Consider the following 57,671-nt stretch of genomic DNA (forward strand, 5'->3'; position numbering starts at 1 on the left):
TCTTATAAAAGATCATACTTAGTTTAATTAGTTTACTCTCCTACTTGTTAAAAATTTCATCCTAATAATTTTAAAATTATTAGGATGGATGTTTTTATTGTATTTATTTTTGTTTTATTATTTAATTTTATAAAAATATAATTATCTTTTTATGCAACTTATAAGATAATATTAGATTTTAATGTAACTATCAAGGAAAAATATGTTTGATAAAATTCATTATTATTATTTTAATGCTAATTATGAAAAATGTTTAAACTTGAGTGAGCAATTTTTAAAAGAAAGTCCAAAATTTGCTTTAGAATTTGCTATGCTTTCTTCTTATAAACTTTCTCTTTTTCAAAAAGCTTTATATTATGCTCAAGAGCTTTTTTCTTTAAATCCTACAAGTTTTAATGGTCTTATGCTTGCTAAAAGCTATATTGAAAATTTAAGACTTGATGAAGCCTTGAATTTATTACAAACACTTTTAACTCGCAAAGATGATTTAGAAGATGAACTTAAGTTAGAATTGGCTTTTATTTATAAACTGAGTAATAAACTAGAAGAATCTGAACAAATTTTCAAAGAATTACTTTCTAAAGATATGTATAATCTTAATCTATGGAAAAATTATGCAGAAATTTATTTTAAACATGATTTTACGAAGGCATTAAATGCACATGAGCACTTGTGTCATTTTATGCAAGATTTGATTGATAAACTACAAAAAGGAATCATTGCTGAACAAACCAATCTTAATTTAGTCAAACTCGAAGATAGGCTTCACAGTAAAACCAAAGAAAATCTTACCATTTCTAAAATAGAAGATTTTTTAACTCATCAAATTTTACCCCAAAAAGCATACTTGCTTTTTAAGCTTTTTAGAATATCTGATTCTTTAGAACTTTTTCAATCACTACAAGAAGCCAATCAACACCATGCACAGTTTTGGCAAAACTATGCTAAGGTATTAGAATTTAACTCAAACTATCAAGAAGCTTATCATGCTTATAAAAAATGTCTTAGCTTGGATTCTCATGCAACCTATCAATTTGATTTGGCTTATCTTTTGATGCGTATGGGAGTGGATGATAATTTTGAAGAGGGCAAGAAGTATTATGAAAGCAGATTATTTTATGCTCATAATGAAACTTTTTCTACTTATCATTATAATGAAAGCTTAAAAGCTTTTAATAAATTTGGCGTTGATGCTTTTAAAAATAAAGAAGTTTTAGTATTTTGCGAGCAAGGCTTTGGCGATACTATAATGTATGCAAGATGCTTAGAAAAACTTTGCAAAATCGCTTCAAAGGTTTTATTTGCTCCTCAAAGTGCCATGTATGAAATGTTTAAAAATCAAATCAAATTTTTAAATCAAAATGATGATATTTTTAAAAATGTAAAGGTTTTAAAAAATCTACCTACAAATTTTGATTATGCTATTCCTATTTGTTCTTTGCCTTTTTTTATTGATATTAAGCTTGATGAGATTTCACGATTAAAAACACCTATATTGCCGCAGAAAAAACCGCATAATAAAAGAAAAAAACTTGGTATTTTTTATGCTACTCCTAATGCTGAAAATTCTGATTTATTAAGAAATGTAAAATTTGAATTTTTATTTGATATATTAAAAGACTTAGATTATGAAATCATTTCTTTTCAAATGCAATTAAAAGAAGAATTACCTAAGGTAATAGAAGATAGAAGTAAGCTTATAAAAAATTGGAATGATACTCTAAATTATTTATATGATATTGACTGTATGCTTAGTATTGATAGTGCTATAGCGCATTTAAGTTTAGCTATGGATATTCCTACTATAGTTCTTTTACATCCTAGATTTGATTGGCGTTGGGGAAAATTTGAAAATCCTAAAAGTTATTTTTGGCCAAAAGCAAAATGTTTTATCATAAAAGAACGAGAAGAAACAAAAAGAAATTTGCAAAAACTGATTAAAGATATTTTAAACTAAAGCTTAGTTTAAGAGCTTTAGGTGGAAAATTTGGTTTTTGATTTGCAAAAATTAAAAAATTGATTTTTAAACTAATCAAGGTATAATTTTAAAGTTAAAAATAAGGAATAACTATGCTCTATGTTTATATCAAAACTCAAAATGCTTTAGTTCAAAGAATCAACTTTAATCTCGATAGTCAAGAACTACCACAAAATATTTTATGGATTGATTTACTTCATCCAAGTGCAGCGGAAATTGCTTTTATATCAAGTGAATTTAATCTTGAGTTTCCTACAAAAGAAGAAAGAGAAGAAATAGAACTTAGCGCAAAATATTGGGAAGACAATGCGACAATAACCATCAATGCTCATTTTTTAGTAAGAGATCTTAAAAGCGATGAAGAAGATAGGAATTTAATCAAGCTTCGCACAGAAATTGTTACTTTTGCTACAGCTAAAAATATCTTATTTACTATAAGATATAACGAATTTAGTACTTTTGAAGAAATTCAAGCAAGGATTTTAGCTAGTCCGAAGAATTTTGAAGATGGTTTTGATATTATTGATAAAATGTTTGAAGTGCGCGTTGAAAAAGATGCGGATTTGCTAGAATGGATAGATAAAGAAGCAAGACGCTTAAGAACAAGTGTTTTAGAAAAAAAAGATGAATATAGTTATGATGAAATGCTAAAGGATATTTCAAGCTTACAAGAGCTTAATATGCGTGTAAGAGATTCTTTATTTGATAAACGTCGTGCTATGACTTCTTTGCTAAAAAGCGATAAAATCGATAAAGATATAAAACAAAATCTTACTATAGTTTTAAAAGACTTAAATTCTTTGGTTGAATTTAGTGTTTCACAACTTAATATCTTAGACAATATTCAAACCATTTTAGCCAGCCAAATCAACATAGAACAAAACAAAATCATTAAAATTTTTACCGTTGCAACTGTTGCCATGATGCCTCCTACTTTAATAGGAACTGTTTATGGTATGAATTTTAAATTCATGCCAGAACTTGAACTTCACTATGCTTATCCCATAGTGCTTGGCGTGATGGTAATTTCTATCATTTTACCTTTGGTTGTTTTCAAGAAAAAAGGATGGTTATAAAAATTTATTAAGGAGGAATAATGGATACGATAAACATAGGAATTTTAACCCTAAGCGATAGAGCAAGTAGTGGCATATACGAAGATAAAGCTACTGCTGAAATTGAAAGAGTGTTAAATTCATATATAAAAAATGATATTATTTATCATAAAGAATTAATCCCTGATGATTATGATTTGATCATTAAAAAATTACTTTATCTAGCAGATGAAAAAAAATGCGATTTGATTATTACAAGCGGAGGTACAGGTCCAGCGCTTCGTGATGTAACCCCAGAAGCCACGGAAGCCGTGTGTGATAAAATGATGCCAGGTTTTGGAGAGCTTATGCGCTTAGAAAGTTTAAAATATGTCCCAACAGCTATACTTTCAAGACAGAATGCAGGAATTCGCAATAAATCTTTTATTATTAATTTACCAGGAAATCCTAAAGCTATAAAAGAATGTCTAGAGCCTGTTTTTCCAGCTATACCTTACTGTATCGATTTGATAGAAGGCACTTATATAGAAGCAAATGATGAAGTTATTAAGGTTTTTCGCCCTAAGAAAAAATGTCAAAATTAAAATTTATTAGCTCTGATAAGTCTGCTTAATTGTCTAGCAAGCAGACTTGCCGAAGCTTCATCTTTACTTATCTTTTGCACTTTATTTTTAAACTTACAAAGTCTGTCATCTAAAATCACATCATTGGTTGGAATTTTAGGTTTTTCTTTTTGCTTTTGTGAAATCTTTTTCTTAAAAAACATTCTTTAATCCTTTTTTATAAATATATATCAACTTAGTTGACAAGAATATTATTTTAGATTTTAAGCTATTAACTTTATTTCATTATTTTAAGCTAGAATTCGCAAAAAACCAATCAAGGAAAAATAATGACTTTAATTGCAATTTTATGTCTTTACACAGCACTTTTATCTTGGATTTCCTATACTCAAATTCGTTTCTTAGAAAGAGAAAAAGACAAACAAGCTCAAATTTTAAGCGAAAAAGACTATCAAAATGCAGCAGACATTGCCATCGAAAATGAAAAATTTAAACTATTTTCCAATTTTTATAATTTAATCATCAATGTTGCATGGATAGGTTTTGGATTTTTATATCTTAAAGAATTACTTATCTCAAACAACACTCGTTTTGAAAATACTTTATTTTTATTATCTTTTTTAATAATCACAAGCATTTTAAATCTACCTTTAAGTATTTATGAAAGTTTTGTCAAAGATAAAGCCCATGGTTTTTCAAATATGACTGCAAAACTTTTTATCAAAGACACTGTAAAAAGTCTTATTTTAACTTTAATATTTGGATTTTTAATCCTTTATGCTTTGCTTTTTTGCTATGATTTTTTTGGAACTTTTTGGTGGATTGTGGCCTTTATTTTTGCCTTTTGTATTATAGTGATTATAAATCTTATTTACCCTACCTTGATAGCACCTATTTTTAATAAAATGGAAAAACTAAACGATGAAAATTTGCTGAAAAAAATCAGCTCTTTAATGAAACAATGTGGGTTTAATGCAAATGGGGTTTATGTTATTGATGCAAGCAAAAGAGATAAACGTTTAAATGCTTATTTTGGTGGACTTTTTAAAAGCAAAAGAGTGGTTCTTTTTGATACATTATTAAAAGCTTTAAATGAAAGAGAACTTTTAGCTGTTTTAGGACACGAGCTTGGACATTTTGTTCATAAAGATATTATCAAAGCTTTATTTAACGGTGCTATAACTATGTTTTTACTTTTTTTTGTTTTTGCAAATTTACCTGAATTTGTTTACTTAGAAAGTCATCTAGAAGGAGTAAATGGCGGTGTATTTGCTCTTTTATTTATCTTTGCAAATATTTTTAGCTTTTTAATCTCTCCTATACTTAATGCCTTAAGTAGAAAAAATGAATTTGCAGCTGATCAACACGGAGCTAAAGTTACAAGCAAAGAAGATATGAAAAATGCGTTGATAGCTCTAGCAAGAGAAAATAAAGCTTTTATCAAAACAAGTAAAATATATACATTTTTTTATCTCAGTCATCCAAGTATTAGCGATAGAATCAAGGCTCTTTCTTGACTATAAAAAATGCTCTTATAGAAGCTAAATCTAGCTTAAAAGGTTATGAAAATGAAGCAGTATTTATACTCTGTGAATATCTAAAAAAAGATAAAGCTTGGTTATTTTTAAACCAAGATATAGAAATAGATCACAAACCTTATTTTGAGCTTATAAGACGTTTTAAATCTGGAGAACCTTTTGAATATATATTTGAAAAAGTGGATTTTTGGGGCTTAGAGTTTAAGATAAAAAAAGGCGTTCTAATCCCTCGTTACGATAGTGAAATTTTACTTTTTCAAATTTTAAATTTATGCAAAAAAAATACTTTTAATAAGATTTTAGAAATAGGATTTGGAAGCGGAATTTTAAGTATTGTTTTAGCCAAAGAACTTGGGTTAAAAATCACAGCCTGTGATATCAATCCTAAAGCCTTAGAATTAGCTTTAGAGAATGCCAAATTACACAAAGTCGAACATTTGATTGACTTTAAGCTTTGTAATTTTAAGCAAATTAAAGAAAATTATGATTTTATTTTTTCAAATCCACCTTATATTAAAAATTCATATCCTATAGATATTTGGGTACAAAAAGAACCCAAAGAAGCTTTATTTGGCGGAGAAAAAGGATATGAAATTCTAGAAGAAATCATACATTTTTCCCTCGATAAAAAAGTTAAATTTTTAGCTTGTGAATTTGGCTATGATCAAAAAGAAATTTTGGAAAAAATTTTATATCAAAATAATTTCATTGTTGATTTTTTCAAAGATGAACAAGGTTATAATCGTGCTTTTATAGCTAAATTTACAAATATGCGTTATGATAAAAAATAAAAGGAGAAACTTTTGAAAGCTGTTAATTTATTTTTACTTGCCTCCATCATAGGGGTTGAACTCATACTAGGAATAGTTGTTGCACCAACAATTTTTTTTCCTCAGAATCTTATAGGGGAAGGAGTGTTGAGCCATTTTCAAAGTGGCTTAATGATGACGCAAATTTTTATTAAAATGGGATATTTACTGATTTTTGTTTCAGTGGTTAATTTTTTATATGAAATTTATTCTCTTATAAAAGATGAAATAAAATTTCAAATAAAATTTTCAAAATTTATGCTGAGTTTGCTTATTTTGATTTTAAGCTTAATATTTGTTTTTTATTTTACTAATACCATAATTGAACTTCAAAACTTAGGTGAAAACGCTACAAAAACTCAAGAATTTATCAGTATCCATAATGCAAGTGAAGTGGTGATTAAAATCATCTTGATAATGCAAGTTTTTTTGTATTTCTTAAGCTTTAAAATAGCAAAAAAATGATAGAATATTAAATAAATCCAAAAAGAGAAGGAGTAGGCCATGATGATCTCTGATGCAACTATGATGCAACAAAATTACTATTTAAACAATGCACAAAAAGCTAGCGATAAAGCTTTAGAAAATATTGCAGCTGTTCGCGCAATAAGTGGAGTTGATAGTGCCAATTTAGCTATTGCTGACTCTTTAAGATCTCAATCAAGCACTATAGATCAAGGTATCGCAAATGCTTATGATGCTATAGGGGTTTTACAAATTGCAGATGCTAGCCTTACTAATATCTCTCAAAGTGCAGATAGACTTAATGAACTTTCAGTAAAAATGAACAATGCTGCACTTAATGATTCTCAAAAAGGAATGCTAAGAACAGAAGCAACACGCATACAAGAATCCATCAATGATTCTTTTAATAATGCAACTTATAATGGAAAAAATGTCTTTCAAACTATGAATTTTGTAGTAGGTAGCGGAACTGAAACTACAAATTTAAATCCATTAGCAACAGGTGGATTAAGCATAGATAATCAAGATAGTATTACAAATTTTATGGATCAACTTGGAAGTTTAAGAAGTGAAATAGGCTCAGGTATCAATGCCATCACATCAAATATTAATGCAAGTGTTCAAAATAGCATCAACTCAAAAGCAGCTGAAAATAATTTACTAAATAATGACATAGCAAAAAATGTTAATGATTTTAATGCCAATTATCTAAAAGAAAATGCTGCTGCTTTTGTTGCTGCGCAATCCAACATGCAGCTTCAAAGCAAAATTGCTAATTTATTACAATAATATAAGCCCTAAATAGGGCTTATTTCTTTATCAAAATGACTTTAGAGCAAATTTTAGAAAAAACCAAAAACGTTCGTCTTGTAGCCGCAAGCAAGTATGTCGATGCAAGTATAATTGAAAAGCTTTTTGATCAAGGTATAGTAGAATTTGGAGAAAATCAAGTCCAAGCTCTAGCACAAAAAAAAGAAAATCTTGATGAAAAAAAATTAGACATAAAGTGGCATTTTATAGGAACTCTACAAAGCAACAAAATCAATCTCTTAATCAAACAAAAACCTATATTATGGCACTCTTGCAATGGTATTAAAATAGCTAAAGCTATGGACAAAAGACTTGATTATAAATTAAATACTTTATTAGAAATCAATAGTGCAAATGAAAATAGCAAAAGCGGTCTAGATCCAAATCAAGCTGTAGAAGAATATTTACAAATACAAGAAGAATGCTCTAATCTAAATCTTTGTGGCGTAATGAGCATAGGATCACACAGCCAAGATAAAGAAAGTATTATCAAAAGCTTTGAAACTACATTTAAAATTTATGAAATTCTTCAAAAACATGGGGCTAAAATTTGCTCTATGGGGATGAGTAATGATTTTGAAATTGCTATAAAATGCGGATCCAACTTAGTAAGACTTGGAAGCATTTTATTTAAAAATCTTAAGTAAGAACAATCTTACTTAAGCATATTTATTAGAAATTTCCTCTACTATACTATCAGAGATAATAAAATCTGTATGATAAAGCAAGCAAGATCCCGCACTAATAACTTTTAAAACAAGTTTTTTATTGTTTTTTTCATTAGGATTATGTGCATTTCTAGCAATTTCATGAATTTCATAGATTAATTCTCTATTTAACCTTGTCAAATCTAACTCTATGATATTTTTTTCAAATTCCTTAGGTTCTGCGGTAAAATGATTTTCTTCTTTATTTTTGAAATCTTTTTTTGCTCCAAATTTTTTTATAGCTTTAATCTCGCCATCTTCAAGACTTTGTAAATCTTTAATTGCTTTTAAAAAAAAGCTAGGCTTCTCCCCTCCCTCAGCTTTAAATCCCAATACAAAACCATAGGCATTATTTTTTAAATTTTCATCTTTGATGATGTTTTCTATTTCTTCTACATTGCTTTCAAATACAGTAGCATCAAACGAAGAATAATAATCCAAAATTTCAATTCTACCATAACGCTTATTATTTTTACTCATCATGGATTTGAAATCTTCAATTTTACCTATACTTAAAATTTCTCCATTGTTTTTTAAACTTTCAAAATCTAAACTTTTAACATAATCTATGGCATTAATTTGTTCATAAAATCGATCTAAAGGATGGCCTGAAACATAAATTCCTAAAATTTCTTTTTCATATCCTAATTTTTCCATCACTTCAAATTCTTCATTTTTGGGAGTAAAATTTACTTGAACACCTGAAGTTAATTCCTCTTCACCAAAAAGAGAACTTGCAGCATTTTTTCTTACTTCAGCCATTTTACGCGATGCTTCGCTAAGATTTTCCATATTATCAAACAAAGCTTTTCTAGTAAAACCAAACTCATCAAAAGCCCCTGCCTTAATAAGACTTTCTAATGTTCTACGGTTTATTTTGGTAGGATCTATCTTACCTAAGAAATCATTAATATCCTTAAATTCTCCATCTTGTCTTGCTTCAAGTAAATTTTCAACTGCAGGAATACCCACACTTTTTATAGCCCCAAGTCCGTATATAATAGCATCCTTGCCATCTTGCTCTAAAGCACTAAATTCACGGATCGCTTTGTTAATCGATGGAGGTAAAAGTTTAATATTCATTTTTTTCATCTCATCAATATAAACAGCAATTTTATCCACATTGTTTTCTTCGCTTGTTAAAAGCGCTGCCATAAATTCACTAGGATAATAAGTTTTTAAATAAGCTGTTTGAAAAGTAATCAACGCATAAGCCGCAGAGTGAGATTTATTAAAACCATATCCTGCAAATTTTACGATAAGCTCCCATAAATCCTCAGCTTTTGCTCTATCATATCCTTGTTTTTCTGCTCCATCTGCAAAATCAGTCTTAAGCTTTTTCATCTTCTCAGGATCTTTTTTACCCATAGCACGACGCACTACATCAGCACCTCCTAAAGAAAAGCCACCTATAATTTGAACAATTTGCATAACCTGTTCTTGATAAACAATAACCCCATAAGTAGGCTCTAAAACCTTTTCTAAACTGTCAAAAGGATATTCTATACTTTTTAAACCATGCTTTCTATCGATAAAATCATCAAGCATTCCTGATTCCATAGGGCCTGGACGATAAAGCGCAAGAACCGCAATGATATCTTCAAAACGCTCTGGTTTTAAGCGTGCATTTAAGCTTTGCATACCGTCTGATTCGATTTGAAAAATCCCTAAAGTATTTCCACTTTGTATGGTTTTATAAACTTTGCTATCATTTACATCTATGGTTTCCCAAATAATGTCTTTATTATAACGCTTTTTAATAAGCTTGATTGCATTATTGATTACTGTTAAAGTTTTTAGACCTAAAAAGTCAAATTTTATCAAATCTACATCTTCTAAATGATCTTTAGAATACTGCGTTACTAAATGTCTTTCATCATTTTTACTTTGTCTAAAAAGCGGAGTTTTCTTCCATAAACTTTCATTAGAAATTACAACACCCGCTGCGTGCATACCCGCATTGCGATTTAATCCTTCTAAAGCTCTTGCATATTCCCAAACTTCAGGACCTTTAGGATGACGATCAATAAATTCTTTGATTTTAGGTTCTTTTTCATAAGCAGCATCAAGAGTGATTTTAAGCTCTTCAGGCACAAGTTTAGCAAGCTCATCAGCATCTTGAATACTCATATCACAAACTCTAGCCACATCACGAATCACCCCTTTAGCTAAAAGCTTACCAAAGGTAATAACCTGTGCAACCTTATCTGCTCCATATTTATCAATCACATAATCAATCACTTCAGCACGTCTGTCTTGACAAAAATCCACATCAATATCAGGCATGCTCACACGCTCAGGATTTAAAAAACGCTCAAAAAGTAAACTATAAGGAATAGGATCTAAATCCGTAATCCTCAAACAATAAGAAACCAAACTTCCTGCAGCTGATCCTCTTCCAGGACCTACTGGAATGCCTTTATCTTTAGCCACTTTAATAAAATCATGAACAATAAGCATATAACCTGAAAATTTCATATTTTTAATGATATTAATTTCTACCTCAAGTCTTTGTTTGTATTCTTTATGCTTGCTTTCATCGATAAATTTTAATCTCTCTTCAAGTCCCTTTTTACAAAGCTCTTCAAAAACTATGTCATCATTATCAAAGCTAAATTCTTTTGTTTCTTCAGGCAAGGTAATATTATGATCTTTAGCATATTCTCTTGTAAATTTGAAATTCGGTGGAGTGGGATTGCCAAGATTAAGCTCTAAATTACATTTTTGCGCGATTTCTTGTGTATTTTCTATAGCTTCTGGAATATCTGCAAAAAGCTCACTCATTTGCTCAGGGCTTTTAACATAAAATTCATGCACACTATGACGCATTCTATCAGGGTCATTAAGTTTTTTTCCCATAGCTATACACATAAAAACCTCATGGGCAGCCGCTCTTTCTTTAAAAGTATAATGCGTATCATTTGTAGCAATGATTTTTATATTTAATTCTTTAGAAAGTCTGATAATATCATCATCTATCATTCTTTGATCACCTATACCATGACGCATGATTTCAAAATAAAAATCATCTTTAAAAACTTTTTTATACCATAATGCTGCTTCTTTTGCTGCTTCATAGCCTTTTGCACCAAAACGCACATTTCTTTCACTATAAGTATTTAAGTGCCAATTTACTTCACCTTGCAAGCAAGCAGAAGAACAAATAAGACCTTCGCTATATTTTTCTAAAAGCTTTTTATTGATACGCGGATAATAATACAAACCTTTAATATAACTTTGAGAACTTAAATACATTAAATTTTGATATCCGATCTCATTTTTTGCATACAAACAAAGGTGAAAACGCTGACGAGAACTTTTATCATCTAATTCATCGTGATTATGTAAATACGCTTCCATACCAATGATAGGTTTTAAACCTTGTGCTTTCATTGTTTGATAAAAATCAATTGCCCCAAACATATTTCCATGATCTGTCATAGCAACACTTGTAGCACCCTGCTCTTTTAAAGTCAAAGCTAATTCTTTAAGCTTATTAGCTCCATCAAGCAAAGAATATTCTGTATGTAAATGCAAGTGTGTAAATTGACTCATTTTCTTCCTTTAGTTTTTTAAGGCTTATTTTAATTTTGATAAAAATTATAAATTTTTCTCGCTGAATTTGAAAGAAATTGACCCTAAATTTCAACTTAAATTTTACAAAAAAGGCAAAAATTCAGCCAAAATAAACTATAATAAAAATTTAAGATTTTAATCTTAAATAAAATAAACTTTTCAAAGGATGAAATGATGAAAGTAAAAATTGCTTATTGCAATCTTTGAAATTATCGCCCACAAGCTGCAAGGGTTGCAGAAGAACTACAAAGCGATTTCAAAGATGTTGAAGTAGAATTTGAAATTGGCGACAGAGGTGATTTTATCGTTGAAGTAGACGGAAAAGTTATCTTCTCTAAAACATAACTTATTAATTGCGAAAGTGAAAGATTTCCATATCAAAATGAAATTAATCAATTAATAAAAAATAGAGTGTAATCAAACACTCTATCATAATATTTTCTCATATTCCTTGCCAATATATATGTTTTGCTCATACTCGATAATAGGACGCTTAATACAGCTTGGATTTTCTAATACAATTTTCTCAAGTTCTTTTTCATTTAAACTTTTAACTTTTTCTTTGTTTAAACCAAGTTTTTTAGAAGTTAATCCAGCAGTATTGATAAGATCTTCAAAAGATTTTTGTTTTAACCATGTGTATAAAATATCTTGATTAATCTTTTTAATATCCATAAAATCAAATACAACACCTTTTTGTGTTAAAGCATCCATAGCTTTCTTTACAGAATTACAATTTTTAATACCATAAAGTTTCATTTTCTAGCCTTTTTTACTAAATCTGCAATTAAAAAAGCAAGCTCTAATGCTTGATCCGCATTAAGCCTTGGATCGCATTGAGTCTCATAACGATCTTCTAAGCTTTGAGCAGTAACATTGCTTGCACCACCTGTGCATTCTGTTACATCTTTTCCGGTCATTTCAAGATGCACTCCACCTGGATAAATCCCTTCGCTTATTGCAATCTCAAAAAAAGATCCCACTTCTTGCATGATTTTATCAAACTCACGTGTTTTAAAATTACCTGCTTTTACTGTATTTCCATGCATAGGATCTATGCTGTATACTAAATTTAAACCTTCACTTTTAAGTTTGGAGAAAATTTTTGGCAAATTATTGATAATTTTATCTGCACCCATGCGGATAATAATATTTAATCTTCCTTCTTCATTATTTGGATTTAAAACATTTGCTAAAGCTATGATATCATCAGCACTTGCACTAGGTCCTATTTTAACCCCTAAAGGATTTTTTACTCCTCTTAAAAAATGTACATGAGCTTCATCAAGCGCCCTTGTTCTTTCACCTATCCAAAGCATGTGAGCTGAACAATCGTAAATTTCTCCACTTAAACTATCCACTCTAGTTAAAGCTTCTTCATAAGGCAAAAGTAAAGCTTCATGTGAAGTATAAACACTAACTTCTCTTAGACTCGGAGTATTACTTGTATTAATCCCACAAGCTTCCATAAAAGCCAAAGCTTGTGAAATTTTTTCACTGATATCAGTATATTGCTTATGGAGTTCACTCTTTTTTAAAAACCTCAAATTCCAACGATGCACTTCATGCAAATCTGCTAAACCACCCTTAGCAAATCCGCGCAACAAATTTAGCGTTGTTGCACTTTGATAATAAGCTTCAAGCATTCTATGAGGATCAGGAATGCGCGCTTGTTCGCTAAATTCAAAACCATTAATAATATCACCACGATAACTAGGAAGACTTATACCATTTAACTCTTCAAAATCACTACTTCTTGGCTTGGCAAACTGCCCTGCAATACGACCAATTTTTACAACAGGACATCCACCGGCAAATGTAAGCACTATAGCCATTTGAAGTAAAATCTTAAACATGTCACGGATATTTACAGCGCCAAAATTTTCAAAGCTTTCAGCACAATCTCCACCTTGAAGTAAAAAAGCTTCTTTTTTACAAACTCTTGCTAAAGACTTTTGAAGATTTCTCACTTCTCCAGCAAAAACCAAAGGAGGAAGTTTCTCAAGTCTTGCTAAAACTCTATTCATTTCCTCTTGATCTGGATAGATAGGTTGCTGTTTTATGGGATAGTTTTTCCAAGAATTCTTAGTCCACATGGTTTTTTCTTTCGTTTTATTGATCAGCTTCCTCTATAAGTTGAATAACCAAAAGGAGAAAGGGTTATTGGAACATGATAATGTTTTTGATCTTTAGAAAGCTCAAAACTTACCTCTACAAAAGGATAAAAAGTATTTATTTTGTGTGATGTGTAATAGTCTTTTGTAAAAAATTTAAGCTTATAAATTCCAAAAGCCCTATTTTCAGCTTTTTCATATGGTAATAAATCCCCTATTCTACCATTTTCTTCGGTAAATTCTTCACTTACTTTTTTCCACTGTTGATTTGCTTCCAACTTATAAAGCTCAACTTTTACTTTAGGAGCGGGTTGTCCAGAAGTAATATCCAAGACATGAGTGCTTAATTGATATTCAGTAGCACTCAAAAACATTGGCACGCTTGCTAATATTAATAAAGTTTTTTTAATAGAAAACATTTTCTCTCCTTATATAATATTTACAAGGAATATTATATAAGAGCATTATTAATAATTAAAATCAAATAATAAAAATTATAAATTAATTATAATTATTTAATTGTTAGACTTATAATAAAAAATAATTATAAATTATTTTTTAAGCTCTTTAATACGTGCTGCTTTACCGCGTCTATCTCTTAAGTAGAATAATCTTGCACGGCGTACACGACCACGACGCAAAACAATAATACTTTCCAAACTCTCACTATAAATAGGGAAAATTCTCTCAACGCCAACATTATTAGCACCCATTTTACGTACGATAAAAGTTTCGCTTACGCCATTACCTCTTCTAGCAATACAAATACCCTCAAAATTTTGGATTCTTGTTTTATCTCCTTCTTTGATACGAATTGCAAGCTTTAAAGTATCACCAGCACGAAAATCTGGAACATTTTTACCTTCAATTTGTTTTGCTTCAAATTGTTCTATATATTTATTTTTCATAAAAATCCCTTATTTTTTGCGTTCATGCTCTAAAAATAAATCTGGACGAAAAAATTTCGTTTTGCAAGACGCCAAAGTAGTTTTTAAACTTGCAATTCTAGCGTGATTACCCTTTAAAAACTCTGAAGGAGTATAAAATTTTTGATTTTTTTTCTCAAAAATAAAAGGTTTTGAAAAAGCAGGTGCTTCGAGTAAATTATTTTCAAAGCTTTCTTCTTCCAAACTTTCCATATTCCCTAAAACCCCGTTAACATTTCTTAAAATCGCATCACACATTACAAGCGCAGGTAATTCTCCTCCTGTTAAAATAAAATCCCCTATGCTAAAAACTTCATTCGCAAAAATTTCAAGCACTCTTTCATCTATACCTTCATAGCGCCCACATACAAAAACTATGTGTTCTTTTTTACTTAAGCGTTTGGCGTCTTTTTGATTAAAAGTTTTACCACTTGGATTTAAAAAAATAAAATAGGGATTTTCTTTTTTTTCTTGAATACTTTTTAACACCTCATACATAGGTTCAACTTGCATCAAAAGTCCAGCTCCACCACCTATTTTATAATCATCGACTTTATGATAAGAATTTTTAGAAAAATCTCTTGGGTTATAAAAATTAAGTTTGAAAAGTTTTTTTTCTTTTGCTCTTGCAAGTATAGAATCCTGAAAGTAAAATTTCATAAGATTAGGGAATAAAGAAACGAAACTAAATTTCATGAATTTTCTAAAATTAAAAAAGCATCTTGCGTGCAAAAAATCTGTCGTTTTTCTATATCTATATTTTTAACAAATTTATCTAGATACGGAATAAAAAATATTTTAGAATATTTTTTATTCACCCATTTTTCATCACTTTGAATTTCAAATAAATAAGAAGCTCCAATTTCCAAGATATCAACAACTTTACCTAATCTTTTATCTTCTTCAAAAACTTCACACTCTAAAATATCAAAATAAAAAAACTCATCTTTTTTTAATTTACAAGTTTGTCTGCTTTTCTCGATACTCTGAAAAAGAATAAGATTGGTTAATTCTTTAGCTTTTTCTATATCTTCATAATTCTCAAATAAAACAGTAGAATTGCTTGCATTATAATGCTTAATCTTTAATATTTCTTTGGTATTTTTTATAAAAAAGGTAGCATCTTTTTTAAATTGAGAAGAAAAGTCGCTCAGGTTATGCAATTTTACATAACCCTTAAGACCCACAGTTTTACCAAGTTTTGCAACTTGAACAAAATCTTTTTCACTCAAGTGCTTTTACCGTTACCCTATAAGAACTTGCATCCTTGCTCTTATAAGCAGAGATTACGGTTTTTATAGCATTGATCATTTTTCCATTTTTACCTATAAGCTTACCTGTATCAACCTTATGTGCAAAAAGAACAATCTCAAAAAAATTTTCACTTAATTCAATTTTTTGAGTGTTAATCTGTTCAGGATAATCTGCAATTAATTTTGCGTATTCCCTAAGAAAATTCTCTACCATGATTATTTGCTAGTGATAGAAGCAACTTTATCGCTAAGTTTTGCACCAACACTTTTCCAATAAGCTAAACGCTCTGCATCAACTTTAATTACCTCAGGTTCTACCATAGGATTATAATATCCAATACTTTCTATCCAACCACCATCGCGACGTTTTCTACTGTCTGTAACCACAATACGATAAAATGGTCTTTTAGTTCTACCCATTCTTGTAAGTCTAATAACTGTCATTTATACTCCTTAAAAATTAAAAATTTTATTTATAGATACTATAAAAAGTATTTATAAATAAAATTTAAAATTGTCTTCTAGCTTGGCTCATCATTTGTGTCAAATTCTCCATTCCTTTTTTGCCTGAAAATCTTTTTGCAAGTTTTGCTGCATTACTAAATTGTTTTAAAAAACGATTGACTTCTACCTGAGAAAGACCTGCTCCCTCTGCTATACGACGTTTTCTAGCATTATTTAACAAATCAGGATTTTCTCTTTCTTTTGGAGTCATTGAAGAAATCATTGCCTTAATATGTATAATCTCTTTAGAATTATCCAAATCTATATCTTTTACCGCATTTGCCATTCCGCCAAGCCCTGGTATCATACCGATTAAAGACTTCATACTTCCTAATTTTTTAATACTTTCCATTTGGTTAAGAAAATCATTAAAATTAAATTCACCTTTTTTGATTTTTTGATTGAGTTTTTTAGCTTCTTTTTCATCAATCACTGCAGCAGTTTTTTCAGCTAAAGTAGCCAAATCACCCTCGCCCATGATACGACTTACTATGCGATCTGGTATAAAAACTTCTAAATCTGCTACTTTTTCACCTACACCAATAAATCTTAAAGGAATACCGATTTGTTTTGCTATACCTAAGGCTACTCCACCTTTAGTATCTGCATCAAATTTTGATAAAATTACCCCGCTGATACCTAAAACTTCATTAAAACTAGCCGCAGTCTTAACCCCATCTTGACCACTCATTGCATCAGCAACATAGAAAATCTCATCAGGATTTAAAACATCCTTAACTGCTTTTAATTCATTCATCAAAGTCTCATCTATAGCCAAACGCCCAGCAGTATCCACAAGCAAAACATCCACCATAGAACTTTCAGCCTTTTTTAAAGCCTCTTTAGCAACCCTAATAGGATCTTTTTCATTTTCTATGAAGAAAAGTTCAATTTCATTAGCTTCACAAAGTTGTCTTAGCTGCTCCACTGCCGCTAAACGCTGTAAATCACAAGCTGCAACTAAAACTTTTTTATTGCGTAATTTTAAATAATTTGCAAGTTTGATAGTGCTTGTAGTCTTACCGCCCCCTTGCAAACCTGCCATTAGAACTACTGTTGGGGGTTTAGAAGCAAAAACAAAACCTTGATTTTTGCCATTGACACTTAAAATATTTTCTAAATTTACTTTAATGGCATTTAAAAATTGTTTTTGACCTATTCCGTTTTGCTTTACATCTTCTTCTATCGAAGTCAAAAGCTCTTTAGTTACCTTATGGTGAACATCTGCTTTTAAAAGAGCTTTTTTTAAGGTTTCTAAAGCGTTCTTAAGTGCTTTTTCATCATCAACAAAACGTAATTTATTAATCGCTGATTTAAAAGATTCGCTAACTAACTCAAACACTTTATCACCTTTCTATAAAATTTTTAAATTAAACCTTGCATTATACAAAATTTTTTCTTAAATGGCTTTAAAAATCTAAATTTTTTATCTCAAAGCCAACTTTTGCAAAACTATTATCTAGCTCAGCCTTAAAATAATAATCAAAAATTTTAATTTCATAACTATGTAAATACATTCTATCGCTTGAAATTTTAGCATATTTTTCATCACCTACAACGCCATGTTTTATAAATTTAGCATGCACTCTGATTTGATGAGTTCTACCTGTTTGAATGACTATTTTTGCTAAGGTTTTTTTTGACTGCAACATAATAGGAGTAATGATACTTAAGGCACTTAAACCATCTTTTGAAACTTTACTTAATGCTCCACATTTTGCTTTTATGGTAAAAATAGGCTCATTCACTTCAACCTCTTCAGCCAAAACCCCATCTAAAACCGCAATATAACTTTTATAAACTCTGTGTTTTTTAAATTCTTCTATACAAAGCTTTCTAAAATCTTCATCTTTGCAAAGCAAAATCACACCGCTTGTTTCTTTGTCTAAACGATTTAAAAGCTTGGCATTAAATTTTTTCTCCAAGTCTTCACTCACATAAGCGTAAGGTTTATTAATAGCAATAATCTTATCATCTTCAAAAATAATTTGAGGATTTTTGGTTTTTATCACATTAAATCTTGCCTTATTGTTCATCAAAGCTCTAGCAACCACAACTTTTTTTCCATGTGAAAAAACACAACCCTTATCAATCAAATCTTTAGCTTCACGATTTGAAATTTTTTCTTGCAAAGCTAAGAGTTTATAAGCTTTTTCTTGCATCAATTCCCTTTTGTATAGTTTGCATGATAAGATCTAAATTTTCTTTTTTGGAAATTTTAGCTTTTAAATTTAAATAATGGATTTTATCATTTAAATCTTTTAAATTTTCACAAAAATATACATTTTCCACTTCTTCAAACAAAGCCTTTTGATTGTGAATAAATTTCCCGCTGATTAATACATTGTCAAAATATGCCACTTCTATAGGATTGTGTCCTCCTATGCCTTCTATGAAAGAACCTCCAAGTACAACAACATCAGAAATTGCATAAAAATTTACAAGCTCCCCTAAAGTATCTAAAAGTAAAATTTTTTTAGAAAATTTCTTATTTTCATCTTTTAAAGAGCTAAATTTTTCAAATTCTAAACCTTTGTTTAAAAGTAAATTTTCAACTTCTTTAAAACGCTCAGGGTGTCGTGGGGCGATAATGAGTTTTTCATTTTCTTCTAGTTTAAAATGATCAAGTAAAAGCTCTTCTTCATCTTTATGAGTACTAGCAAAAATGATAAGTTTTTCCTTAGGTTTGGTATAAATTTTATTATTTTTAATTTCTAAATTTGCCTTAATATTTTTAAAAATTTTAACATTTTTAGCTCCCAAACTTTCAAGTCTTACTTTATCTAATTCACTTTGAGCAAAAACTTCATCAATATAAGAAAAAATTTTTTTATAAAAAAAAGAAAATTTTTGATAAGAATGATAAGATTTATCAGATATTCTCGCATTAAGCAAAATAATCTTAGCCTTATAAATACGTGCCATAAAAACAAGCATAAGCCAATATTCTGCTTCAAAAATTACCAAAACCTTACAAGGATTAAACCAAAAAGGCAAAAAATTTTCAAAAGCAAGATAATTTACCTTTTTACAAAATTCTTTTGCACATTCAAAACCTGTTTGAGTAATAGTAGTTATTCTTGAATCAAATTTCAAAACCAAAGCTTTAATACTTCTTACCTCCCCGTAAGAACAAGCATGAAAATGTACATCAGCTTTTTCTTGATGTAAATTTTTATAAAGAAAAAATCGAGATTTTAAACTAATTTTGTATTTGGATTTTAAAAAAGAAAGCAAAAGAATAAAGACGGCACAAAATAAAAATGCCGTCCAAGTTAAAAAATAATAAAAAAAGATCAATTTTGTTCTTCTTGCTCTTTATAAAGAATTCTTCCGCAATGAGGACAAGTTACAATCTCTTCACCTTTTACAACGGACAGATAAGTCTTATCGTAAATTTTCATAAAACATCCATAGCATGCTTGTTTTTTAACAGGAACTACAGCAGTATTCTTCGCCCATTTGCGAATTTTCTCATAAAAACTTAAAACTTTTTGATTCATCTCACTCACAAGTTTAGTTTTTTTATCATAAACACTCATTCTATCTTTTTCAAGAACTTCCATTTCAGATTTAATACTTACTCTAATCTCGTTAATATTTTGCTCTTGTTTGATTTTTTCTTCTTCGAGTTCTTTTTTATAAGTTTCTTTATTCTCTAAAATTTTATCTAGTCTTACAATCTCATCATTTGCAGCGTCTAATTGCTCTTTTGCGATATCTTCTTCAATTTTTAAAGCATTAGCTTCTTTTTCTGTTTTTACCGCACCACTTTTTTTAGAAAGATCTTTAATTTTTGCTGAAAACTCGGAAATATGAGCATTATTTTGTACTTTTTGATTTTCTATATCTTTGATTTCTTCATCAATTTTTTCTAAATCTGTGTTGATTTTTCCTATTTTTAACTCAGCATCTTTTAAAGTCTTATTAATACTGTCTATTTTTGGTTCATAACTATCAATCTCTTGATCTATTTTTGATAAAAGCACTAATTGTTCAAGATATTTATTCATTTATTTTCCTTAAAAATATTGAAATGGATTTTTTGAAACTGTTATTATAACTTGTAGCGGCAAATTTTTCAAGTCTTTTGCTAAACATTGAGAAAAATATCTCTCACTTTCAAAATGACCCAAATCAATAAGACTGATTTGATTACTAAGCGCCTCTAAAGCTTGATGATATTTAAAATCTCCACTTAAAAAACAATCCGCATCTACTTTAGAAATTAAATCTCCACCACTTCCAGTACATATAGCAATACGCTTAATGTCTTTTTTACCACAATCGCTTACACGTAAAATTTGTAAATTTAACCTTTTTTTCACCCGGTCACACAAAGCTTCAAAAGACATAAAATTTTCTACATAAATCAAAAATTCGTCTTTAAAAGAAATTTTAAAACCTAAAATTTCTTTCGTAAAATAAGTATTTAAATGACTTAAATCATAATTTGTATGCATACTGATTAAAGAAATATTTTTACAAATCATTTCTTTAACAAAAGCCCTAGGATAAGTTTTGTCATATAAATCTTTTAAACCTTTAAATATCAAAGGATGGTGTGTGATAATTAAAGAATTTTCACTCGCTTTTTTAATGATATTTTCATCAATATCTAAGCTTAAATAAACAGTTGAAATTTCGCTATCCTTATCTCCAAGCAAAATTCCACTATTATCCCATGATTCTTGAGTATTAAAAGGACTTAATTGATCTAAAAAATTATAAATTTCACTCAGTTTCATTTAAATTTTTCTTATAAATTTCAGCACAATTTTTTGAAAGCTCACGAATTTTTAACATATAATCTTGTCTTTGTGCTACAGAAATTGCTCCTCTTGCATCTAAAAGATTAAAAGTATGTGCAGCAAGCATACAATAATCATAAGCAGGTAAAGCTAGTCCTTGTTCTAAAATATTTTTACATTCTTTGTAAGAATTTTCAAACTGCTCATTCAAGATTTTAACATCACTTACTTCAAAATTGTATTTACTAAATTCATATTCACTTTGCTTATGCACATCTGCGTATTTAATTTTTTCTCCATTAAATTCACTCCAAACTATATCATAAACATTATCAACATTTTGAAGATACATGGCTATTCTTTCAAGACCATAGGTAATTTCAGCACTTACTAAATCTACTGCTATACCGCCAACTTGCTGAAAATAAGTAAATTGAGTAACTTCCATACCATCAAGCCATACTTCCCAGCCTAAACCCCAAGCACCTAAACTTGGACTCTCCCAATTATCTTCAACAAAACGAATATCATGACTTTTTAAATCAAAACCCAAATTTTCAAGACTTTTAAGATATAATTCTTGGATATTATCAGGACTAGGTTTAATCAAAACTTGAAATTGATAATAAGCACCTAAGCGATTAGGATTTTCACCATAACGTCCATCAGTAGGCCTTCTACTTGGAGCTACATAAGCAGCTGCCCAAGGTTTTTTTCCTAAACTTCTTAAAAAAGTTGCTGGATGAAAGGTTCCTGCACCTGCTGGCATATCATAAGGTTGCATAATCGCACAACCTTGCTCTTGCCAATAATTTTGTAAATTAAGTATCATTTGTGAAAAAGTCATTGTATCTCTCTTTATCGTTCCATATTTTCAATAGGTTTTTCTAAATTTTTATTCATTTCCAAATCAGGCTCTGTCTTAGCTCCAAAAATTTCTGCGGTTTTACTCCACATTAATTTATATTTACGCTTGAGAAATTCTATCTCTTCACGCGCATGTTTTAACTCATTGTTTAAGGTTTCTATAGTTTTTCTATCTTCATCATAAAGTTCTTGCATAGAATAAAGAGCATCTTTTAAAAATTTATTCTCATTTTTTAATGCTTCAAGTGTTTCATCTTTAGCATCTAAAACTTTTTCATGTAAATTTAAAATAGTTCCTATTGTTTTTTCAACAAAACTTTCCCCTGCTAAAGTCATTGAATTTACCATTGCAGGTTGAGATTTTGCAGCACTAGGCACCACACTAAAAGTACCTTGATGAGCTTCGATGTAAATTTTACCCTCTTCTTCTTTAAAATTTAAAGCCCCATTAGCCATCATACCCTTAACCACATCTTCATTTAAATGCACAAGTTTACAAAATTCTTCAAGTTCAAGATAGGTTTGCATTTTTATCCCTTATAATAAAACTTCTACTTCTTTTGAATCAGATACAAGTTTTTTTTCTTTTTCAAGACGATCTTCTTTAAGCTTTTGTGCTAAATCAACATCATAAATAGCTAAAATTTGCATAGCCAAATAAGCAGCATTGATTGCTCCAGCCTTACCAATAGCTAAAGTTCCTACAGGAATTCCACTAGGCATTTGCACCGTAGAAAATAAAGAATCCATACTTGCAAGATTGCTTCCTGACATAGGCACTCCCAAAACAGGTTTTGTTGTATAAGCTGCAACAGCTCCAGCTAAATGCGCTGCCATTCCAGCTGCTGCTATAAAAACTTTCGCACCTTTTTCTTCAGCATTTGCAATATACTCTTTTGTTCTTTTTGGACTACGATGAGCTGATGAGATAATAAGTTCATACTTTACCCCAAAACTTTCTAAAGTTTTAGCAGCCTCTTTCATAGTCTCATAATCACTCTTGCTTCCCATTAAAATAGAAACAAAATTCATCTATATTTCCTTTCTTAAAAAACTTAATGCACTGATTTTACTTGGTAATTGAATTTCATGTTCATTGCCGCTATGAATTTCACTAAATTCTTTATTGTTTTTAGCAATGAGTTTTTTAAACTCTATAAAATATTTATCCTCTTTTTGATAAATTTTACCTAGTTCATTATCGCAAGTTTGAATCACATCGCCTAAAGGAGCTAAAATTTCATAAGGCGTGTTTAAAACGATTTTCCCTTTACATTTAAAAAAGCTTCCATCTTCGCTTATAGCATGCACTTGATAAGAACCTTCTTCTATGCTTGTATTATGATTTTGTGTGTCGGTTTTTTCTAAAGGACGCGAAACAAGATAGCCATCTGTAAAACCACGATTCTTAAGCGTAGCAATCTCTTTTTCATACTTGTTTGACTCAAACTTACCCTCTAAAACATCCTGTATAGCCATTTTATAAGTTCTTGTTGTAAGCGCAACATAATATTCGCTTTTGGTGCGTCCTTCTATCTTAAAAGCACTGATACAATTTTCTTGCATGATTTTTTCTATATAAGAACAAAGATTTAAATCTTTGGAATTAAAAACATGAGTACCATTTTCATCTTCTTCTAAACGAAATAAAGTACCATTTTCTGGATTTTTAGCATAAAGCTCATAATTAAATCTGCAATCATTTGCACAAGATCCACGATTACTCATTCTTCCACTTTGCACAGAGCTTATTAAACAACGCCCAGAATAAGCAAAACACATAGAACCATGCACAAAGGCTTCAAGTTCAATATCGCAATTTTCTTTTAAAGCTTTAGCATCTTTAAGCCCTAATTCTCTCGCAATTACAACCCTTTTAGCGCCCATATCCTTATAAACTTGAGCATCTAAATAATTTAAAATATTCGCCTGAGTAGAAACATGTAAAGAAATTTCAGGTGCAAGCTCTTTAACAAGACGCATAGTTCCAACAGAAGCTACAATAAAAGCATCGGGTTTCATCTCACGTAATTTTAATATATGTCTTTTTAAGCCTTCAATTTGAGAGCTTAAATGAAAACCATTTAAAGTAACATAAATTTTCTTACCACGCTCATGAGTATATTTGATAGCTTCTTCAAAACTTTCATAATTAAATTCTCTTGCAGTGCGCGATCTTAAAGAAAAATTATTCACACCCGCATAAACCGCATCTGCGCCATAAGCTAAAGCAATTTTTAATTTTGTGAAATTTCCTGCAGGAGCTACTATTTCAGGAATGATCATTTTTGCCCTAAACTTGCAATTAAAGCTTCTATATCATCATTACTTACAACATCAGCAGTACTATCACCTTCAATATGCACTGCAGAACTTACACGTTTTTTATCATCAATTTTACCTTCAAATAAAGAACTCATATAACGGCTTAAAGCACGCATTACATTAATAACACGTTCGATTTTTTGACGATGTATATCTTGATACTGCATTGCATCCATTGCCATCATCGCTTCATCTTGTCCGCTTTGAAGATTTCCGACAATCTCCTTAGAACTTTTTTTAGCTTGATTGTTTAATTCTAAAGCTTCACTGAAACTTTCCACATTAGGGAATTTTTCATTAAGTTTAGAAAAAATATCAATATTTTTTTCTATTGCTTTATTTATTTCTTTGAGTAAACTTTCAGAATCCGCAAAAAAATTATTAATACTTTCAAGCTTATCCATCATTTCCGTTGCTTTAAGCTCGCTATCTTTTGTAACATCATCTAACTGATGTACAACTTTATGCTCCTGATTTGGTGGGGGTGGTGGCCATACTACACTAGGATTAGGTTTGTAATCAGCTATTTTGACATCTTCTAACATCAAAGCATCTTCTTCGGTATTCGATTCTTCGGTTTTTATCTCTGCTTCTGTCTCTGAATCAAGATCAACATCACCATTCATCAAAGCATCAAGCTCTTCTTGAGTCATTTTTTTCCCTTTTTTAAATCTAGATTTTCAATAATTGCTCAAAATTATAATCAATTTTATCTAAAACAAAAATATAAATTTTTATTTTTTAATCTTTTTAAATTAAATTTTTAAATTTATTAAAAAAAATATATTAATTAAATCTTAATTAAAAATTTTATGATATAATTTTATAAATTTAATTACGTAAAGGAGTAAAAATATGGGAAAATTTGTTAATAATATAGATGATTTTTTCAAATTTTGCAAACAAAATGAAGTGCTTTTTGTTGATTTTCGTTTTACAGATATGATAGGAACTTGGCATCATATTACCTATAATCTTCATGCAATCAATGAAGAAACATTTCAAACTGGCATTCCATTTGATGGAAGCTCAATCCATGGATGGCAGCCTATAGAAAAATCAGATATGATTTTAAAACCTGATGCTCAAAGTGCTTTTTTAGATCCTTTTACAGCTGATCCTACTATCATAGTATTTTGTGATGTGTATGATATTTACAAAGGACAAATGTATGAAAAATGTCCAAGAAGCATAGCAAAAAAAGCAATGGAACACCTTAAAAATAGTGGCATAGCTGATACTGCTTACTTTGGACCAGAAAATGAATTCTTTGTTTTTGATAGTGTAAAAATAGTTGATACTACTCATTGTTCTAAGTATGAAGTTGATACCGAAGAAGGAGAGTGGAATGACGATAGAGAATTTACCGATAGCTACAATACTGGACACAGGCCAAGAAACAAAGGTGGATATTTTCCAGTTCAGCCAATTGATTCTTTAGTAGATATTCGTTCTGAAATGGTTCAAACCCTTGAAAAAGTAGGTCTTAAAACTTTTGTTCATCATCATGAAGTTGCACAAGGACAAGCTGAAATAGGAGTAAATTTTGGCACGCTTGTAGAAGCAGCTGACAATGTTCAAATTTATAAATATGTTGTAAAAATGGTAGCTCATTTAAATGGCAAAACTGCCACTTTTATGCCAAAACCTTTATACGGAGATAATGGCAATGGTATGCATGTTCATATGAGCTTATGGAAAGATGGAGTAAATTTATTTTACGATAAAGATGGATACAGTGGACTTAGTCAAACTGCTATAAATTATATAGGTGGAATTTTAAAAAATGCTAGAAGTGTTGCAGCTTTTACAAATCCAAGTTCCAACTCTTACAAAAGAATAGTTCCTGGCTTTGAAGCTCCTTGTATTTTAACTTATTCTTGTCAAAACAGATCAGCAAGTTGTCGCGTTCCTTATGGCATAGGTAAAAATTCAGCTCGTATAGAAATTCGCTTCCCTGATAGCACTGCTAATCCTTATTTAGCTTTTGTTAGTCTTTTAATGGCAGGTCTTGATGGAATCAAAAATAAAACCATTCCTGTGGGTCCTATGGATGAAAATTTATTTGATCTTACTTTGGATGAAATACGTGAAAAAGGGATAGAGCAATTACCACATACTCTAAGAGGAAGTTTAGAAGCTTTAATCCGACATAATTCTTATTTAAAACCTGTAATGAGTGATATTTTTATCGATGACTATCAGCATTTAAAATTTGAAACACAAGTTTGGCCAGTAGAAGCTCGTCCAACTGCTTATGAATTTAAAACTTGCTACTCTTGCTAAAAATTTAATGGCGTTTAACACGCCATTAAACTAAAAAAGAATTAAAAATTATTTATTTTATATCAACTATCGCTTAAGCTGATTTACAATTCCTAGCATATCATCACTTGTTGTAATTGCCTTAGAACCCGCTTCATAAGCTCTTTGTCCTGTGATAAGATCCGTCATTTCTTCAACAAGCTGAACATTACTAAGTTCTATAAATCCATGTCTTATTGTTCCAAGCCCATCTTGTCCTGCTATACCCGCAACAGGTGCACCACTTGCTCCTGTTTCAAGATAAAGATTATCACCCATAGAATGAAGACCCGCTGGATTTATAAACTGAACTAGCTCCACTTGGCCAATTTGAGTTTCTTGTTGCTCCCCTGGTAGCATTACAGAAACGGTTCCATCTGTAGCAACATTAATTGCTGTTGCGCCTTCAGGTATTGTCATCTCAGGTAAAAGTCTATAACCATCTGAATTTACAATATTACCTTCATTATCTTTTGTAAATTGCCCATTTCTAGTATATCCTATAGTGCCATCAGGAAGTTGTATTTGAAAAAACCCATTACCTGCAATAGCCATATCAAGACCATCAGTACTTGTTGATTTTAAATTTCCTTCAGTAAAAACTTTAGTTACCGCTGTTGGACGCACACCCACACCCACTTCTATACCCGAAGGAGAAAGAGTAGTAGCCGAAGTCGAAGTTCCTGCATACTTCATAACTTGATACATAAGGTCAGCAAATTCTGCGCGACTTTTCTTAAAACCTGCTGTATTAACATTGGCGATGTTATTTGAAGTAACATCAATTTGTGTTTGCTGCGCTACCATTCCCGTAGCAGCAGTATGAAGTGATCTCATCATTTTTAATCCTTTTTTTATTTTATTTTAAATTATTTAACAGCTGCAAGCTTATTGATAGCTTCTTGATTTAAGTCATCCATATGAGCTGTCATAACTTTTTGATACATTTCTACCATTCTGTTTGCTTCAATCAGTCCTACCATTTCAGTAACTGGATTAACATTTGATCCCTGAGAAAAACCTTGGCGAATAGCATTGGAGTTTTCCAAATCTCTAATGCGGGTTAGATCATCTATTTTATAGACATTATCTCCATCTTTTTGCAAAGCTCTTATATCATCTACTTGCGCTACAAATAATCTTGCATTTTGAACTCCATCAACTTCAATGCTTCCGTTTTTATCAACGCTAATTTGAACAGCACCATTAGGAATGCGTATGCCAGCATTCTGAGGATTATTAAAATAATCACTACTTAACACCTTGTATCCTTGCTTATTTACCAAATAACCCTCATCATCAAGTTGAAAATTTCCATCTTTAGTTAATCTTACTTCTCCATCTTTGGTCTGAACCAAATAAAAAGCATCTTCTCTAGTCATTGCCAAATCCAAAGGATTGTTTGTAGCCTTTAAAGAACCTAGGCTAAAATCCGTATATTCTTGAGAAACTTGTGGGATTCCATCTATTGTAGTATTTACAAAACGAGATGCATCTCTTGTGTGATTTTCTATAGGCAACTCATCCTGAGTTTCTTTAAAAATCCTTTTAAAATCTGCAATAACCACATCATCTCTTTTGTATCCACTTGTATTAATATTGGCAAGATTATTAGTAATCACATCAAGTTTATTAAACTGAGTTACCATTCCGCCAGTTGCTTGATAATATCCATTTTGCATATTTTCACCTATAAAATTAAGATTTTATAGCTATAAAAGCAAAGAGTGTTCCAACTTTTAAAAACAAAGAAAAATAAATATTTGAAAGATTATTAGGAGAGAATTTTAAACTATAAAAAGCAAGATTTGACTCAATCTTGCTTTAAAATCAATTTTAATCCATTTGACGACGCAAGAAAGTCGGTGTTTCAATTTGCGCCATTATCTCTTCATCGTAACCACCGCTTACCTTTTTAAGACTTAAATAAGGATTTTTCTTAGAAGCTTGAGCTTCTTCGGTAGATTTTTTAGCTACTGTATCTTTATCTTCAAATCCTGTCGCAATAATAGTCACTTCAACTCTATCTTCCATGCTATCATCTGTGGTAGAACCAAAAATAATCTTAGCATTTTCATCAACAATTTCTTGTATACTATTTGCTGCTGCTGAAATTTCAAACAAAGAGCAATTAGAACTTGTTTTAAAATGTAAAATAACTCCCTTGGCACCTTTAATATCCATTCCATCAAGCAAAGGAGATTCTATAGCGTTTGAAAGAGCCTCTTCTATAGCATTTTCACCACTAGCACTACCAACACCCATAAGTGCGAGTCCGCGATGACTCATGATGGTTCTTACATCCGCAAAGTCAACATTAATATCTCCATTATCAAGCAAGATAGACACCATACCTTTTACAGCACGAGCTAAAATATCATCAACCAATCTAAAAGCATCTTTAATGCCTGCTTTTTTATCAATAATGCTCAATAATTTTTCATTTTGAATTACAAGAATAGAATCACTTTCTTTTTTAAGCTCAAGGAGACCGCTTTCAGCAAGTTTTTTTCTTTGTTTTCCTTCAAATGCAAAAGGCATAGTTACAACAGAAACAGTTAAAGCTCCAATCTCTTTAGCTGCTTGTGCAATAACTGGAGTGGCGCCCGTTCCAGTACCTCCACCAAAACCTGAAGCAATAAATACAATATCACTTTGACTAAGACTTGCTTTTATTTCCTCAAAACTTTCTCTAGCGCTTTCTGCACCTACTTCAGGAAGCATACCAGCGCCTAAACCTTTAGTTTTTTTCTCGCCAAGTTGAATTTTAGTTTTTGCTAATGAAATTGAAATAGCTTGTGCATCAGTATTTGCTGCAATTAAATCAAGATCATTTAATCCCATTTTAACCATATGGTTGATCATATTACCGCCACCGCCACCGCAGCCTATAACCTTAATTTTTGCACCTTTATTATGTTGCATTTCTTCTACTAAAAATTCACTCATAAAAATTTCTCCTTGTTAAAATTGATTCATAATTTTATGCCAGATATTTGAAAAAACGCTAGGTTTTTTTTCTTTTGGCTCTTTAAAATCTAATTGTTCTTGTATTGCAATTGTATCATTTTCTTGCAAATTTTCATCAAAAAAATCAGATTTTATTTCACTTTCTGCATCTTTTTGCAAAACAATATCTTGTTTAATTTGACGATTAAAATTTTCAATTTCCCCTTTATATCTTAATTTTTCATTAGAATCAAGTTCATAAGGCGTAAAATACCCAGCTCCATATAAACAAAGTCCTATAGCACAAGTATTTTCAGGATCATTAAAAATTTCACTAAAACCAGTAATCAAATCTTTTCTTGCAGTAGCTAGTCTAACTGAGCGATTATCAAATGTTGCAGGAGCTAGCTCATCAATACCTGCTAACTTAGTCATTCCACCTGTTAAAACAACTCCACCGCCTATAGCATTGGCATAACGATTATCACTTAAGATTTTTGCCAAAATCATCAAAGTTTCTTCCGCTCTTGCATAAATTACGTTTGAAATAATATCCAAAGAAACTTCATTAACCTTTCTTTCATCACCCATTGAAGGAATTTGTATAAGGGTATTAGGCTGTTGTGAAAGAGCTGCATAATTAAGCTTGATTTTTTCTGCTTCTTTTAAAGGTGTATGCAATGCCATTGATAAATCTTGGGTGATATTAATCGAGCCAATTTGCAAACAATCATTATATCTAATTGAATTTCCGGTATGAACAACCATATCACAAATCGCTCCACCCATATCAATCAAAACAGCGCCTAATTCCTTTTCGCTATCATCTAAACAAGCTATAGCTGAAGCATATCCTGAAAGAACTATATTATCCACTCTTAAATCAGCTAATTCAACCGCTTTCTTAAGATTTTTAATATGAGATTCTTGTGAAATCACTATATGGGTTGAAACTTCTAAACGATTACCACTCATTCCCAAAGGATCATCAACATGTTCAAGATCATTAACCTTAAAATTATAAGGCAAAACATGAATAATTTCATAACCACTTGGTAGATTGGCAGTATGCTTAGCTGTACTTACAGCACGATGAATTTCTTTAATGCCTATTTCATGATTTGGAATATTAACAACACCTACACTATCAACGCTTTTAGTATAAGCACCTGATATAGACACCACAACCTTATCATAATGAACTCCGCTCATCATCTCGGCACTTCTAACAGCTTCTTCAATAGATTTAGAAGCAAGCTCTATATTGGTAATGGCACCTTTTTTAACCCCGTTGGTTTTTGACTTGGAAAAACCAATAATTTTTAATCCATCTTCATCTTTTTGAGCAATAATGGCACAAGTCTGGGTTGAGCCTAAGTCAATTCCTAATATATTCAAAATCAATTCCCTTTATAATAAATTTTTATTGGATATATCTTTTTAAGTTCATCAACAAGTTCTTGCTTAAGCTCATTTGCTTTTAAATTTTGCAAATTTTGCTCAAGCATAGTTTTGTATTGTTTAAATTTATCGGAGTTCATATCTAATTTTTGTTTATTTATTTTATATAATATTGCTTTATTGTCATTAATGATCACATAAGAACTATTTTGATCAGCATTAAATACATTCATTAAAAAATAAGCAAATTCAGAATCATTTAATATCTTATCACTAAGCTTTACACTCTCGCGAGAACTATCTCGACTTACAAAGCCTATATCATCGCCTTTAAAATTTACTAAACTATTTTTAGCTTTTTCTTCTAAATTTTTTCTAGCTTGTTCGCTTAAATACATAGGTAAAACTTCTTCTCTAGCTTCTTCAAAAGTTTTATTTCTTATAGGATCTACTTTATTTAGTTTAACTATGATATATCCGTTATTATAAGGTGCTGGTCGTAAAACATCTCCATTTTTAGCTTTATTCAAAAGATCAATTGGATAATAAACATCAGATTCACTAATATTTTGATCTTTTTGAAAATTATCTTTCCCATTTTTTAAATCTAAAAATTTAGCATTAGCCACATTCTTTAGTTGCATTAAGGCGTAATCTTTAGCAACTTCATTTTTAGCAGACTGAAAATCCATTACTTTACCTGCAAAATCTTTATATTTTAGTTTATTTTCATCTTGATTATAAAATTTTTCTAATTCTTTGTCGTCAATTTTCTCATTGCTAACTGGCAAAAAATAAGTTGAAATTTCATATATTTTTTTAGTTTTATAATCTTCTTTATGTTCATTCCAAAGCTTTTTTAAATCCTCTTCATTAATCTTAATATTTTTTTTGTCATAATCAATTTTTGCAATACTTAAGGCATCTTGCATGAAATAACTAGAAGCTAACATTTTTAATTCCTCATCTTTGCTAGGAATATTAAAAATTTGATTAAGTTTATCAGTAATTACTTCATTTGCAAGTTGTGTTTCATAATCTTTTGGAGTTAAATTATTGGCATTTAAAAGTTCATAATAAATTGTTTTGTTAAAATCCCCTGTAGGATCTTGAAATTCTCTAGTATTTGCAAGTTTTTGTAAAATTTCATTCTCGTTTACGCCAATACCCAAATCTTTGGCAAAATTTAACAAAAGCTTATCTTCAACAAGAGAGCTTAAAGCTATATTTTTAATGCCTAGTTGCTCAGCATTTTCTGGAGTTAAAGCACCATTGCTAATTTGATTATAATAACTTAAAATTTGTCTATATCTAGTATCAAATTCACTAAAACCTATCTTTTCATTTCCTACAGTTGCAACACTCGAACTTCTATTGAGATTAAAATCATAAGCACCCCAACCTAAAAAGCCAGCGCCAACAAAAGCTATAGTACTAACCCATATAGTAACAACAAGATATTTTTTGTGATGTTGCATCCAAGTAAGCATATCATTCCTTGATTAAATTTAAACTAGATATTGTATCGTAGAAGTGTTTAAGTGGAGTTTAATTATAAAATTTTTACCAAAAAATATTTGTTCTTTAAATTTTATGATTTTTACAATGAAATTTAGTTATAATTATAGTTTATAAAAATTTATTAGGATTGATTTTGGAAATTCCTCATATCCCAGTTTTGCTTAATGAAGTTCAAGAGATTTTTAAAAATCTTAAAACAGGTTATTTTTTAGACTGCACTTTAGGATTTGGCGGACATAGTGAAGCTTTGCTTAAAAATCATCCTGATCTTAAATTCATTGCTTGTGATCAAGATCAACAAGCTTTAGAATTTTCTAAAAAACGCCTTAAAGATTTTCGCAATAGGATAACTTTTATGCAAAGTAATTTTAGTGAAGTTTTAGAAAAAATTTCACATAAAGAAGAATTAAGAGGTATTTTAGCAGACATTGGAGTTTCTTCATTTCAGCTTGATAATAACGAAAGAGGTTTTAGTGTAAATTCTGACTTTTTGGATATGAGAATGAATCAAAACTCCAAAATATCGGCTTATGAGATTATTAATACTTATACAAAAGAGCAATTAACTTCCATTTTTAAAGATTATGGAGAATTATATGATGCACATTTTATTGCTAAAAAAATTTGCCTAGAAAGAAGTAAAAATCCAATCAAAGGTGCCAAAGAGCTTTATCAAATCATAGGAAAAGGTAAACAAAATCATAGAAAAATTTCCAAAGCTACTTTAGCATTTCAAGCCATTAGAATAGAAGTAAATCAAGAACTTAAAGTGCTTAAAGATTTTCTTGAACATTTAGAAAATTTAAAACCAAAAAATTGCATTTTAGCTATCATTAGCTTTCATTCTTTAGAAGATAGAATAGTAAAACAATTTTTCAAAAAATGGTCAAAAAACTGCATTTGTAATGAAAAAATAATGCGTTGCGAATGTGGAAATAACCATAGCCTAGGACAAATAATAACTAAAAAAGCTATAAGTGCGAGCAAGGAAGAACTTTTAAAAAATTCTCGCTCTAGTTGTGCTAAAATGCGGGCTTTTTATTTTAATAATTTGGATAATAAATAATGCTAGAAGATGATTTTATAAAAGAACGCCAAAACATACGCCAAAAAATGCTGAAATTTTCTCGCGCCATAAATCAAGGCAAACCGCTTGATGATGATTTAAGAGATGAAATTTCTAGCGATGATATTTTAAGACGTCGTTTTAAAAAAAAGACTCCTAATAAATTCTTAGAAGAACTCGATGAAGAGTATGAGTCAAAACATACTAAAAAATCAAATATATATTTAAAAGAAGATCTGATCAATGTTAAATTAGAAGAAAAGCAATCTCTTGCTAAAAAATTTTTTTCCAAAATGAAAGAAAGGAAAAAAGAAGAAAATAAAAAAACTAAAAAGATTTTTTCGTTTGGAAGAAAAAAAATAAACGAGATAAAAAATATTCAAACCAAACCAAAAATTCAAACAAAAAATGATCAAAACCCTATCCAAGATAAAAAAGAAAAAAAAGAATCTATAAAATCTATAGAAAAAATTCAAAAAACTGAGCCTAAAATACAAAATTCCCAAACTATAGAAAAACGACCTGATATTAAAAAACAACCCGATATTAAACAAAGTTTGGAAAATTTACAAAAAAAGATAACACCACAAGAAAATAAACAAGAACTTCCAAAACCATCCAATCAAGCCCAAGAAAAACAACAAAATGATGAAGATGCTCAAAAGGCAAAAAATGTTTTATTAGAAGGCTACTCTAATGCCACCAAAGAAGATAGAAACCTAAATTTCAATCATCTTCTTTTTGCGGCTTTACTTGTTAGTTTTGCGTTATTTTTATTTGCTCCACAAATTTATATTAGAAATCAAATTTATTATCTTAGTAGAGAAATTGCTACATTAAGAACAGAAGAAAGCGTTTTAAACGAAGAAAATAAAGATTTAAAAAGAAGGCTTGAAAATATGCGATTCCAAAATCAAATTTTAGACTATTTAGAATGAATAATCTTATCTAAAACATACTGCTCTAAATTTGCTTTTGGAATTTCCTCTTTTAAGGCTTCCTTATAAATTTCACCTGCCATTATAGAGTATTTTTCATAAGCAAAATAAGGGAAATGCAAAGCCCAGGCTTTTTGTATTATTTTTTTTGAGATTATTTTGCGAGTATAAACTTTAAAAATATCATATCCTATAAATACACAAGCAGTAACCATAACAGCACTCACTATGCTTATATGAAAGTCAAGTTTTGTTAAAAAATAATGAGTAATTAAAAGCAATGGTAACAAAACCACAGCACAAAAAACACCAAAATAAATATAAGAATTTAGAATTTTGAAATTAAAATTTAGCTTAGAAGGATCTACAAGCATACCGTCATTAAAAAGTGCATTTGCCTCTAATAAATCCTTCACTAAAACAGGTTGTTCTGATACTTTAAATAAAAAACGAAGGCTAAATTCTTTAAATTTTTTCATAATCCATGCTTTATTTTTTAATTAAAATTTTATCTAAAGAAAATTAATTTTTACTAAATATAAACCTCTTTCAATTGCTTATTAATTCTTCTGTAATTCTAGCGATTTCTAATTCTTCATCTGTAGGAATAACAAGCACTTTAACTTTAGAATTTGCATGATTTATCATTCTTTCGCCCGAAATCCTTTGTTTGTTAAGTTCAAAATCTAACTCGATACCAAGATGAGCTAATCTCTCACATACTTTTTGTCGAACCAAACTATCATTTTCTCCTATACCACCTGTAAAAATAATAGCATCGGTTTTTGGCAACACGGCAAAGTAGGATCCTATATATTTAACAAGACGATAACAAAACATATCAAGAGCCAAGCGTGCTTTATCATTACCTTGTTCTATCTCTCTTTCTATATCTCTAAAATCATTATAACCGCAAATTCCATATACTCCACTTTTTTTATTCATCAGTGTATCTATTTCTTCTATAGTTAAACCTTTGATATGACTTATAAAAGGTAAAATAGCAGGGTCTAAATCTCCACAACGCGTTCCCATAATAAGTCCTTCAAGTGGAGTAAAGCCCATAGAAGTATCTACACTCTTACCTTTTTCTATAGCACATACACTTGCGCCATTTCCAAGATGAGCAGAGATGACATTTAATTCATTTTGATCTTTTTGAAGAAATTTTGCCGCTCTAGAACTAATATAAGCATGAGAAGTCCCATGAAAACCATATCTTCTAATATTATGCTTATCATAAAAATCATAAGGCAAAGCATACATATAAGCAAAATCAGGCATAGTGCGATGAAAAGCTGTATCAAAAATAGCTGCATTAGCAACACTAGGTGCAGCTTTAATCATTGTTTTTATACCTGCTAAATGGGCAGGATTATGCAAAGGAGCAAAAATACTAACCCTATCTATCTCTTTAAGAACATAGTCATCTACTAAACAATGCTCACTTAAATTTCTTCCCCCATGAACTATACGATGACCACAGCCATCAAGAGCATTTAAATCCGCTAAAATTCCTGATTCTTTAAAAAGCTCATTAACTATACTAAGTCCTTCTTCGTGATTATTTATTGTTAATTCTCTTTCAAAACTTTCATTATTTAAAACATTTTTTAATATAACTTTTGAATTTTGCTCTCCGATTTTCTCTACTAAGCCACTGGCTTTAACGATTTTATTATCAAAAAATTTAAATTTAATCGATGAAGAACCTGAATTTAAAACTAAAATTTTCATTTATTATTCCTTTCTATTGAGCTTGTATAGCACTTAAAATAACAGTATCTACAATATCATCTACCAAACATCCACGACTTAAATCATTAACAGGTTTTTTAAGACCTTGTAAAATAGGACCGATTGCTAAAGCATTAGCGGTTCTTTGAACTGCTTTGTAACAAATATTTGCTGCATTAAGATCAGGAAAAATATATACATTTGCATGGCCTGCTATCTTAGAATTTGGCATTTTCTTTGCCGCAGTCTTTAGATCATAAGCGCAATCAAACTGCATAGGACCATCTATATTTAACTCAGGGTATTTTTCTTTAGCAATTTTTAATGCTTCTTTTACAAGATCTACACTTTCCCCTTTACCGCTATCACCACTAGAATAAGAAAGCAAAGCTATTCTTGGTTCAAGTCCAAAAGATTTAGCAGTCATAGCACTTACATAAGCACTAGTTGCAAGCTGTTCAGCAGTTGGACTTGGATTTACAGCACAATCAGCAAAAGCTAAAACTTGATCTTCAAGCCCCATAAAGAAAATTCCCGAAACAGAACTAATACCTTCTTTGGTTTTAATAAGCTGCAATGCAGGGCGAATTGTTTCAGCCGTAGTAGTTGATGCTCCACTAACCATAGCATCAGCTTTTCCAGTATGTATAAGCAAAGTTCCAAAATAAGTTTTATCCTGAACTAGCATCTTAGCCTCTTCTAAACTCATTCCTTTAGATTTTCTTGCCTCATAAAGAATGGAAGTAAATTCTTGATTATATTCTGAATTGAGCGGATTCATAATTTGTATAGTACTTAAATCAAGACTTAATCTAGCAGCATCTTGTTTGATTTTTTCCTCATCACCCAATAAAATAAGATCAACAACTTTACTTTTTAATAAAATTTCAGCAGCTTTTAAAATTCTCTCATCATTACTTTCTGGCAAAACAACAGTTTTTTTATTTTTTACGCTTTGTTTAATCAATTCATATTTAAAACGATGCGGAGTTATAAAATCATACTCTTCAAGCTTTTGCACTTCTTCAAAATTAAATTTTTCATTAATCAAAACATAATTACGACCATCTAGGGCATGATCGAAATATTTTTGAGCTATAAGTTTATCTTCATCGTTAATAATAGCAGCGATAGGGGTATTAAGATTTTTAGCCAATTTTATACTAAGATCAAATCCATCAAGTATTCCAAATTCGCAAAAGCTATTTACAAGCACAAAATCGTATTTGCGTTTTAACTCTTCATATTCTTCTAAAATAACATTAAAAAAATTATGAGGATCTTTGCTAAATTCCTCCATTGCCTCTCTAAAGGTAAAACCATAAGCGCTTTTTACAGTTTGATTGATATTAAATTCTTCCAACCAACCTTGCAAAACAGGGACGCGATGTATGTATATTACAGGGCAATAAATTGCGATATTTTTGTAAATTTTGCTATAATTTTTAAGCAAATTTGTACTAATAATAGTATTTAACTCATCACTTCTAGATCTCATCAAATAAAGATTTGCCATCATTTTCTCCTTAAATTTATAAATGTGGAACACTCTTTGCTTTTTCTAATTTTAACAAAGAAAAATAAAAATTCATATTTTAAAGGACGAAAATGAAAAAAGTTTTATTTTATGTGTTACCGTTTGCATTTTTTGGTTGTTCTGCAACGGTTGATCCGCAAATTTCAATGAAACCACCTGCTTATGTAGAAGAACTTGCACCAAAACAAAGTAATAATGTAGAAAGTGCACCAGGATCACTTTTTGGCAAAGGGGATAATCCTTTATTTTCAGATAAAAAAGCTATGAATGTAAATGATTTAGTTACAGTTGTTATACAAGAAAGTACCACTCAAAGCACACAAGCTAATAAAGCAACAAGTAGAACTAATACCTCAAATTTAGGCGGAGGTGCTTTAACAGGAAGTTCAGGAGTGGTAGCCAATGCTCTTAATAAAGTCAATGCTTATTCTAATATAGGCTTTCAAACCAATAGTTCAAACAAGTACACAGGAACAGGCTCACAAAGCAGAAATGAAAGTTTCAATACTACAATTTCAACGCGTGTAATTAAAATTTTATCAAATGGTAATTATTTTATCGAAGGCTCAAGAGAGCTTTTAATCAACGGAGAGAAACAAATCATACAATTAAGCGGTGTTATTCGTCCTTATGACATCGGTCAAGACAATACTATAGATAGTAAATATATAGCAGATGCTAAAATTCTTTATAAAACAGAAGGTGAAGTGGATAGAAGCACAAGAAAACCTTGGGGTAGCAAAGTTATAGAAGCGATATGGCCATTCTAAAAGCAAGGTTAAACCTTGCCTCTTGGCTTTTATTCTTTTACAGCCCTACTTTTAACCTCATCTTCAACTTCAGCTAAAAATCTATCTACAAGTTCACTTTCTTTTAATTTGGCTACAACTTCACCATGTCTTATAACAAGCCCTTGATTTTTCCCAAAGGCTATAGCCACATCAGCGCCCTTAGCTTCACCTAAAGCATTTACTACACAACCCATAACACTGATATTTAAAGGTTCTTTTATATGCTTGGTTTTTTCTTCTACGATTTTAATCGCGCTTAACAAATCACTTTGAATCCTACCGCAAGTTGGACATGAGATGATATTTACTCCGCTTTTTTGCACTCCACTATCTTGCAAAATCGCTCTTGCTACACGAATTTCCTCTTCAAGCTCACCCGTCATAGAAACACGCATAGTATCGCCTATACCTTTAAGAAGTAAATTTCCTAAAGCTATAGAACTTTTTACAGTGCTATGAAATTTAGTTCCTGCTTCAGTCACCCCTAAGTGAAAAGGATAATCACAAAGCGGTCTTAATCTCTCATAAGCTTCTATAGTTTTTTGAGCATCTGAAGTCTTCATGGAAATTTTAATATCAAAAAAGTCTAAATCCTCTAAAAGCTTGATATTATACATCGCACTTTCTAGCATAGCATCGACACCATAGCCAAATTTATCACTAAATTGTTTTTCTATGGAGCCGTGATTTACACCGATACGTATAGGGATACCCCGTTCTTTACATGCTTTTACCACTTCTTTGATATTTTCTTTAGAACCTATATTGCCAGGATTTATACGCACTCCATCAATAAATTCAGCACAATATACAGCCAAATTATGATTAAAATGAATATCTACGATTAAAGACAAAGGACTTTTAGCTTTAATCTCTTTTAAAGCCCTTGCATCAGCCATATCCAAGCACGCCAAACGCACTATATTTGCTCCTGCAAAATAAAGACGATTGATTTGCTCCAAAGAACCTTCTATATCTCTTGTTTTAGTAAAAAGCATAGATTGAACTGAAATAGGTGCATCACCGCCTATTAAAACATCTCCTACTTTGATTTGTCTGGTTTTAAATCTTTTATACTCCATAACTTCACTCTTTGAAAAATTTTAATATCAAATTTTAACTTTTTATTGCTTTAATTAAAGTTTATTTTTGATAATATATTTAAATTTCATGACATTTAAATATTTATGAATTATATATAAATTAAATACAATTAAAAGAGGTTATATGCAAAATCTTTTACTCTATATAAACAATAACCTAACTCCAACCCTAGCTCAAATTCTTTTACAAGCTTTAAAAAATTCGAATAATGAAAAATTTTTTACCTTTGTTTTGGAAAATATTGAAATAATTTGCACTTGGCTCAATTCTAGCGAATTTAAGAATAGATATTTATCAATAAAACATCCTTATCCACCTTTAATCAATCCTAATTTTATAGAAATAGATGCTAGTCGACATTGTGCAGAATTAGCCTGGGATTTAAATTTACCCCTACCTAAACACTATAAATTTATCTATATTTCTCCACATGGCGTTGGAGCAGCAGCATTTTTAAGATACCTTAATCAATGTTGCGATGTAACTTGTTTTGCCTCCTGGGTTTTACCACCTGATGCCAAAGAAAGATATTGTCTTAATTACATGTGTCTAAATGACAATACGATTACTCAATATGCTATTAATATATCAGAAATCAATCTACCTTATTTTGATAAATATCTATCTTTATTGGATTTTAACTCTAAAATTATTTGCGGAGTTCGCGATCCAATAGGAATTTTAAAGCATAACTGGGGAAGAGATTGGAGTAAAGTTTTAAGAAACTATCCCTCTGAATTTAATCTAACTTATGATTGGCGTTATTATATCGACTATCTTACTCATCAAAATCATAAAATTAAAATCGATATAAACGAACTACAACAAGGAGTTTTTATCATCTCTTATTTATTAAAATATTTTAACAAAAACAATGTATACTATCTTGATATGGAAGAAATCCGCCAATCAAAGGCCTTCGATACTATGAATTTACTTGCTATAAATTTTAATTTTACCCCCCCCCATAAAGATAAATTAGATTTATTTAAAATTAAAGAATTTAGAGGTTATATTCGCTATCTTTTTCCTATCACACTCTATGCAAATTCTAAAGATATTAATAACACCTTTTATCTTAATACTCCTAAAAATAATAAAAATTTCAATATTGATAAAACTTCTAGCATTCCCATAATTTTAGACAGAAAACATATCAATCATGAAAAAATAGACATAATACAAGAAATTATAAAAAACGACCTATGTAATGATATGGGTGTATATATTGATAAAAATGATTTTAAACAATTAGAACAAAACAATCTTTTATTTTCAACAATTAAACATTATTTGTATGATTTTTTATATCAAATTAAAATAACCATAGATGAAACAGAATCAAAAATGATGAAAGAAAAAGATGTAATAGATTATTTTATAAAAAATAAATCACTTATTTATACTTTTTTTAATATATTTGAAAATGAACTAAATCATTTAAAACAAACACATCCTCATATTATTGACTCTTGGAAATATTATAAAGAATTTGAAAAGATATACAAAGATAAATAATTATCTTACTTACACAAAATCAATAGGATCAATATCTGCACTTACATTTTTAAATTGCAAAATATAATTTTCAATTGCCACTAAAACTTTATGATTTTCACTTCTAAGTAATAAATAAAAACGATATTTTCCATGTAGCATTTCAACTCCACAAATTCCATAGCCTACCAATTTTACCTGTTTGATATTTTTAAATTGAGAAGCAAATTTTTCACAAAGTTTTTGTGCACTTTTTTGATCTTTATCTTCTATAAGAACTCTTAAAAGGCGTTTAAATGGGGGGTAAAGATCTTTTCTATTTTCTAACTCATCTTTTAAAAAAGCATCATAATTCTCTATATACCTTTCAAAAAAAGCTCTATTTTTTGTTTGTAAAAGTACTCTTGCTTCGCCTTTACGCCCTGCCCTGCCTGCAACTTGCATAGCTAAAGCTAAAGTTTCTTCACTCGCTCTAAAATTAGGACGCAACAAATATTCATCAAGCCCTAAAATCACACTCAAATCCACACTATGATAATCATGCCCTTTAGCAAGCATAGAGGTGCCAATAAGTATATCGATCTTATCTTCATTAAAGTCTTTTAAAATAGTATTAAGCTTTTTAACGCTTGTGATTTCATCGCTATCAAATTTTGCTATTTTTGCTAAAGGCAAAGCATTTTGCAAAAGCTCTAAAAGTTCAGCAGTCCCCATTTTTCTAGCTTCTAACATTTCTCCTTTACAACTTGGACAATTTTGCTCTATTAAAGAAGTATAATTACAATAATGACATTTTAAAACATTTTTCTTTTTATGCATACTCATAGCAATAGAACAAAAAGGACATTTTATCGTTTCTCCGCAATCCTTGCAAATGATTTGCCTAAAATTAGCCCTTGTAGGTAAAAACACTATAGCTTGTTTTTGATGTTTTAAACTTTTTTCTAATTCGCTTAAAAGCATAGGTGTTATACCAAGCTCATTTTCATCATATAAAAAATGTTTTTTGCTCTCAAAAAAAGTTCCTTTTAGTCTAAAACTTTTTTGTTTGTAAAAACTCGTCAAAGATGGGGTTGCAGAACCTAAAACCACTTTAATATTATTTTTTTGACCCAAAAAAAGTGCTAAATCTCTTGCATTGATAAAAGGCTGATTAGAAGCCTTGTAAGAATTATCATGTTCTTCATCTACTACAATAAGTCCTAAATTTCTAAAAGGCAAAAACAAAGCCGATCTTGCACCCGCTACTAAAAGCACTTCTCCCTTGCAAAAACGCTCTAAATATTCTTGCTTTTTTTTCTTTGAAATTTTAGAATGCCACAGGAAAAAATTATCCTTAAAATACACTTCCAAACGCTTTTTCATTTGTGGAGTAAGTGCGATTTCTGGCATCAAAAGCAAAGCTTGCTTACCCTGTTCCAAACACTCTTTTATCAAAGAAATATAAATTTCAGTCTTGCCACTACCCGTATCAGCAAAAAGCAAGGAGTTGTTTTCTTTTTGAAGAAAACTTAAGGCATTTTGTTGTTGATTGCTTAGCTTAGGGGTATCTTTAAAAAACATTTTTTGACATTCATACTTAGGACTAGTTTCAAAAAATCCCAAAACAAAACCAAGTTTTGAAGCATAATAATAAACAATAAAATTTGCTAATTCAAATTGCAAAGGAGTTAGAAAATACCCTGTAATTTCTTTAATTTCTACGGTTTTAAAATCAGGTTTTTGACATTCTTTAAGCACGATAGCTTTAAGGTTTTTTTTAGTTTTTAAATCCACTAATACTTGTGTTAAAGGTTTGATTTCATCAAAACTATGAAAAGTTAAATTATCCAAATACAAACCACAAATTGCAAGTTCATAATATCTTATATCAAATCTTTGCATCTAGAACTTCCTATACACTTTAACAAACCTTCTTTAGAATCATAAATAAATTCAACCATCTCTTTGGCGTTTAATGCAAATCTATAGTGATTTTTACCTATTTTTATCCAAGATTTAAAATCAGAATAAATAGGCGTATCAAGCAAAGAATAATCACAATCATTTAAACAATAAAAGAGTTTTTCTTTGGCTTGATTGTTTTGCGCATTATCTAAAATTTCTGGAAAATTTAAATTTTTAAGTCTCATTTGACTACGCATTAAAGCAAGAGCCGAGCTTAGCATTTCATAGTCCATTTTTAATTTTAAAATTTTAACCTCATCTTTTGTAGTATTGATAAAAGATAAAGATAAGCTTGATAAAATTCCCAAAATCAAAATCACAAAAACAAGCTCAAGCAGAGTAAAAGCTTTATTCATTTTGTCGGGAGTTCTTCATTGATTGCTTTTATTAGTTTCTTAAGTTCTCTTTCTAAAATATAATTTTCATAACTTTTTTTAACAAACGCATCTACAAAGCGTTTAAGTTCTATTTTTTTTGTACCGCCAGAAATCAAAGCGATATCATCTTCTAAAAAATTTGCAAATTCTTCACTGCACTTAACAATGAAATCTTTTGCATTGACATTAACAATGACTTGTTTTAGATTATCTGCCAAGAACAGCCTCTATTTTCTTATAAATATCTTCGCTTTCTATATTGCGAGATTTAAGTTCTTCTTCTAAACGCATGATTTGATTACTTTTTGCTTCATTTTGTGCTTTAACGCTTACAAGCTCATTTCTTAAAGCCTCATTGGCTTCGCAAACTTCGTTATACTTTTCAATTAATTCATTTACTTTATCTGTCATAGTATTGATTATTTTTTCATCAAACATATTTTTGCCTTCTTAAGAAATTTGTAATTTATGGAAAATATTATTTGATATTGTAGCAGAAAAAAATTTAAATTTAGGTTTTTATTGTCAATTAATTTTTAATTAAAGCATTTTCTTTTAAAATTTTTTCAAAAATAAAAATAAAGTAGAAAAATGTTAGAACTTACCAGCGAATTTAAACCCAGTCCCGATCAACAAGAAGCCATAAAAGGCATAGTAAAAAGTATAAAAAAAGGCAACAAATATCAAACCTTACTAGGCGTTACAGGAAGTGGAAAAACCTTTACCATGGCAAATGTCATTAAAGAACTTAATATACCCACTCTTATCATGAGTCACAACAAAAGCCTTTGTGCACAACTTTATAGCGAATTTAAAGGCTTTTTTTCTAAAAATCATGTGGAATATTTTATATCTTATTATGATTATTATCAACCTGAAGCCTATATCCCACGCACTGATGTTTTCATAGAAAAAGACAGCTCTACTAATGAAGACTTAGAACGTTTAAGACTGAGTGCTACTGCTTCTCTTTTAAGTTATGAAGATGTAGTTTGCATAGCTAGTGTTTCGGCAAATTATGGACTTGGCAATCCAAATGAATACATAGGCATGGTTTTAATCTTTGAACTAGGTATGCAAATTTCACAAAAAGAACTTTTAAAAAAACTTGTAGATATGGGTTATAAAAGAAATGATAATTTTTTTGATCGTGCAGATTTTAGAGTTCAAGGAGATATTATAGACATTTATCCAGCTTATTATGAAGATGAAGTAGTAAGGCTTGAATTTTTTGGCGATGAGCTTGATGCTATGTATCATTACAATGTTTTAGAAAATAAAAAAGGCAAAGATTTAAAACGCTTCATACTCTATCCTACAAGCCAGTTTAGCGTGGGCGAAACAAGACTAAAACAAGCGATAAAAGATATCAAAGCAGAACTTAACGAACGCCTTGCTTATTTTGAACATGAAAATAAACTCGTAGAATATCAACGCCTTAAACAAAGGGTTGAATTTGATCTTGAAATGCTTACAAGCACAGGAATGTGTAAAGGTGTTGAAAATTATGCAAGGCATTTAACAGGACTTAAAGAAGGTGATACTCCTTATACGCTTTTTGATTATTTTGCGATTAAAGATAGAAAATTTCTTGTTATAGTCGATGAAAGCCATGTATCTTTACCACAATTTAGAGGTATGTTTGCAGGAGATAGAAGCAGAAAACAAACCTTGGTTGATTATGGTTTTCGTTTGCCTTCAGCCTTGGATAACCGTCCTTTAATGTTTGATGAATTTATCCATAAAAATTGTCAATTTCTTTTTGTTTCAGCCACACCTGCACCTTTAGAACTTGAACTGAGTAAAGAAAATATCTTTCATCAAATCATGCGTCCTACAGGACTGCTTGATCCTTTAATAGAATTAAAAGATAGTGATAATCAGGTTGAAATTTTATTTGATGAGGCTAAAAAAGTCATACAAAGAAACGAACGGGTTTTAGTAACCGTGCTGACTAAAAAACTCGCTGAAGAACTTACAAGGTATTATTTAGAACTTGGTATAAAAGTCAAATACATGCACTCAGATATCGATGCTATAGAACGCAATGAAATCATAAGAGGTTTAAGAAGCGGTGCTTTTGATATGCTAATTGGCATTAACTTACTTAGAGAAGGACTTGATTTGCCTGAAGTTTCACTCATTGCCATTATGGATGCAGATAAGGAAGGTTTTTTAAGAAGTACTACAAGTTTAATCCAAACCATGGGAAGAGCAGCTAGAAATGTCAATGGTAAGGTTTTGCTTTTTTGCAAAAAAATCACAAAATCCATGCAAGAAGCTATGGATACCACCAATGAACGTCGCAAACTTCAAATGGCTTATAATAAAAAATATAATATCACGCCAGCTTCAGTCAAACGCCATATTGAAGAAAGCTTGAAAAATGAAGAGGATTTAGGCGAAATTTATCGCAAAGGTAAAAAACTAGAAAAAATGCCTGCTAGCGAAAGAGCAAAACTTGTCAAGGAATTAAGAAAGCAAATGCTTGAAGCAGCAAAAGCACTTGAGTTTGAAAAAGCTGCTGCAATTAGAGATGAGATTAATAAATTAAGGGATTTATAATAAAAATATATCCCTTGTTCTAACTCCCGCCTCATTAAGTAAAGCACTTAAAATTTCATACTGAAAGTCTTGTAAGGGACGTTTTTCTTTTAAAACTATACCTATGACCCCTTTAGTTTTTTCCCCATCTTCTATAGGTAAATACATAGCATTGGCATTAGGCAGGGTATTTGTGCAAACACCTGCTCTTTCTTTATTTGTTGCAACCCATTGAGCAATAGCAATCTCATCAGCACTAAAACAATTTTTTAACATTTGCTTATCATCGTTAAAAAACAACAAAGGTTTCGATAAAATATTGTTTTTATTTATAGGATAAATAATAATAGGTAAATTTAATAATTTTAAAGCTTGATTTCCAAGTTGTTCCCAAAGCTCTTGTTTGCTTTTTACTCTTGCTAACTTTTCACTATTTTCAAGCAAAATAGCTGTTCTATAAGCTCTTTTAGTGAGTTCTTTAGATTGCAATTTTAATCTTCTAGTAAAAACAGCTGTTAAAAATCCAACTATAAACATAGTTGTAAAAGTAATAATATTTCCACTATCATGAACTTTAAGACTAAAAATAGGTTCTAAAAAGAAAAAATTATAAATCAAGACACTTACCAAAGAAGAATAAAAGGCGAAAATTTTATTATCAGAAATAAAAGAAGAAGCAAAAACTGCTAAAATAAAAATCATAACTATATTACTTGGCTGAGTATTAAATTTATGAAATACAAAAGCTATAAAAGTTGCTAAAAGCAAAACTCCTGTGATTTTTAAAAAACCTAAAAAATCAAAACCTTTTTTACTTCGTATTTTAGGAGTAGAAATTTGATTTTCATTAACAAGATATAAATCAATATTGGGTGCTTTTTTAGCAACAGCTTCAAAAATCTCTTCTTTAAACTTTTTTTTATCTTTATTTTTACCTAAAACAATTTTAGAAACATTGCTAAGGCTTGAATACTCTGCAATTTGTCTTGCTATATCATCATCATATACGCTAATGATTTCAGCATCAAAACTTTTAGCTAGTTCTATATTTTCTTCTAAGGCTTTTTCTTCTTTAATATTGGGATTTTTTATATAAAGCGCACTCAATTTAGCATGAAAAGCTAAAGCAAGTCTTGCAGCTGCACGAATAACCTTTGCATTTGAAGCATTAATACAAACTAAAATATGCTCTCCAGTATGATAAGCTAAATCATCATTAATAAGCCTTTGTTCACTTGCTCTTAAATTCACTCTTGAAGCAAGTCTTCTTAAGGCAATCTCACGCAAAGCTATAAGTCTTTCTTGGCGAAAGAAATTTTCAAGTGCTAGTTTAGCTTGTTTTTCCTTATAAATTTTGCCATCTTGCATTCTTTTTAAAAGCTTATTGGGTTCAATATCAACAAGTTCAACCTGATCAGCCTCATCAAAAATACGATCAGGGATACGCTCTTTAACTTCTATCTTACTGATATTAGCGACTAAATCATTTAAACTTTCTAAATGTTGTATATTTAAAGTAGTATAAACATCAATCCCTGCTTTTAGAAGTTCTTCTATATCTTGAAAACGCTTTTCATTACGCAAGCCTTTAGCATTAGTGTGTGCAAGCTCATCTACTAAAACCAAAGCAGGTTTTCTCTTAAGGGTAGCGTCTAAATCAAATTCTTTTAATACTATATTTTTATAAGGAATTTCAAGATTAGCTATACTTTCAAAACCTTGTGTTAAAGCCATTGTTTCAGGTCTATCGTGAGGCTCTATATAGCCTAAAACAACATCAACTCCATTATCCCTTAAAGTTCTAGCTTCACTTAACATAGCATAAGTTTTTCCAGAACCTGCAGCATAACCTAAGAAGATTTTTAATTTTGCAAGTTTGTTTTTTTCTTCTTCCTTGGCTTTAACCTCAAGTTTTTTAAGAATTTGTTCAGGACTTTGTCTTTGCATGTTTATTCTTTTTTCATGGCTTTAGCAATAGCTATATTAACGGCTAAAACATTAACTTTTTCTTCCCCAAAAATCCCTAAAAATTTAGACTCGGTATTTTCTTGAATGATTTTTTCTAATTCTTCTTTGGTGATTTTTGAAGATTGACTTATCCTAGGAATTTGCACTAGGGCTGCTTGAAGACTGATATGAGGATCAAGACCTGATCCTGAAGCGCTTAATAAATCCAAAGGAATTTGTTCTTTTGTAATTTGCGGATTTTCATCTAAAAATTTTTGCAAATCTTTTTGCACACGCTCTTTTAAAGCAGGATTTGACATAGCATAATTAAATCCACCTGAACTTACACTGCTTTCATTTGCATCACTTGTATTGTAATTTAATACAGATGCTCTTGAATGTAGAAAATAAGGCTTATTAAAATCTTGACCCAAAAGCTTTGAACCTACCGCTTTACTTATATCCAAAGTTGGACGACCTTCTTTATCCACTAAACTTCCACTTGATTGATAAGGAAAAATAAATTTTGCAACTGTATTTAAAGCAAAAGGATAAATAAGAGTACACAATATTAGCATTACCACAAAAAAACTAAGCAAAGTTCTAAGCATATCACACTCCTAAAATTCTAAGTATCCAAGCTGTAGGAATATCAATTATTTTTATCCCTATAAAAGGTGCGATCATACCGCCTAAACCATAAATACTCAAATTTCTTAAAAGCAAATGCTCGCTTTTCATAGGCTTAAATTTAACTCCACGCATAGCAATAGGTATGAGCAAAGGTATAATAATAGCATTAAAAATAAGTGCTGATAAAATAGCACTTTGCGGGGTAGCCAAATGCATAATATTTAAAATTTGCATTTGAGGTAAAACCACACTAAACATAGCAGGTAAAATAGCAAAATACTTAGCAATATCATTTGCCATGCTAAAAGTTGTAAGACTACCCCTAGTAATAAGCAAACCTTTTCCTATTTCAACTACTTCTAAAATTTTAGTAGGATTAGAATCAAGATCTATCATATTGGCTGCTTCTTTGGCTGCTTGAGTTCCTGAGTTCATAGCTATACCTACATCAGCTTGTGCAAGAGCTGGAGCATCATTGGTTCCATCTCCTGTCATGGCTACTATCTTACCTTGGGCTTGTTCTTTTTTAATGGCTTCTATTTTATCTTCAGGCTTGCATTCTGCTATAAATCCATCAAGCCCTGCTTCTTTAGCTATAGTAGCTGCTGTTAAAGGATTATCTCCAGTACACATTAAAGTTTTTATGCCCATTTTTCTAAGCTCATCAAAACGCTCTTTAAGTCCTGGTTTTACTGTATCCTTTAGATAAATCACTCCTAAAATTTTTTCATTTTTACACACTACCAAAGGAGTGCCACCAAGATTTGAAATTTCCATTACCTTAGTTTCTAAATCGCTAGGAATTTTTCCATTCATTTCGCTTATATAAGCTCTTATAGCATCAAAAGCACCTTTGCGAATTTTTGTATTATCTTGCAAATCCACACCGCTCATTCTATTTTGAGCGCTAAATTCGATAAATTCTTTAATATCATTACCTTTTAATTCATAACCCATTTTTTGAGCCAATGCAACTATACTTTTACCTTCTGGAGTTTCATCTTTTAAAGAGGATAAAACACAAGCTTTAATCATTTCTTCTTTACTTATACCTTGGACTTCATAAAATTCATTTGCCAAACGGTTTCCAAAAGTAATCGTTCCTGTTTTATCCAAAATCATAGTATCAACATCACCACAACTTTCAACAGCCTTGCCTGAAAGTGCGATCACATTAAAACGCGTTACCCTGTCCATACCTGCTATTCCTATAGCTGATAAAAGCCCCCCTATAGTTGTAGGAATAAGACATACAAGCAATGCTACTAACCACGAAATAGGCAAACTCACGCCTAAAAATTGCATAAAAGGATATAAACTTACAACCACTACTAAAAAACTCAAACTAAGAACAATTAAAAGAGTATTAAGAGCAATTTCATTTGGAGTTTTTTGACGCGCAGCACCTTCTACAAGATTGATCATTTTATCTAAAAAACTTTCCCCAGATCCAACTAAAATTTTAATCTTTAAAAAATCAGTTAAAACCGTAGTCCCACCTGTAACAGAAGAAAAATCACCGCCCGCTTCACGCATAACAGGAGCACTTTCACCTGTAATAGCTGATTCATCAACACTTGCAGCACCTTCTATAATTTCTCCATCATTAGGTATAAGTTCACCTGCTTTAACTAAAACTATATCACCTATTTTTAACTCGCTAGAATTAAGCATTTCTTCACTGCCATCACTTTTTATGCGTCTAGCTTTAGAATCCTTTTTACTTTGTCTTAAGGTAGCTGCTTGGGCTTTACCCCTTCCTTCTGCAATACTTTCTGCAAAATTTGCAAAAAGCAAGGTTACAAATAAAATAAAAGTGATTAAGATGTTATAAATTCTTTCATCAGAATTTCCATTAAACAAAGTAGGAAAAATACTTAAAATCAAAGTAAGAATCAATCCAACTTCCACCATAAACATAACAGGATTTTTTATCATAAAGCGTGGATCAAATTTTAAAAATGCTCCTTTTATGGCATTATTTAAAATTTCTTTTGTAATGAGTTTATTTTGTTTTTTAGACATTGACTCTCCTTAATGCCATAAAGATAAATATTCTGCAACGCTTGATAAAGTAAGCACTGGAAAAAAAGTAAGTGCAGCAAAAATATATATAATACAAACAAGCACAAACATAAAAGTTAAATTATCCGTTTTTAAAGAATTTGCAGTATTTTCTTGTGTATTTTTAGCCAAAAGCGATCCAGCTATAGCAAGCTGAGCTATTAAAACCAAATAACGCCCACAAAACATAGCAAAAGCTGTACTTAAATTCCAAAATAAATTATCATCTTTTAAACCTTCAAGTCCTGAACCATTATTTGCTGCCGAAGAACTAAATTCATACAAAATTTGAGCCAAGCCATGAAAGCTAGGATTGCTTATACTATCTTTTGCAAAAACAACAGCTAATGCACTTAAAACAAGGATTAATAAAGGATGGATAAGAATTACCAAAGCTATAAGCTTCATTTGTGCGCTTTCTATTTTTTTACCCAAGAATTCTGGAGTTCTGCCTATCATTAATGCACAAATAAACACGGTTAAAAGCACATAAATAATCATATTCATAAGCCCTACTCCTTCGCCACCAAAAGCTACATTTAACATCATATTTAACAAAGTAGCACTGATGCTTAAAGGATTTAAACTATCGTGCATATTATTGACGCTTCCTGTAGTAAAAGCAGTAGTTACAGCACTAAATAAACTCGAACCATCTGTGCCAAATCTTATTTCTTTACCTTCTAAATTTCCCAAATTTGCATTTAAACCCAAAGAATCCAAATTTGGATTTGACATTTTTTCGCTAAAATAAATTAAAAGCAAAGAAATGATAAAAATAATCCCCATTGCACCAAAAATAACTCCCCCTTCTTTTCCCATAAGAGCAAAACCTTGTCTTTCTTTTCTATGATAAACCATCAATCCAAAAGCTACAACACAGGCGCTAGGAATAAGCATCATGGATAAAATTTGTAAAAAATTTGTAAGTGAAGTAGGATTTTCAAAAGGCATACTTGAATTAGCACCAAAAAAACCACCCCCATTTGTCCCTAAATGTTTTATAGACTCAAGAGCTGCAACAGGACCTGTGGCAATACTTTGAAATTTATTTTCTAAAGTAAGCACGCTAAAATTTGCGTGATAGTTTTGCACCACGCCTTCAGAGATAAAAATTACAGCCAAAATAAAACTTAAAGGCAACATCAAACGCGTAATAATACGCGTAAAATCTTCATAAAAATTTCCCATTTGCATACCACATAAAGCACGACAAAAAGCCATACAAGCAGAATATCCACTTGCACTTGAAACAAACATAGCAAGTAAAATGCCTGTATTTTGGGAAAGCAAACTTAAAGCACTCTCTCCACTATAATGCTGAAGGTTTGTATTTGTAATAAAACTAATTACAGTATTTAAATTCAAATCCCCTTTCATAGAATTTATCGAATTGGGATTTAAAAAAAGTTTATCTTGTAAATAAAAAATCACGAAAGAAAAAATAGCCACTAAGGCATTAAAAGCAATTAAATGCAAAGAATATTTTTGCCAAATCATATTTTTTCTATCAATCGCACAAATTTTATAAATTAAGTTATCAATTGGATTAAAAATAAAATCAAAAATAGTTTTTTTACAGCTTGCAATTTTATAAAGATAATTTCCAAAAATTAAAGCCAATATAAAAGCTATAATCAGTGTTATTAAAATTTCTAGCATATTTTTCCTTTAAAATTTTTCAGGATATAATAGAGCATAAAATAAATAAAGAGCAAGTATTAAGCTTAAAACTAGTAAAAATATCATCCGCGTGTCCTAGTTTGAATTTCACAAAAACGGATAAAAAACCATAAACTACCAAAAGCTAAAAGCAGAAGCAAAGCAAAGATAACATCCATAGGATAGCCCTTTCTCATTGATTCAAAATAGGATTTATTCTATCCTTGTTAAGCTTATATTTTGATTAATACTAATTTTATGATTTATTTATAATTTTTATCTATATTAAATAAAAAGACAAATGAAAAATTTAGCAGGAAAAATCCTGCTAAAAATTGTTAAAGATAACCCGCTGCCATAGCAATAAAATATCCTGCTATACAAGAAGTGATTACACCTATAAGACCTGGTAAAATAAAACTATGATTGATAACAAATTTACCGATGTGAGTAGTACCTGATCTGTCAAATTGTATAGTAGCTAAATCGCTTGGATAAGTTGGTAAAATATAATATCCATAACAAGCAGCCGCAAAGGCAACAATTACACCAGGTTCAACACCAATTCCTAAAGCCAAAGGAACAAAAGCCGAAATAGCTGCTGCTTGAGAGTTTACAAATTTTGAAATTAAAAGAAGCATTACAGCATAAGTCCAAGGATGCTCTTTTACTATATCTCCAAGCGCTGCTTTCATCATAGGAGTGTGAACTGCAAACATAGTATCAGCCATCCAAGAAATTCCAAAAACCGCAACAAGCGCTATCATGCCTGATTTAAAAATTTCATTAGAGCCGATTTTCTTTGCATCTGTTTTAGTAAAGATGATAATCAAAGAACCTGCTAAAAGCATAAACATCTGAATAACTGAAACCATGGATAAAACATCCATTTTAGGGTTACCTAAAGCATCTACTTGAGGAATGCCATTTTTTACAACTTGTCCCCAGTTTGGACGCAAAAAATCAAATACACCCAATAAAGCCACTAAAGCAATAGCTCCTAAGAAAATCCACATTGCGACCCAATTGCTTTTTGGAAGTTTAACACCTAAAAGTGTTTTAGAATCCCCATAAACATATTTTTTAAATTCAGGATCTTTAAGTTTTTCTTGAAATACTTCATCTTTATCCAAATCTTTTCCTCTAAACCAAGAAAAAATTCCTATACACAACACACCAAATAATGTACTAGGTATGGTAATTTGAAGAAGATTAATATAACCATCAAAACCTGCTAATTTATGATTAGCATTTAAAAGCAAAGCAGTCAAACTCACAACAGCCACAGATACAGGAGATGCAATAATACCCATTTGTGATGATATAGAAGCTGCTGCCATTGGACGCTCAGGACGAATACCGTTTTTAATCGCTATATCATAAATAATAGGCATAATAGTATAAACCACATGTCCTGTTCCACAAAGTATAGTCAAAAAGCAGGTTACAAAAGGTGCTAGTATTGTTAAAAACTTAGGATTGCGTCTTAAAATTCTTTCTGCTATTTGAAGCATAACATCTAAACCACCACTCGCTTGCAAAGTTGCACTCGCAACCACCACCGCTAAAATTGTAAGCATAACATCTATGGCTGGTTTTCCAGGCTTTATATGAAAAGCAAATACAAGCATTAAAATACCTATACCACCAAGCAAACCAAGCGCTATACCGCCTTTTTTTGCACCGTAAAAAAGACAAATTAAAACGATAATGATTTGGACTGCAAATTGCCCTCCCTCGGTAAGGCTTGTTAAAAAATCCATTTTAACTCCTTTGAAAATTGATATTTAAAAACAGTTATTATTGTATCACATTTTTAAATTAAAGAATAATATTTATAAAAATAAAAATAACAATTTTTTAAATTATTTAAATTAAATTTAAATATAAAACACAAGCGTAATGGGTTTGACAGATTGTATAGAATTTTATCCTTCAAGTTCATATATTTTTTTTCTATCTGTAGAGCTTGCTATATTAAGATGTTTGCGATATTTTGTAATAGTTCTTCGTCCGATATCGACCTTAAATTCTTCTTTGATTAATTCTAAAATTTTACTATCGCTTAAAGGTTTATTGCGATCTTCATTCTTTACTAAATTTGCCACGAATTCTTTAACACCTACATTTGAAGTCTCTCCCTCTTCATCAAGAGCAAAAGCAAAAAAATCACGCAAGGGAATAAGTCCTCTTTCACAACTTAAATATTTATTTGCCACAGCTCTTGATATAGTCGAAGCATTACGTTCTAAATCAAGTGCTAAATCCTTAAAAGTCATAGGTTTTATCTCTTTTCCCATGAAAAAATCATATTGATATTCTACTATCATAAGCCCTATTTTATAAAGAGTAGCTTTTCTCATCGCTAGAGCATCGACTAAATTTTTTGCTTCTTTGATGTAATGACTTAAAAAATCATGCTCTAAACCATCAGTTTGAATTGAAATTTCAGGATAATAATCATCATTGATTTTTACTTTAATTTCACCATTTTCTTTATAAACAAAAATATCAGGAACAATTATACGAGAATCTTCAAAATATTCCAAAAAAGGAGGAGTGCTAAAGCGCTTAAGTACAACCAATGCTTCTTTATATAAAGGCTCTTTGGTATAGTTTTGTATATTTTCAAAATCCATAATCAACATTCTACAAAACTCATCAATATCTTCATCTAATTCCATATTTTCAAGAGCAAATAAAAATGCTTCTTTATAATCTTTAGCTCCTACTCCTACAGGATCTAAAAATTTAAATCTTGCTCTTACTCGCTCAATTTCTTCTAAGGAATACTCTTTTAAAAATTCTTCATCGTATTCAAAATATCCTTCCTCATTTAAGCATTCTATAATTTTTTTTGCAAGCTCTTGAGATTTGTTTGTAGGAAACAAAGGAGGAAGAATCTGTTCATTTAAAAGCTCATAAACACTTTTTTTGGCAAGTCCTTTACTATCCACAAAAGCCGAATTTGCATTATGTTTATAAAATGAATCAAAATAATTCTTATCCTTATCATGAGTTTGTATCGAATCTTGAACATTTAAGAAAGGATTATCCTCAGCAAATTTATCTAAATTTTCTTTTAAATCCTCTATGTTTGCTTGTAAAATCGGCAACCAAGAGCGTAAAGTTTGAGAAATTTTAGTCTTGGGTGCTTGAGTGATTTTTTGCTTTAACATCAATCAAGGAGTTTAAACTCCGCTCCTAAATAATACTTTTTCACGTCTTTATTGGTTGCAATTTCATCAGCATTCCCACTAGCAAGTAAAGAACCTGATCTTATAACATAAGCTCTATCACAAATAGCCAAAGTCTCACGCACATTATGATCAGTAATTAAAACCCCAATCCCTAATCTTTTAAGCTCTTTAATTAAAGTTTGAATTTCAGCCACTGCTATAGGATCAACACCTGCAAAAGGCTCATCAAGAAGCAAAAACTTAGGTTCGCACATCAAGCTTCTAGCGATCTCGCAACGCCTTCTTTCACCTCCACTTAAACTTAAACCTTTCCTTAAACGAATAGGTTCTATACTTAAAAGTTCAAGCATTTGCTCAACTTTATCATGTAAAATTTTTTTATCTTTATAAAAAATCTGAGCCGCTAAAAGCAGGTTATCTTCTACACTTAAATCCTTAAAAATACTACTTTCTTGAGGTAGATAACCTATCCCTGATCTAGCTCTTTTGTTTAAAGGATCTTTTGTTACATCCAAACCATCTAAAAGAACTTTTCCACTACTTGGAGAAATAAGTCCACATATCATATAAAAAGTTGTTGTTTTTCCTGCGCCATTTGGCCCTAAAAGTCCTACAACTTCTCCGCTATTAACCTCTAAAGAAATTCCATGTATAATCTTAGTTTTTTTAATAATTTTTTCTAAATTTACAATTTCTAATTTACTCATAAATTTCATACTTTCTTTTGTCGTCTTTAATGCTAATTTTAATCTGGATAGTAGAAATTCCAAATTTCATTAAAGTTTTTTTCAAATTTTCACCGCCCCATTCAACCAAATGTAAACCTTTTTCAAAAAAATTTTCAAATAAACCATTCGCTAAAAGTCCTTCTAAACCTTCTTGATAAATATCATAATGATAAATGCAAATATCATGATTTTCATATTTTTGCATAGTGGAAAAAGTTGGAGAATCTACCCTTGCATCAAGACCAAGAAATTTAACCCAAGCTTGCACCAAGCTTGTTTTTCCGCTAGCCAAATCTCCTTGAAGCAAAACAACACCTTCTTTAGGCATTATTTGAAGCATCGTTTTGATCTCATCTTTTGCTAAAATAAATTCTTTCATAATTTTACCACATATTCATTTTGTGCATTTTTAGGAATGCTTTTCGTGCTAGGTATAGCTAGGGCTTTATATTTTTGAGTGTATTCAATAAAATGTAAAGTGATAATATCACCCACCTTAACCTCTTTACTCGCTTTAACAATAACGCCATTAATCCCCACTATACCACTTTTACACATATCTTCAGAAATAGCTCTTCTTTTCGTGATATTAACTACATTTAAAAATTTATCTACTCTCATAAAAGCAATTTTAGCAAAAAAAATCAATTTTTGGAACAAAATTTGCTTACGCCTTTGCTTTATTTTTTAAGAAAATAGCAAGTAAAAACTTTTCTTTAATGAAATTTGGATACAATTTTACAATTTTCAAATCTATTTTAGCAAAGGATATCTTATGAAAAATGAAGTAAAAAAAGTAGTTTTAGCGTATTCTGGGGGGCTTGATACGAGCATCATTTTAAAATGGCTTCAAGATGAGTATAATTGTGAAGTTGTAACTTTTACAGCAGATATTGGTCAAGGCGAAGAACTCGAACCTGCAAGAAAAAAAGCCCTTTCTTTAGGTATAAAAGAAGAAAATATTTTCATTAAAGATTTAAGAGATGAATTTGTTAAAGATTATGTATTTCCTATGTTTAGAGCCAATGCGATTTATGAAGGAGAATATCTTTTAGGAACAAGTATAGCAAGACCACTTATAGCAAAAACTCAAGCACAAATTGCCCTGCAAACAGGTGCTGATGCGGTAAGTCATGGTGCCACAGGCAAAGGAAATGATCAAGTGCGTTTTGAACTTGGTTATCTTGCTTTTAATCCCGATTTAAAAATCATCGCTCCATGGCGTGAGTGGGATTTAAACAGTCGTGAAAAACTCCTTGCTTATGCACAAAAACACGGTATTGATATTTCTAAGAAAAAAGGAAAATCTCCTTATTCTATGGACGCAAATTTACTTCATATTTCTTATGAAGGACTTGTTTTAGAAGATCCTGCACACGCACCCCAAGAAGATATGTGGAGATGGAGTAAAAGCCCAAAAGACGCTCCAAATGAAAGTGAAATTATAGAACTTGATTTCCAAAAAGGAGATTTAGTAGCGATA

57 protein-coding genes and 2 pseudogenes (1 of these 59 running past the window's edge) are annotated in these 57,671 nt (G+C 30.4%); 16 read left to right on the forward strand and 43 right to left on the reverse strand.

The features are described from left to right. The first annotated feature begins 202 nt into the window (after nt 1–202). From AJ885_RS01205 to mog, 3 genes are all read left to right on the forward strand, one after another. On the forward strand, nt 203–1,957 hold the full coding sequence (locus AJ885_RS01205; RefSeq protein ID WP_070280582.1) for a hypothetical protein: 1,755 nt from the start codon (nt 203–205) through the stop codon (nt 1,955–1,957). A 113-nt stretch (nt 1,958–2,070) separates the two neighbouring features. Next, nucleotides 2,071–3,054, forward strand: coding sequence for a magnesium/cobalt transporter CorA (corA, locus tag AJ885_RS01210; protein ID WP_002861405.1), 984 nt, complete (start codon nt 2,071–2,073; stop codon nt 3,052–3,054). A 20-nt stretch (nt 3,055–3,074) separates the two neighbouring features. Then, nucleotides 3,075–3,617 carry a molybdopterin adenylyltransferase gene (mog, locus tag AJ885_RS01215; RefSeq protein ID WP_070209886.1) on the forward strand — a complete coding sequence of 181 codons (543 nt, stop codon included), beginning with the start codon at nt 3,075–3,077 and terminating at the stop codon, nt 3,615–3,617. Here mog and AJ885_RS01220 read toward each other — a convergent pair. Further along, on the reverse strand, nt 3,614–3,799 hold the full coding sequence (locus tag AJ885_RS01220) for a molybdenum cofactor biosynthesis protein (protein WP_070209885.1): 186 nt from the start codon (nt 3,797–3,799) through the stop codon (nt 3,614–3,616). The genes mog and AJ885_RS01220 overlap by 4 nt on opposite strands. A 126-nt stretch (nt 3,800–3,925) precedes the next feature. On the opposite strand from AJ885_RS01220, the gene AJ885_RS01225 reads away from it, so the two are divergent. From AJ885_RS01225 to AJ885_RS01245, 5 genes are read left to right on the forward strand one after another with little or no spacing between them, the layout of a single operon-like run. Then, the gene (locus AJ885_RS01225; RefSeq protein WP_053872775.1) at nt 3,926–5,113 is read left to right on the forward strand and encodes a M48 family metallopeptidase; all 1,188 of its coding nucleotides are present in this window, start codon (nt 3,926–3,928) and stop codon (nt 5,111–5,113) included. Then, on the forward strand, nt 5,110–5,925 hold the full coding sequence (locus AJ885_RS01230; RefSeq protein WP_044780514.1) for a HemK/PrmC family methyltransferase: 816 nt from the start codon (nt 5,110–5,112) through the stop codon (nt 5,923–5,925). Before AJ885_RS01225 ends, AJ885_RS01230 begins: the two co-directional genes overlap by 4 nt. A gap of 12 nt (nt 5,926–5,937) precedes the next feature. Further along, nucleotides 5,938–6,408 carry a DUF4149 domain-containing protein gene (locus AJ885_RS01235; protein ID WP_002871299.1) on the forward strand — a complete coding sequence of 157 codons (471 nt, stop codon included), beginning with the start codon at nt 5,938–5,940 and terminating at the stop codon, nt 6,406–6,408. 39 nt (nt 6,409–6,447) lie between these two features. Beyond that, nucleotides 6,448–7,197 (forward strand): flagellin C, encoded by a 750-nt coding sequence (flaC, locus tag AJ885_RS01240; RefSeq protein ID WP_004305585.1) that lies wholly within the window; start codon nt 6,448–6,450, stop codon nt 7,195–7,197. A gap of 35 nt (nt 7,198–7,232) precedes the next feature. After that, nucleotides 7,233–7,865 (forward strand): YggS family pyridoxal phosphate-dependent enzyme, encoded by a 633-nt coding sequence (locus AJ885_RS01245; RefSeq protein WP_002855231.1) that lies wholly within the window; start codon nt 7,233–7,235, stop codon nt 7,863–7,865. 12 nt (nt 7,866–7,877) lie between these two features. On the opposite strand, the gene dnaE is transcribed toward AJ885_RS01245, so the two are convergent. After that, nucleotides 7,878–11,480, reverse strand: coding sequence for a DNA polymerase III subunit alpha (gene dnaE / locus AJ885_RS01250; RefSeq protein WP_004305583.1), 3,603 nt, complete (start codon nt 11,478–11,480; stop codon nt 7,878–7,880). 195 nt (nt 11,481–11,675) lie between these two features. On the opposite strand from dnaE, the pseudogene AJ885_RS10045 reads away from it, so the two are divergent. Beyond that, nucleotides 11,676–11,843, forward strand: a pseudogene (locus AJ885_RS10045) (SelT/SelW/SelH family protein); the annotation flags it as partial. Between the two features lie 87 nt (nt 11,844–11,930). Here the strand turns inward: AJ885_RS10045 and AJ885_RS01255 are convergent. From AJ885_RS01255 to AJ885_RS01340, 18 genes are all read right to left on the reverse strand, one after another. Continuing rightward, nucleotides 11,931–12,260 (reverse strand): ArsC/Spx/MgsR family protein, encoded by a 330-nt coding sequence (locus AJ885_RS01255; protein ID WP_002861397.1) that lies wholly within the window; start codon nt 12,258–12,260, stop codon nt 11,931–11,933. Next, nucleotides 12,257–13,597 carry a class II 3-deoxy-7-phosphoheptulonate synthase gene (locus AJ885_RS01260; protein ID WP_002861396.1) on the reverse strand — a complete coding sequence of 447 codons (1,341 nt, stop codon included), beginning with the start codon at nt 13,595–13,597 and terminating at the stop codon, nt 12,257–12,259. The genes AJ885_RS01255 and AJ885_RS01260 overlap by 4 nt, the downstream gene beginning before the upstream one ends. 23 nt (nt 13,598–13,620) lie before the next feature. Continuing rightward, a complete protein-coding gene (gene uraH / locus AJ885_RS01265; protein ID WP_002852246.1) occupies nt 13,621–14,034 on the reverse strand; it encodes a hydroxyisourate hydrolase in 414 nt (137 codons plus the stop codon). 132 nt (nt 14,035–14,166) lie between these two features. Beyond that, entirely contained in the window at nt 14,167–14,523 is a 357-nt protein-coding gene (rplS, locus tag AJ885_RS01270) for a 50S ribosomal protein L19 (RefSeq protein WP_002861395.1), read from the reverse strand. Between the two features lie 9 nt (nt 14,524–14,532). Continuing rightward, complete coding sequence (gene trmD / locus AJ885_RS01275) at nt 14,533–15,237, reverse strand: tRNA (guanosine(37)-N1)-methyltransferase TrmD (RefSeq protein ID WP_004305579.1); 705 nt, start codon at nt 15,235–15,237, stop codon at nt 14,533–14,535. Then, nucleotides 15,234–15,773 carry a ribosome maturation factor RimM gene (gene rimM / locus AJ885_RS01280; RefSeq protein WP_004305577.1) on the reverse strand — a complete coding sequence of 180 codons (540 nt, stop codon included), beginning with the start codon at nt 15,771–15,773 and terminating at the stop codon, nt 15,234–15,236. Before rimM ends, trmD begins: the two co-directional genes overlap by 4 nt. Continuing rightward, nucleotides 15,766–16,008: a KH domain-containing protein gene (locus tag AJ885_RS01285; RefSeq protein WP_002861392.1), complete on the reverse strand. Its 243-nt coding sequence runs from the start codon at nt 16,006–16,008 to the stop codon at nt 15,766–15,768. The genes rimM and AJ885_RS01285 overlap by 8 nt, the downstream gene beginning before the upstream one ends. Before the next feature lie 2 nt (nt 16,009–16,010). Continuing rightward, the gene (rpsP, locus tag AJ885_RS01290; RefSeq protein WP_002852274.1) at nt 16,011–16,238 is read right to left on the reverse strand and encodes a 30S ribosomal protein S16; all 228 of its coding nucleotides are present in this window, start codon (nt 16,236–16,238) and stop codon (nt 16,011–16,013) included. 64 nt (nt 16,239–16,302) lie between these two features. Beyond that, a complete protein-coding gene (gene ffh, locus AJ885_RS01295) occupies nt 16,303–17,640 on the reverse strand; it encodes a signal recognition particle protein (protein ID WP_002861391.1) in 1,338 nt (445 codons plus the stop codon). 67 nt (nt 17,641–17,707) lie between these two features. Then, the gene (locus AJ885_RS01300) at nt 17,708–18,460 is read right to left on the reverse strand and encodes an RluA family pseudouridine synthase (protein WP_004305576.1); all 753 of its coding nucleotides are present in this window, start codon (nt 18,458–18,460) and stop codon (nt 17,708–17,710) included. Then, complete coding sequence (gene waaA, locus AJ885_RS01305) at nt 18,441–19,598, reverse strand: lipid IV(A) 3-deoxy-D-manno-octulosonic acid transferase (RefSeq protein WP_004305574.1); 1,158 nt, start codon at nt 19,596–19,598, stop codon at nt 18,441–18,443. The genes AJ885_RS01300 and waaA overlap by 20 nt, the downstream gene beginning before the upstream one ends. Then, nucleotides 19,595–20,311: a zinc ribbon domain-containing protein gene (locus AJ885_RS01310; RefSeq protein ID WP_002861388.1), complete on the reverse strand. Its 717-nt coding sequence runs from the start codon at nt 20,309–20,311 to the stop codon at nt 19,595–19,597. The genes waaA and AJ885_RS01310 overlap by 4 nt, the downstream gene beginning before the upstream one ends. 9 nt (nt 20,312–20,320) lie before the next feature. Beyond that, entirely contained in the window at nt 20,321–21,046 is a 726-nt protein-coding gene (locus AJ885_RS01315) for a Nif3-like dinuclear metal center hexameric protein (RefSeq protein WP_002861387.1), read from the reverse strand. Further along, nucleotides 21,033–21,896 (reverse strand): glycine--tRNA ligase subunit alpha, encoded by an 864-nt coding sequence (gene glyQ / locus AJ885_RS01320; protein ID WP_002861386.1) that lies wholly within the window; start codon nt 21,894–21,896, stop codon nt 21,033–21,035. The genes AJ885_RS01315 and glyQ overlap by 14 nt, the downstream gene beginning before the upstream one ends. 11 nt (nt 21,897–21,907) lie before the next feature. Next, entirely contained in the window at nt 21,908–22,444 is a 537-nt protein-coding gene (locus AJ885_RS01325; RefSeq protein WP_004305571.1) for a DUF3972 domain-containing protein, read from the reverse strand. A gap of 9 nt (nt 22,445–22,453) precedes the next feature. Further along, entirely contained in the window at nt 22,454–22,948 is a 495-nt protein-coding gene (gene purE, locus AJ885_RS01330; RefSeq protein ID WP_002861384.1) for a 5-(carboxyamino)imidazole ribonucleotide mutase, read from the reverse strand. Next, nucleotides 22,949–24,202, reverse strand: a complete 1,254-nt coding sequence (locus AJ885_RS01335) for a peptidase U32 family protein (protein ID WP_002861383.1) — start codon at nt 24,200–24,202, stop codon at nt 22,949–22,951. Further along, complete coding sequence (locus AJ885_RS01340) at nt 24,199–24,894, reverse strand: chemotaxis protein (protein WP_070280599.1); 696 nt, start codon at nt 24,892–24,894, stop codon at nt 24,199–24,201. The genes AJ885_RS01335 and AJ885_RS01340 overlap by 4 nt, the downstream gene beginning before the upstream one ends. Before the next feature lie 202 nt (nt 24,895–25,096). On the opposite strand from AJ885_RS01340, the gene glnA reads away from it, so the two are divergent. Beyond that, the gene (glnA, locus tag AJ885_RS01345) at nt 25,097–26,527 is read left to right on the forward strand and encodes a type I glutamate--ammonia ligase (RefSeq protein ID WP_002854995.1); all 1,431 of its coding nucleotides are present in this window, start codon (nt 25,097–25,099) and stop codon (nt 26,525–26,527) included. 66 nt (nt 26,528–26,593) lie between these two features. On the opposite strand, the gene flgG is transcribed toward glnA, so the two are convergent. The 5 genes from flgG to AJ885_RS01370 form a co-directional block, all read right to left on the reverse strand. Next, nucleotides 26,594–27,385 (reverse strand): flagellar basal-body rod protein FlgG, encoded by a 792-nt coding sequence (gene flgG / locus AJ885_RS01350; protein ID WP_002852142.1) that lies wholly within the window; start codon nt 27,383–27,385, stop codon nt 26,594–26,596. Nucleotides 27,386–27,414: 29 nt separating this feature from the next. Continuing rightward, on the reverse strand, nt 27,415–28,227 hold the full coding sequence (locus tag AJ885_RS01355; protein ID WP_002861380.1) for a flagellar hook-basal body protein: 813 nt from the start codon (nt 28,225–28,227) through the stop codon (nt 27,415–27,417). Nucleotides 28,228–28,381: 154 nt separating this feature from the next. Continuing rightward, on the reverse strand, nt 28,382–29,494 hold the full coding sequence (gene ftsZ, locus AJ885_RS01360; protein ID WP_002852071.1) for a cell division protein FtsZ: 1,113 nt from the start codon (nt 29,492–29,494) through the stop codon (nt 28,382–28,384). Nucleotides 29,495–29,509: 15 nt separating this feature from the next. Then, complete coding sequence (gene ftsA, locus AJ885_RS01365; RefSeq protein WP_074487068.1) at nt 29,510–30,898, reverse strand: cell division protein FtsA; 1,389 nt, start codon at nt 30,896–30,898, stop codon at nt 29,510–29,512. Continuing rightward, nucleotides 30,895–32,385, reverse strand: coding sequence for a peptidylprolyl isomerase (locus AJ885_RS01370; protein ID WP_070209884.1), 1,491 nt, complete (start codon nt 32,383–32,385; stop codon nt 30,895–30,897). The genes ftsA and AJ885_RS01370 overlap by 4 nt, the downstream gene beginning before the upstream one ends. 158 nt (nt 32,386–32,543) lie before the next feature. On the opposite strand from AJ885_RS01370, the gene rsmH reads away from it, so the two are divergent. Together rsmH and AJ885_RS01380 are read left to right on the forward strand one after the other, a co-directional pair. Beyond that, nucleotides 32,544–33,482 carry a 16S rRNA (cytosine(1402)-N(4))-methyltransferase RsmH gene (rsmH, locus tag AJ885_RS01375; RefSeq protein ID WP_079351421.1) on the forward strand — a complete coding sequence of 313 codons (939 nt, stop codon included), beginning with the start codon at nt 32,544–32,546 and terminating at the stop codon, nt 33,480–33,482. Next, nucleotides 33,482–34,420, forward strand: a complete 939-nt coding sequence (locus AJ885_RS01380) for a hypothetical protein (RefSeq protein WP_004305554.1) — start codon at nt 33,482–33,484, stop codon at nt 34,418–34,420. Before rsmH ends, AJ885_RS01380 begins: the two co-directional genes overlap by 1 nt. Here the strand turns inward: AJ885_RS01380 and AJ885_RS01385 are convergent. The 3 genes from AJ885_RS01385 to pta all read right to left on the reverse strand — a co-directional run bounded on the left by AJ885_RS01385 (nt 34,408) and on the right by pta (nt 37,676). After that, entirely contained in the window at nt 34,408–34,899 is a 492-nt protein-coding gene (locus tag AJ885_RS01385) for a hypothetical protein (RefSeq protein WP_002855147.1), read from the reverse strand. The genes AJ885_RS01380 and AJ885_RS01385 overlap by 13 nt on opposite strands. Nucleotides 34,900–34,969: 70 nt before the next feature. Next, the gene (locus AJ885_RS01390) at nt 34,970–36,157 is read right to left on the reverse strand and encodes an acetate kinase (RefSeq protein ID WP_053872685.1); all 1,188 of its coding nucleotides are present in this window, start codon (nt 36,155–36,157) and stop codon (nt 34,970–34,972) included. Between the two features lie 13 nt (nt 36,158–36,170). Then, complete coding sequence (gene pta, locus AJ885_RS01395) at nt 36,171–37,676, reverse strand: phosphate acetyltransferase (RefSeq protein ID WP_074469949.1); 1,506 nt, start codon at nt 37,674–37,676, stop codon at nt 36,171–36,173. 89 nt (nt 37,677–37,765) lie between these two features. Here pta and flgH point away from each other — a divergent pair, with 89 nt between their 5' ends. After that, nucleotides 37,766–38,464: a flagellar basal body L-ring protein FlgH gene (flgH, locus tag AJ885_RS01400; RefSeq protein WP_002861373.1), complete on the forward strand. Its 699-nt coding sequence runs from the start codon at nt 37,766–37,768 to the stop codon at nt 38,462–38,464. Nucleotides 38,465–38,493: 29 nt separating this feature from the next. Here flgH and ispG read toward each other — a convergent pair whose 3' ends face one another. Further along, a complete protein-coding gene (gene ispG, locus AJ885_RS01405) occupies nt 38,494–39,567 on the reverse strand; it encodes a flavodoxin-dependent (E)-4-hydroxy-3-methylbut-2-enyl-diphosphate synthase (RefSeq protein ID WP_002861372.1) in 1,074 nt (357 codons plus the stop codon). A gap of 145 nt (nt 39,568–39,712) precedes the next feature. Between ispG and AJ885_RS01410 the strand changes: the two genes are divergently transcribed. Next, complete coding sequence (locus AJ885_RS01410) at nt 39,713–41,107, forward strand: DUF2972 domain-containing protein (RefSeq protein ID WP_004305543.1); 1,395 nt, start codon at nt 39,713–39,715, stop codon at nt 41,105–41,107. 9 nt (nt 41,108–41,116) lie between these two features. On the opposite strand, the gene AJ885_RS01415 is transcribed toward AJ885_RS01410, so the two are convergent. Genes AJ885_RS01415 through AJ885_RS01430 form a run of 4 tightly spaced genes read right to left on the reverse strand, consistent with a single transcriptional unit; the run spans nt 41,117 to nt 43,848 of the window. Continuing rightward, a complete protein-coding gene (locus AJ885_RS01415; protein WP_004305540.1) occupies nt 41,117–42,970 on the reverse strand; it encodes a primosomal protein N' in 1,854 nt (617 codons plus the stop codon). Further along, nucleotides 42,952–43,389 carry a prepilin-type N-terminal cleavage/methylation domain-containing protein gene (locus tag AJ885_RS01420; protein WP_002852324.1) on the reverse strand — a complete coding sequence of 146 codons (438 nt, stop codon included), beginning with the start codon at nt 43,387–43,389 and terminating at the stop codon, nt 42,952–42,954. Before AJ885_RS01420 ends, AJ885_RS01415 begins: the two co-directional genes overlap by 19 nt. After that, complete coding sequence (locus tag AJ885_RS01425; protein ID WP_002854947.1) at nt 43,386–43,628, reverse strand: hypothetical protein; 243 nt, start codon at nt 43,626–43,628, stop codon at nt 43,386–43,388. The genes AJ885_RS01420 and AJ885_RS01425 overlap by 4 nt, the downstream gene beginning before the upstream one ends. Beyond that, a complete protein-coding gene (locus AJ885_RS01430; RefSeq protein ID WP_002852327.1) occupies nt 43,618–43,848 on the reverse strand; it encodes a hypothetical protein in 231 nt (76 codons plus the stop codon). The genes AJ885_RS01425 and AJ885_RS01430 overlap by 11 nt, the downstream gene beginning before the upstream one ends. Before the next feature lie 153 nt (nt 43,849–44,001). Between AJ885_RS01430 and uvrB the strand changes: the two genes are divergently transcribed. Then, nucleotides 44,002–45,975 (forward strand): excinuclease ABC subunit UvrB, encoded by a 1,974-nt coding sequence (gene uvrB, locus AJ885_RS01435; protein WP_002861369.1) that lies wholly within the window; start codon nt 44,002–44,004, stop codon nt 45,973–45,975. Here the strand turns inward: uvrB and AJ885_RS01440 are convergent. The 10 genes and pseudogenes from AJ885_RS01440 to AJ885_RS01480 form a co-directional block, all read right to left on the reverse strand. Then, entirely contained in the window at nt 45,970–47,901 is a 1,932-nt protein-coding gene (locus AJ885_RS01440) for a sensor histidine kinase (RefSeq protein ID WP_002877682.1), read from the reverse strand. The genes uvrB and AJ885_RS01440 overlap by 6 nt on opposite strands. Nucleotides 47,902–47,903: 2 nt before the next feature. Then, nucleotides 47,904–48,512 carry a potassium-transporting ATPase subunit KdpC gene (gene kdpC, locus AJ885_RS01445; protein ID WP_002871323.1) on the reverse strand — a complete coding sequence of 203 codons (609 nt, stop codon included), beginning with the start codon at nt 48,510–48,512 and terminating at the stop codon, nt 47,904–47,906. Between the two features lies 1 nt (nt 48,513). Continuing rightward, nucleotides 48,514–50,559, reverse strand: a complete 2,046-nt coding sequence (kdpB, locus tag AJ885_RS01450; protein ID WP_070280601.1) for a potassium-transporting ATPase subunit KdpB — start codon at nt 50,557–50,559, stop codon at nt 48,514–48,516. A gap of 9 nt (nt 50,560–50,568) precedes the next feature. Continuing rightward, complete coding sequence (gene kdpA / locus AJ885_RS01455) at nt 50,569–52,260, reverse strand: potassium-transporting ATPase subunit KdpA (protein ID WP_070280602.1); 1,692 nt, start codon at nt 52,258–52,260, stop codon at nt 50,569–50,571. 9 nt (nt 52,261–52,269) lie between these two features. Further along, nucleotides 52,270–52,457, reverse strand: a pseudogene (gene kdpF / locus AJ885_RS10050) (K(+)-transporting ATPase subunit F). 141 nt (nt 52,458–52,598) lie between these two features. After that, nucleotides 52,599–54,023, reverse strand: coding sequence for an anaerobic C4-dicarboxylate transporter (locus AJ885_RS01460; RefSeq protein ID WP_004305519.1), 1,425 nt, complete (start codon nt 54,021–54,023; stop codon nt 52,599–52,601). Nucleotides 54,024–54,188: 165 nt separating this feature from the next. Further along, nucleotides 54,189–55,439 (reverse strand): RNA polymerase factor sigma-54, encoded by a 1,251-nt coding sequence (locus AJ885_RS01465; RefSeq protein WP_070280604.1) that lies wholly within the window; start codon nt 55,437–55,439, stop codon nt 54,189–54,191. Beyond that, entirely contained in the window at nt 55,439–56,167 is a 729-nt protein-coding gene (gene lptB, locus AJ885_RS01470) for an LPS export ABC transporter ATP-binding protein (protein ID WP_002855252.1), read from the reverse strand. Before lptB ends, AJ885_RS01465 begins: the two co-directional genes overlap by 1 nt. Further along, nucleotides 56,160–56,567 (reverse strand): tRNA (adenosine(37)-N6)-threonylcarbamoyltransferase complex ATPase subunit type 1 TsaE, encoded by a 408-nt coding sequence (gene tsaE / locus AJ885_RS01475; RefSeq protein WP_002854905.1) that lies wholly within the window; start codon nt 56,565–56,567, stop codon nt 56,160–56,162. The genes lptB and tsaE overlap by 8 nt, the downstream gene beginning before the upstream one ends. Next, nucleotides 56,564–56,809, reverse strand: a complete 246-nt coding sequence (locus tag AJ885_RS01480) for an RNA-binding S4 domain-containing protein (protein ID WP_070280633.1) — start codon at nt 56,807–56,809, stop codon at nt 56,564–56,566. The genes tsaE and AJ885_RS01480 overlap by 4 nt, the downstream gene beginning before the upstream one ends. Before the next feature lie 154 nt (nt 56,810–56,963). On the opposite strand from AJ885_RS01480, the gene AJ885_RS01485 reads away from it, so the two are divergent. Then, nucleotides 56,964–57,671, forward strand: the 5' portion of a protein-coding gene (locus tag AJ885_RS01485; protein WP_070280606.1) for an argininosuccinate synthase. Its footprint extends 513 nt past the window's final position; 708 of the gene's 1,221 nt are visible here — the first part of the coding sequence; its start codon is at nt 56,964–56,966; the stop codon falls past the right edge of the window.

This window comes from Campylobacter sp. BCW_6464, assembly GCF_001762775.1.
Lineage (GTDB): Bacteria > Campylobacterota > Campylobacteria > Campylobacterales > Campylobacteraceae > Campylobacter_D > Campylobacter_D jejuni.

Excerpts from the sequence above, each read along its gene's own strand:
- AJ885_RS01440 (WP_002877682.1), bottom strand. The coding sequence starts at position 47,901 with ATGCAAAGACAAAGTCCTGAACAAATTCTTAAAAAACTTGAGGTTAAA.
- flgH (WP_002861373.1), top strand. The coding sequence starts at position 37,766 with ATGAAAAAAGTTTTATTTTATGTGTTACCGTTTGCATTTTTTGGTTGT.
- AJ885_RS01380 (WP_004305554.1), top strand. The coding sequence starts at position 33,482 with ATGCTAGAAGATGATTTTATAAAAGAACGCCAAAACATACGCCAAAAA.
- purE (WP_002861384.1), bottom strand. The coding sequence starts at position 22,948 with ATGAATTTTGTTTCTATTTTAATGGGAAGCAAGAGTGATTATGAGACT.
- kdpA (WP_070280602.1), bottom strand. The coding sequence starts at position 52,260 with ATGCTAGAAATTTTAATAACACTGATTATAGCTTTTATATTGGCTTTA.
- AJ885_RS01370 (WP_070209884.1), bottom strand. The coding sequence starts at position 32,385 with ATGCTTACTTGGATGCAACATCACAAAAAATATCTTGTTGTTACTATA.
- trmD (WP_004305579.1), bottom strand. The coding sequence starts at position 15,237 with ATGAAATTTAGTTTCGTTTCTTTATTCCCTAATCTTATGAAATTTTAC.
- AJ885_RS01285 (WP_002861392.1), bottom strand. The coding sequence starts at position 16,008 with ATGGTAGAGAATTTTCTTAGGGAATACGCAAAATTAATTGCAGATTAT.
- ispG (WP_002861372.1), bottom strand. The coding sequence starts at position 39,567 with ATGGAGTATAAAAGATTTAAAACCAGACAAATCAAAGTAGGAGATGTT.
- AJ885_RS01385 (WP_002855147.1), bottom strand. The coding sequence starts at position 34,899 with ATGAAAAAATTTAAAGAATTTAGCCTTCGTTTTTTATTTAAAGTATCA.
- AJ885_RS01300 (WP_004305576.1), bottom strand. The coding sequence starts at position 18,460 with ATGCAAGAAAAAGCTTATAAACTCTTAGCTTTGCAAGAAAAAATTTCA.
- glyQ (WP_002861386.1), bottom strand. The coding sequence starts at position 21,896 with ATGACTTTTTCACAAATGATACTTAATTTACAAAATTATTGGCAAGAG.
- AJ885_RS01415 (WP_004305540.1), bottom strand. The coding sequence starts at position 42,970 with ATGCAAAGATTTGATATAAGATATTATGAACTTGCAATTTGTGGTTTG.
- AJ885_RS01310 (WP_002861388.1), bottom strand. The coding sequence starts at position 20,311 with ATGAATAAATATCTTGAACAATTAGTGCTTTTATCAAAAATAGATCAA.
- dnaE (WP_004305583.1), bottom strand. The coding sequence starts at position 11,480 with ATGAGTCAATTTACACACTTGCATTTACATACAGAATATTCTTTGCTT.
- flgG (WP_002852142.1), bottom strand. The coding sequence starts at position 27,385 with ATGATGAGATCACTTCATACTGCTGCTACGGGAATGGTAGCGCAGCAA.
- AJ885_RS01460 (WP_004305519.1), bottom strand. The coding sequence starts at position 54,023 with ATGGATTTTTTAACAAGCCTTACCGAGGGAGGGCAATTTGCAGTCCAA.
- AJ885_RS01325 (WP_004305571.1), bottom strand. The coding sequence starts at position 22,444 with ATGCAAACCTATCTTGAACTTGAAGAATTTTGTAAACTTGTGCATTTA.
- glnA (WP_002854995.1), top strand. The coding sequence starts at position 25,097 with ATGGGAAAATTTGTTAATAATATAGATGATTTTTTCAAATTTTGCAAA.
- AJ885_RS01430 (WP_002852327.1), bottom strand. The coding sequence starts at position 43,848 with ATGTTTGATGAAAAAATAATCAATACTATGACAGATAAAGTAAATGAA.
- pta (WP_074469949.1), bottom strand. The coding sequence starts at position 37,676 with ATGATGGCAAATCTTTATTTGATGAGATCTAGAAGTGATGAGTTAAAT.
- AJ885_RS01340 (WP_070280599.1), bottom strand. The coding sequence starts at position 24,894 with ATGACTCAAGAAGAGCTTGATGCTTTGATGAATGGTGATGTTGATCTT.
- AJ885_RS01355 (WP_002861380.1), bottom strand. The coding sequence starts at position 28,227 with ATGCAAAATGGATATTATCAAGCAACTGGCGGAATGGTAACTCAGTTT.
- AJ885_RS01420 (WP_002852324.1), bottom strand. The coding sequence starts at position 43,389 with ATGAATAAAGCTTTTACTCTGCTTGAGCTTGTTTTTGTGATTTTGATT.
- AJ885_RS01245 (WP_002855231.1), top strand. The coding sequence starts at position 7,233 with ATGACTTTAGAGCAAATTTTAGAAAAAACCAAAAACGTTCGTCTTGTA.
- kdpB (WP_070280601.1), bottom strand. The coding sequence starts at position 50,559 with ATGTCTAAAAAACAAAATAAACTCATTACAAAAGAAATTTTAAATAAT.
- AJ885_RS01335 (WP_002861383.1), bottom strand. The coding sequence starts at position 24,202 with ATGATCATTCCTGAAATAGTAGCTCCTGCAGGAAATTTCACAAAATTA.
- AJ885_RS01480 (WP_070280633.1), bottom strand. The coding sequence starts at position 56,809 with ATGAGAGTAGATAAATTTTTAAATGTAGTTAATATCACGAAAAGAAGA.
- AJ885_RS01390 (WP_053872685.1), bottom strand. The coding sequence starts at position 36,157 with ATGAAAATTTTAGTTTTAAATTCAGGTTCTTCATCGATTAAATTTAAA.
- rplS (WP_002861395.1), bottom strand. The coding sequence starts at position 14,523 with ATGAAAAATAAATATATAGAACAATTTGAAGCAAAACAAATTGAAGGT.
- flaC (WP_004305585.1), top strand. The coding sequence starts at position 6,448 with ATGATGATCTCTGATGCAACTATGATGCAACAAAATTACTATTTAAAC.
- AJ885_RS01260 (WP_002861396.1), bottom strand. The coding sequence starts at position 13,597 with ATGTGGACTAAGAATTCTTGGAAAAACTATCCCATAAAACAGCAACCT.
- corA (WP_002861405.1), top strand. The coding sequence starts at position 2,071 with ATGCTCTATGTTTATATCAAAACTCAAAATGCTTTAGTTCAAAGAATC.
- lptB (WP_002855252.1), bottom strand. The coding sequence starts at position 56,167 with ATGAGTAAATTAGAAATTGTAAATTTAGAAAAAATTATTAAAAAAACT.
- AJ885_RS01410 (WP_004305543.1), top strand. The coding sequence starts at position 39,713 with ATGCAAAATCTTTTACTCTATATAAACAATAACCTAACTCCAACCCTA.
- uraH (WP_002852246.1), bottom strand. The coding sequence starts at position 14,034 with ATGTTTTCTATTAAAAAAACTTTATTAATATTAGCAAGCGTGCCAATG.
- AJ885_RS01465 (WP_070280604.1), bottom strand. The coding sequence starts at position 55,439 with ATGTTAAAGCAAAAAATCACTCAAGCACCCAAGACTAAAATTTCTCAA.
- mog (WP_070209886.1), top strand. The coding sequence starts at position 3,075 with ATGGATACGATAAACATAGGAATTTTAACCCTAAGCGATAGAGCAAGT.
- rpsP (WP_002852274.1), bottom strand. The coding sequence starts at position 16,238 with ATGACAGTTATTAGACTTACAAGAATGGGTAGAACTAAAAGACCATTT.
- AJ885_RS01315 (WP_002861387.1), bottom strand. The coding sequence starts at position 21,046 with ATGAAACTGAGTGAAATTTATAATTTTTTAGATCAATTAAGTCCTTTT.
- kdpC (WP_002871323.1), bottom strand. The coding sequence starts at position 48,512 with ATGCTTAGAACTTTGCTTAGTTTTTTTGTGGTAATGCTAATATTGTGT.
- AJ885_RS01255 (WP_002861397.1), bottom strand. The coding sequence starts at position 12,260 with ATGAAACTTTATGGTATTAAAAATTGTAATTCTGTAAAGAAAGCTATG.
- uvrB (WP_002861369.1), top strand. The coding sequence starts at position 44,002 with ATGTTAGAACTTACCAGCGAATTTAAACCCAGTCCCGATCAACAAGAA.
- AJ885_RS01225 (WP_053872775.1), top strand. The coding sequence starts at position 3,926 with ATGACTTTAATTGCAATTTTATGTCTTTACACAGCACTTTTATCTTGG.
- tsaE (WP_002854905.1), bottom strand. The coding sequence starts at position 56,567 with ATGAAAGAATTTATTTTAGCAAAAGATGAGATCAAAACGATGCTTCAA.
- AJ885_RS01205 (WP_070280582.1), top strand. The coding sequence starts at position 203 with ATGTTTGATAAAATTCATTATTATTATTTTAATGCTAATTATGAAAAA.
- AJ885_RS01220 (WP_070209885.1), bottom strand. The coding sequence starts at position 3,799 with ATGTTTTTTAAGAAAAAGATTTCACAAAAGCAAAAAGAAAAACCTAAA.
- ftsZ (WP_002852071.1), bottom strand. The coding sequence starts at position 29,494 with ATGAGTGAATTTTTAGTAGAAGAAATGCAACATAATAAAGGTGCAAAA.